A 57,671-nucleotide genomic window follows, 5' to 3' on the forward strand; every position below is an offset into this window, starting at 1 on the left:
GTGGATGGGAATTATAGGGAGTAATAGCTTAGATGTTTCTTAAAGTGTGGAAGTTTTGAAAAGAATTTTTTGAAACTGAAATTTTGTTGCTTTTGATAAACTCTTTTTATTTTAGTTTTGTTCTATCCAGCCGCCGCCTATGAGTTTATTATCATCGTAAAAAACAGCTGCTTGACCGGTTGCAACTCCAAAAACACTCTCTTTTAAAGCTACATAAGCTTTATCATCTTTTATTTCTACATGACATGGTACTGCTTTTGTTCTATATCTTAATTTAACAGTTGTATCAAAACTTTTTTCATTAGTATAAAGATTTAAATTCTCAAGTACTACTTTATTACAAGCAAGTTCCTCTTTTTTACCGACTATTATCTGATTTTTTTCTGCATTAATTTCAACTACATAGTGAGGTTCATGTGCGCCATTAATAGTAAAACCTCTTCTTTTGCCGATTGTATAATGCATATAGCCCTTGTGTTCGCCAACAATATTTCCATCTCTATCCATAACTTGACCGATTTTATCTACTTCTACATAATCTTTAAGCAAATCAGTATATGTAGTGTCAACAAAACATATTTCACTTGATTCACCTTGGTATGCGAAAGACTCTAGCTCACTTATTGATGATGCAAGTTTTTTAATATCACTCTTTTTTTTATTTCCCAATGGAAATAGAAGTCTTGGTAATATATTTTTATCTACATAAAAAAGAAAGTAGCTTTGATCTTTACTATCATCATATGCTTCATAAAAATATTCTCCGTCAGTTTTTATATAGTGTCCCGTAGCTACAAAATCTGCACCAATTTTATCTGCATATTTAACCATTTCGCCAAATTTCAGGCTTCTATTACATAATGCACATGGATTTGGAGTTTTTCCTTTGGCATAAGTATCTATAAACGGTTGAAAAACTTTCTCATTAAAAATTTCTTGCAAATCTACTACATGTAACTTCATCCCGACAAAATCTGCTGCTCTTTGCGCTCTTGCTTGATTTATTTCATGATATCCTAGTTTTGAGTGAAGCTTCATATATAAGCCTTCTACATCATATCCCTCTTCTTTTAAAAGCAGTGCGGAGATTGTAGAATCCACACCTCCGCTCATTCCTATTAGAACTTTTTTTTTCATCTTAAACTACTTTATATTTTGTTCGTCTTTAAAATCTGACAATGATTTATAATACTTAGTATTTTCCAATCCGACCTCTTCAAGTATCTTAATCTGTTTTACAAGGGAATCTTCAACTTCATTAACAACACACTCTAAATCATCAGTTAATCTGATTATTGTAATATCATCTTTATCAATCATTGCGTTATATTGCAGTTTATCTTTAATAAAATCTAAAAGTGGTTTGTAAAAATCAACACCTACAACAAAAATTTTCACTCCAGTTACTTTTCTTGTTTGAACCAAAGTTAATGCCTCAAAAAGCTCATCTAATGTTCCAAATCCGCCAGGGAATATAACATACGCTATTGAGTATTTTACAAGCATAACTTTTCGTGAAAAAAAGTAATCAAAATATAGTTCTTTAGTGGTATATTTATTTGACACCTGTTCAAAAGGGAGATCTACGTTTAATCCGACAGATTCAACATTTGGACACCCTTTTGCTCCTCTGTTTGCAGCTTCCATAATACCTGGACCGCCACCGGTTATGATATTAAAGCCTTTATTTGCTAGCATCAAAGAGAGTTTTTCGGCCTCTTTATAATAAAAGTCGTCCTCTTTAGTTCTTGCACTCCCAAAAATAGTTACCGATGGTCCTAAATCTCCAAGATCATCAAAACCTTTAACAAAATCGGCAATTATTCTAAAAACACTCCAAACATCTGCGGATTTTATATCCTTAACATATCTTTTTGCTAGCTCATTTCTTCTGTCTTGCATTTTATCCCTTGAGCTGATTGAGTCTCTCTCTTTTTGTACCGATTGTAGTAATTTGAACACCGAAGTTCCCATCAACAATTACAACTTCACCTTCTGCTATTACATGATCATCAACTAATATCTCCAACGGGTCGTTTGCTAATTGATTTAACTCAACAACAGAACCGATGTCCATATTTAAAACATCTTTTAATAACATTTTTTTCTTTCCTATTCTAACTTTGACAGGAAGCTTAACATCCATTATTAGAGCTATGTTACTCATCTCTTCACTATTTAAGGCAACATTAGATGTATTTGCTTGAATTTTATTAGACTGAGGCATTTTTTCCTGCGAAGAGTTTGAAGATTTTTTAAATACGGCATTTTCCAAATTTTCATCCATTATAAACATAAAGAGTGATTTTACATCCCCCACCTGAAAATTATAAATAAACATTTTACTGTAGTTTTCTAAAGATATCTCTTTATCTTCACTGACATATTTAACACTATCTATGCTAAAAGATAGAGCAGGCAACTCTTTTTGAGCACCTAAGCTATTGCTAATCGCTCCAAATATATTCGAGGTTATCTCTTTTGCGGCATCTAAATCATCATCACTTACATCATCTCTGCCACTATTTTCTTCTCCCATCATCATATCCGACAAAGAGGCTACTAAGCTTGGTGTTAAAGCCACCATAGCTGAAGCATTCAAATCACCGCTTATAGAGATATTAAGCAATACGATAGGAGGAATTATATTTGAGATAATACTAAGCTCTTGTTCTTCTTTCAGTTCAAGAGTCGGAGCTTGACCTATCAAAGCTTCTATCGTACCTACAGTTTCATTTTCGAATAGCTTCATAAAATCATTCATCTTTTACTCCTTATCTAGTTTCTAATCTTCATCAAACATCATCTCTTTTACGCCTGATATTTTTTCATGTCTTGTTGTCTCAAAACTCTCTAAAGCTCGTTTTACAGCATCTTTTTCGGTATCAATTATCTCAGTAATCTGAATAGATTTTCTAAATCTTCTCAAACCTATTTTACCAAGAAATCTATCTTTACCGTCAACACAAAGTGTAACGATATCATTTGCAGGGCTGGTAAGTCTTACTACATCTCCGCTTTGTAACTCTAAAACATCACGCAAAGTAAGCTCAACACCGCCTAGTATCGCCTCTACACCTACTTTAGCACCGCCTAAGAGTACATGTAACTCCGTATTTCTACTCTTTTTCGTGCTTGTTTCATTTAACATTAAATCTCTGCTTGCCAACTTTGGTAAAATAGGTTCAAGTGCGATAACCGGATAACATATATTCATCATACCTGAACTCTGCCCGATAATAATTTCCATAACTACCATTACGACAATCTCATTTTGGGCAACAATTTGAACTACGTTTGGGCTAGATTCTTTAGACTCTATATTAGGAAAAATATCCATAACAGGCCCCCACGCCTCTTTAAGCGTTGCCATCATAACCTTTAAAATCGTCTCAAAAAGACTAAGCTCTATATCTGAAAACTCACGACTTGCATCAAACGGTTCTCCTTTACCGCCCAATAGTCGGTCTAGCATTGGAAAAGCGATAGATGGATTTATCTCTATAACACCACTTCCTTCAAGCGGCTTCATTGAAAAAACGTTAAAGCTTGTAGGATTTGGCAGCGACATTAAAAATTCACCGTATGTCATCTGATCTACAGAGTGGAGTTGGATTTCAACAATTGAGCGCATTATAGAAGATATTTGAGAAGCAAGAGATCTTGCCATCTTGTCATGTATCCCACGAAAAGCACGAAGTTGTTCTTTTGATACCCTATTTGGTCTTTTAAAATCGTAAAGTGTTACTTGTCTTTGCGATATGGGAGAGTCATCGTCTCCGTCAAAGACATCATCACCTTCATCATCAACTACGTCTAAAAGCGCATCTATCTCTTCTTGTGAAAGTATATCTGCCATTTTATGCCCCTACACTCTCTTTAATTTTATGAATAACCGACTTATGTATTTGTGAAATTCTTGATTCGGTAATACTTAACACATCACTAATCTCTTTTAAACTGAGTTCTTCAAAGTAGTAAAGCTGAATTATCAGCTGTTCTCTTTCATTATATCCATCAAGAACAGTTTTAATAACATCAATCAGCTCTTCTTTTTCTATGTTTGCAAGCATAGCACCGTCGTCCCCGACTTGAAGCTGATCTTGAAGAGGCATAACAGTGTATATACTTGAAGCGATACGAGCTTCATGTATTTTTTCTACACTCTCTCCTAAAATTTCTGAAAGTTCTTCATCGCTGGGCTCTTCATCATGAATAGCCCTATAATCTTCAACAGCATAATCTATAGCTTTTACAAGTTTTCTGCTTGAGCGGCTAAGAACATCAAGGCTTCTTAAATAATCAAGCATTGCTCCGTAAACTCTCTTTTTTGCGTATCCCCAAAAAGAGTCGTTTAAAGCCTCGTCATATCTTCTGGCTAATTTTATTAACTCTTCCGTTCCTATAGCAGATAAATCCATATAATCAACAGAACTGGGAAGTCTCTCTTTTAGTCTAAATGCCATAGCTCTAACGGCAGGCAAATATTGGATTGCGAGTTCATCCTCTTTATGCTTAAGGTCTTGTTTATATGCACTTATCATAAAATTTTCTCAATATCCATAGCGTTTGTCTTGATTGCGGCATCTGTTATTTTAATAGCAGAATCAATAAGTTTTTCTCTCTTGTTTATCTCTATTAGAAATAAATCAAGTTCCTTCTCATGGGACTCTTTTGGAAAAAAATACATCTTTCCGACTGTTGTTCTATAATAAAAAGCAACTATTATATGAGAAAATAGGTAAAAAAATGCAGTTATAAAAAAAGTATATACAAATAATCCCTCTGCGTCGAATGATTTTAAAATACCAAAAACTATTCCTACGAAAAACCCCTGAACAGTAAAAAAGTACACAAAATTCTCACCCAACATCTGCAATAGCCTCAAATTTGATTTAAAAGTGTTTTACCAAACGCTTAAAAAGCCCAGATAATCCGCTTTCACTAGGCATTACAAGCACATCTCGTTCCAAATTCTTATTTATAACATTTGCTATATCTATTATATCTTTATGCACAACTGAACCGGGATGAGAAACACTAAAGAGAGTTCTTTGCTTTACAGAGGATGAGACTTTAATATCACTATTAATTTTTCCAATTAATTTTAAATCTAACTTACTTCCAATATTTGCAAGTGCTACTTTCTTTATTTTTTCATATACTGCAACTGCCTCTTTTTCACCTTTAACCTGATTCATGATTAAAAATATATCATTTCTTATGGCTGCAATAGTTTTTATTGTTGCGTATGCATCAGTGATTGCGGCTGGATCTGGAACCGTAACAACTATAACATCATCTGCAGCATCCAAAAACATCTGTATATGCTCACCTATTCCTGCACCTGTATCAATAATCATAACGTCAAGTTTATTTAAAACTTCTGCTTCACTCATAAATCTCTCAAAAAGAGCTTTATCAGAATATTTTAATATTTCGCTACCGCTCTCACCGGGAATAAGTATAAGATTTCTAGTAACGGGAATCAAAATCTCCGAAACACTCGCTTCACCTTTTAGTACATGTAGAATATTTTTTTTGATTTTTACATTAAACATTACGTCTAAATTTGCCAAACCGATATCTGCGTCAAATATCCCTACATTTAAGCCGTTTTGCGAAAGTACATATGCAAGATTTGAACTTATAGTACTTTTCCCAACTCCGCCTTTTCCACTTGTAATAGCTATAAAACGAGTTTTTTTAGATTTTTTTTGTGAGTTTGATGAAACCAACTCTTCTAATTTTTGAGCTTGATGACCTATCATGCTTTGCTCCTGTTAAAGCCGTGCAATAAGCATTCTACTAAAAAATCGCTACTTGCACAGACCAAATCTTCAGGCACTTCTTGTCCAACTGAAAAATAACTTATCGGCTTTTTTGTATCATACGCAAGAGAAAATATATTTCCAAAACCTCTGGTTTCATCTAGCTTTGTAAACATAAGAGTATCTACATTTAGGGAAGAAAAATTTTCATAAGTGGCTTTTAAATCTTCATATTTTATAGAACTTGGCATTACCAAAACAACATCAATATTGTATTTTTCATCATTTCCATCCAAACACTCATAAATTTTTTCAATTTTACTTTTATCGTAGGGGCTTGAACCCATGGTATCAATTAAGATATAGTCACAATATCTTAAAGAGTCAAGAGCGCTTGCAAAATCTATGGGGTCAACAACCGTTTCAATACCTAGTTTCATCATTCTTGCATACTGCATTAACTGCTCAACAGCACCGATACGGTAAGTGTCTAACACAACCAATCCGACTTTGTATTTTTTTTGCATCAAGTATGAATATCTAGCAGCCAACTTTGCCACTGACGTAGTCTTGCCTACTCCTGTTGGACCTACTAACATAATAACTTTTTTATTTCCTATTGATGGAGTACTCTCAAGTCTAATGGGCACCATTTTTCTAAGAAGCGTTTGAAAATATCTTTTAACGGTAGATGAATTTTCTCTCATTCTAAATGGCATATGCTCTAGCGTCATTCTCATAATAGCATCAAGATGTTCTCTGTTCATTCCGCTTTGTGAAGAAAGGCGATATATCTCGGCAAATTCCGATGGAATATAGCTGTCTAACTCAGGCGCTTTTTCGTCCCAAAACATATTTTGAATAATTTTGACTTTGTCCCCGAGTTTTGCTATCTCTGATTTTATCTCTTTTAACTCTTTTGGCTCAAAAGTACTCTGCGGTTTGTTTTCTTGATATTCATAAAGAGGGTCTTTAACGTCTGCAATTTTAGATATCTGTTTCGCCGCATAAGATATATCGTATAAAACATCTGCACTCTTTTGAGTCAGAGGCTTACCGTCTTTTGGTATGGTGTTTGTTTTTTTATACGTACTATGCATAGACTCTTCTTCTACACCCATTACTATCTCATAAATTGCTTCTTTTCCTAGTGATTTTTTTTGAATCTCTTTTGTATCTATATGAAGCATCTGAGCATAATTAACATCCATTTTAGCTTTTTTTAAAGCTTCTGAAGGCGTTCTTCCCGTAAAAGTTAATATTTTCATCTATATATGTCCATCAACGGTATCAATACACTTTCTCTCTCAAACCACTTAGGATGCGGAATATAGAGTTTTTGTGTTTTTATAACTCTGTCGTCAAAAAAAATAATATCCAAATCTAATGTCCTTGGAGCATTTGCAAAACTTCTTTTGCGCGCAAATTTTTTCTCTAATCTCATTAAATAATCCAAAAATAATTTTGGCTGCATACTTGTTTTAAGCACAATAATTGAATTAAAAAAATCATCCTGATTTATAAAACCAAAAGGAGGATTTTTCAAAATCAACGAAGTGTAAAGCAACTCTACTCTTTTATCTCTCTTTAGAACTGCAAAAAGATGCTCAAATCTTCTTTTTACATCTCCTACATTCCCTCCAACGCCTACTGTTGCCAAAAAGCGGTGAAAAGTTTTTACACCGCTTTTCTTGACATAACGTAAATTTTTAAAGGTAGTTAATCCATCATTTAATTTACGCTTTATATACATGTACTATTACTATTTTGCTTCGGAAACTTGTTTTTGCATCTCTTGAACAGCTCTTAACTCATTCATAATTTGTATCATTCCTACCATTGCCAAATGGTATCCAAATGGACCGAATCCAACAATAGAAGATGTACAAACAGGTGCAATCATATTTTGTTTTCTAAACTCTTCACGACGGTGAATATTACTGATATGCACTTCAATAGTAGGAAGATTTACTGCAGAAATTGCATCACGAATAGCAATCGATGTGTGAGTATATGCTGCCGCATTTATGATGATACCATCAGCATCCCCGTAGCACTCTTGAATCTTATCTACAATTTCACCCTCTAAATTGCTTTGAAAAAATTCTATCTCTATTTCGCTTTGAGTTGCAAACTCTTTCATCTGAGCATGTATTTGCTCTAATTTCATAGAACCGTAAACTTGCTGTTCTCTTATACCCAGCATATTTAAATTTGGTCCTTGAATTACTACTATTTTCATCTTCTGCCTTTTTATTTAATAATTAAAAATTTTAAGGAGCTATTTTATCTAAATTAAGCATAATCTATTTTAAATTTTCAAAAAAGATAAAATATGCAAATACTCACACCAAACTACATATTAACACCAAATACTCTACTTGTTGATATGTCGGTTGCTTTTGATAAAACTATACATAAAATTGCTCCGCTTCATGAGCTAAAAAAAGAGTTTCCTGAGGCAGAAGTTATTGAGCTAAAAGAGAACTCTCTTTTGATGCCCGGACTTATAAATGCACATGTACATGTAGAGTTTAGTGCCAATAAAACGACTCTCTCCTACGGAGATTTTATACCTTGGCTTTACAGCGTTATAGAAAATAGAGATGAACTAATTAACGGCTGCAACAGCGAGTGCATGGAGAGAGCGATAAACTCTATGTTAGAATCAGGAATTACAACTTTTGGTGCTGTAAGCTCACACGGTATGGATTTACAAGCATGCGCAAATGCCTCTCAAAATGTTGTTTTTTTCAATGAGCTAATAGGCTCACAAGCAACAATGGCTGATGCACTCTTTGGGGATTTTTTGGCAAGACTTGATGCGTCAAAAAGTATAAAAAGAGAGGGGTTTTATACAGCCGTCGCTATTCATTCGCCATATTCAGTTCATCCGATTTTAATTAAAAAAGCACTTCAAATTGTTAAAAATGAAAATTTGAAATTAACTGCACACTTTATGGAAAGCAACGCTGAGAGGGAATGGCTTGATGAGAGCAAAGGAGATTTTAAAGATTTTTTTCAAAATCTACTAAAACAAAACAGTGCAGTAAGTGATTCGGATGAATTTTTAGAAAACTTTAACAGACATAAAACTCTGCTTACACATGTAGTTAAAGCAAACGAAAATGAGCTTAAAACTATTTCCTCAAATTCTCATACCGTTATTCACTGCCCTATTTCAAACAGACTTTTAGGAAACGGTGCACTTGATTTAAAAAAACTGCAAAAGCATAATATAAGATGGATATGTGCAACAGACGGTCTTAGTTCAAACTATAAACTAGACCTTTTCGAGGAGATGAAATGTGCTCTTTTTATGCACTCTAATATGCCTCTTTTAGATTTGGCAAAAAAACTCATAAATAGCGTTACGGTAGATGCTGCAGATGCTCTTGGAATTAGCACCGGAGAGATAAGCGAAGGAAAAAATGCAGATATGCTTATTATTGACTTAGATAAAAAACCTTCCGAGGAGTTAGCAATTCATTTAATATTGCACAGATATAATATCTCAAAAATTTACATCAACGGAATATTAAAAAAAGGTAGTTAATGCAGTTTATAAAAAATCTATTTTCTCCAATTTTAGCAATAATGAGATTTATTCAAAACCACTTTAAGGCTATGGTATTTTTGCTTATACTTTTTCTGATTTTTGGACCAAAAAATGATGAAAATTTTACGCAAAACAATCTTACACAGATAAACTTTTTTGGTCCTATCATGGAAGTTTCTGAAGTTGTAGAGCAAATTGACAATGCGGCATCAAACAACTCTATAAAAGGGATTTTATTAAATGTTGATTCTCCCGGAGGTGCCGTTTCACCATCAATTGAAGTCGCTTACGCCATTAAAAGAGCGAAAGAGAAAAAACCGATTGTTGTATATGCTAGCGGAACAATAGCAAGCGGAAGCTACTATGCAAGCATCTGGGCTAACGAGATAATAGCAAACCCCGGTTCTATGGTGGGAAGCATAGGTGTCGTTATGCAAGGAGCCGATGTTAGTGAGCTGATGAGTAAAGTCGGTATCAAATCACAAAGTGTTCAGGCAGGAAAGTATAAAAAAGTGGGTACAAGCGATAGAGAGTGGACAGAGTATGAGATAAACGAACTAAACAAAGTAATACAAGGGACATACGATTTGTTTACTTCGGATGTTGCAAACGCTAGGGGTTTGGATATTAATAAAAGAGACACATTTGCAAATGCTCATATTTTTACGGCTTCACAGGCAAAAAGTGTAGGGCTAATAGACAGTATAGGCGTTAGTTATGATGCTAAAATAAGGTTAATAGAGCTTAGCGGAGTAACTAATCCCGTATGGAATGAAGAAGATAAATTTGACAAACTGATAAAAAAGCTATCGGTTCAAACTGCGGTAATGCTTCACGCCTATTTCCCGCCTTTGATATTAAAATAAGGTTATTTACTCTTTTTCTAGAGAGAGTAAAAACTCTTTTCTCCATAACCCTCCGCTATAACCGCCTATACTACCGTCGGAAGATATCACACGGTGGCATGGGATAAGGATAGAGATTGGATTTTTGCCGTTGGCATTTGCAACAGCTCTTGTTGCTTTTGGATTACCGAATATTTTTGCTTCCTCGGAATAAGATATTGTTGAGTCATACGGTATAGTGCGTAATATCTCCCAGACGGCTTTTTGAAAAGCAGTACCGTTTGGAGACAACGGTATAGTAAAATGTTTTCGTTTTTGCTTAAAATATTGATTCAGCTCAATCTCTAACTGAAGCAATAGGGGATAATTTGAGTTTTCTGCCATAACATTATCATCTGCAAAATCAAGACTTATAAGTGCATGATTATTCGCTACGGCAATCATTGAACCTATTGGAGTTTTTATAGTACGTTGATAAGAAGTATGCGTCATGTAAATTTTACTTTTTGTTTTTATCAGGTTTTTTTCTAAACATATGATATTTTTCTTTTTCTAGCAACTCTTCTATATAAGAAAGCTCCGCTTTTTTTACATTTTTCCAAACCCCTGATGGAAGTCTTACTTGAAGTTTTTTCTTCTCTCTTAATTTTATGATTTTTTTGACAGATAAAACTTTTGTAACAGGAGAAAAATCAACATCCGTCAAATCAACATCATTTTTATAAAAAAGTGTCTGTTTGTTGAAATTTCCCCACCCCGGAATCCCGTCTTCAGTGTATGGTACTTCATAACCGTTTTTAAAATCAACCATTATTTTATAGTGACTCTCATCAAATATTTTAGCTATTTTACCAGCACCGAATACCAAACCGTAAACTTTATCATTAACTTTAGCATTATCAAAATAAGCCATAAAATCTCCCTTTATATAAACAGAGAAATTATATAACCAATAAGTTACAATGTAGTTACACTACGACACTTTATCATACATGTAAAACTACATGTTGCAAATACTATAGCTCTACAACTCTAATTACTTGAGATTTGTTCTCAAAAATTCGCTTAACTCTATCTTGCCAAAGTTCTCCAAACTCTTCAATTTCTTGTTGATTTGCCAAACCGCCCATCATTTTTTGCATTAACTGCTGCATTTTAGGATTTCCGCCGATTGATGAAGGGTCATAAAACACATCTACACTTTTAGAGTTATCAACCCTAGTAAATCTAATCGAAGAGTTAATATTCGCATTAAAATCCATCAAAGAGTGACGAGCAAATTTTCCTGCAAGTCCTTTAAAACCGCTTCTGTCAGTCGCACCTGTTATTTGTGAAACTACATTACTTATAACTCCGGTAACACCCTCTTCAAGCGGCTCTTTAAATTTTACTTTTATTTCACCTCTTACAGGCAACGAATCAGGATAAAGAGCTTTTAATCCTTCTAAAGTTACTAGATATGCACCAGCAAGCGTAGGACAGCTGTGTCCTGCTGATTTTACTGCATCTAAATAGGTAAACTCATATTTTCCCATCTCAAATGCACCTAAAACTTTTGCTAATGGATCTACTACTTTAATACTCTCTACACTATCAAAAAACTGTGGATAATTCATATAAACCTCTATATATTACTTTTTTTAAGTACTTTTGCACTTATGCTTACTTTATCACTCATTAAATCAAAGATTTCATCAACTTCTAATGATGCGATATCTATCACTTTAGACTCTTTTGAAATCTGTGCAAAACCTTTTTTGCTTTTTAGTTTTGGATGGTTGGATTCTAACATTTTTTGCAAAGTTGTTACTTGATTTTGAGCAATATTTATCTTACTCTGTATCACTTGCGGAAATCTGATTTTTATTGATTCGCTCTCTTTATAAAAGCTATCTATTTTAAATATAATAGTCTGATTAGAAGAGACACGAAGCTGTTTTATTAGTTCAATATTTTGAGATATCTTCTTCTCAATAGAGTGTCTGGCATATAAATCTGTTTGATGAGTAAGTTCTTGTCTTTTGTTATAGATTTTTTGTTTAATTATTTGAATAAATTGCGACTCTAACGAATCTATATATTGATACAACTCATTAGAATCCGGCAATATCATCTGCATTGCGGCACTTGGTGTAGGTGCACGTAAATCTGCCACAAAATCGCTAATAACCCAATCTATCTCATGCCCTACCGCAGATACTATAGGCGTAGCAGCTTTAAAAATAGCATCTGCAACTATCTCCTCGTTAAATGCCCATAAATCCTCTATACTTCCGCCGCCGCGGCTTAAAACAATGATATCATACTCTTTTGTATCTGCTAAAGAGAGAGCTTTTACTATTGAACCTGCCGCACTATCGCCTTGAACTAAAACATCGTATATATCAATTTCCACTGCTTTGTATCTGCTATTTGCAACGCGAAGCATGTCTTGAAGTGCTGCACCTGTTGCCGAAGTTATAAGAGCAATTCTTTTTGGAAATTTTGGAAGTTGTTTTTTTACATTAATGTCAAAATAACCTTGTAAGGAGAGCTTCTTTTTTAGCTGCTCATAAGCCAATGCCAAAGCACCGTGGCCCGATGGAGAAATAGTAAAACAGTTTATTTGATATTCGCCACGCGGTTTATAGAGTGTCAAGGTCCCATCAAGAACTACTTTTAATCCCTCTTGAAGTTGGAACTTTAATTTTGCGGCATTTGCTTTAAAAATTACCGCTTTTATAGTTGAAGATTCGTCTTTTAGCGTAAAATAGATATGTCCGCTGTTATGAAAAGTTATACGGGATAGCTCTCCCTCGACAAGCACTCTCTCAAACGTACTTTCCAAAAGGGTCTTTATCTGCTCATTTAGAGAAGATACGCTAAGCGTGTACAACCTTTAGACCTATTTTTTTCTTGCTATTAATAGAGTAGATATATCCATAGAAAAGCTTTTTGAATATACAATCTCAAAACCTGCAGCTTCTAACTCTTTTTTCATATTATCAACCGTAGAAAAATCCTCTATAGAGTTTGGAAGATATTCATAAGCTTCAAGATTTTTAGAGATAAAACCGCCTACTTTTGGCAAAATTTTGTTCATGTAAAAATCTCTTATTTTGCCTAGAAACGACGGATTTTCATTTTTCATAAACTCTAAAATTACCACAAGACCGTCTAGTTTTAAAACCCTGTTAAACTCTTTTAAAGCCGCTTCTCTCTCAACTACGTTTCTAATACCGTATGTAATGCTTAATATATCTGCACTTGCATCTTGAAGCGGAATCTCTGTTGCTTTTGCTATATGATAGTTAAACTTAGGATATTTTTCTCTAGCAACGTTAACCATACCGTTAGATGGGTCAACGCCTACTATCTCGCCAACGGCTATACCGTTAACTTCAGATCTTTTTTTCCAAAAATCCATCATATCGCCTGTTCCACATGCAACATCAACAATTTTATCGATAGAGTCTTTTGAGTAGAATCCATAAGCCAAATCACAAGCTTTTCGTCTCCAGCTCTTATCTACGCCCATACTCATCACACGATTTGCCGTGTCGTAAGTCGGTGCAATATTATCAAACATCGATACGATTTTTTCCTGTTTTTCCATTCTACTTGTTTCCTCTGCTGTTCTCTTGTTTCATCCACATAATTATATCTTTATCATCTTTTTGTACATTTAAAATATCAAACTTATAATCTTTACCCGTAAAATTAATATCTCCGCCGACTTGTGCAGATAAAAAACACAAATGATAATCAACTATATCTTTAGTGAGATTAAACATGATTGAGCCGCCTTCAATCATAATATTTTTATAATTATCAAGAACAGAAAAATTATCACTTATTATAACTTTTCTATCTTTAACGTTAAAAAGAGGAATTGTTTTATCAAAATCTCCGCTTTTTGATATTATCAAAATATCAGGTGCCTTTCCATTTACCATTCTGGCATCAAGTGTCGGTCTATCAACTCTTACGCTATTGCCGCCAATGATTAGCAAATCACACACATCTCTCATGGCATGAACAAGAGTTCTTGATTTTTTTGAACTAATAGTTCCATAATCAATCGTACCGTTTAATCTTTGCGCCCATTTAAAAAAAATAAACCTTTTTTTACTCCACATGTTAAAAGGATTTAAGAGCTCATCACACTCTTTTTCAAGAAGTTGCATTTGTACATCTATATCAGTTTTTTTTACTATTTCAATTCCGCCTGAAGCTATCTTATTTAAATCTTGTGAACCTACAAAGAGTTTTTTTATTTCGAGCTTTGATATTAGAGATGCGCAAGAAGGCGTTTTTCCTATATGAGCGCATGGTTCAAGGGTTGTAAATATTGATATACCTCTAAAACAGCCATTGTGATTATTAATTAGATATACATGTATATCGGATGAGGATGTTATACTTAAAATTTTTTCATCATTTGTTAGCTTATGATATGCACTCTTAAGAGCCTCAACTTCGGCATGAGCTTCACCTGCCCTCTTATGCGCTTCAACTGCTAATATCTCGCCGTTTTTGCCCACAATGCAGCAACCAACAGCAGGATTTGGATATGTTAAACCTTGATATTTCCAAGCCTCATTTAAGGCTAGTCTCATATAAAAGTTATTATCTATTACCATTCAAAATATGTTTTTGCTTTTGAAATTTGAGAAAAATCAACACCGATTTCTTCACCCTCAACATCCAATAAAATTTTAGAATCTTCTACTTTTAGAAGCTTTCCTCTAATCTTATCTTTTGTTTTTAGATTAAGCGCTACTTTTTCTCCTATTGAGAGTTCAAACTGCTTTAACGAAGATATTTTTCGCTCAATTCCCGGACTTCCTACTTCAAGTCTGTAATCTCCTGAGACAGGAGGTGTTACATCAAGCAGAGGTGAAATTAGATGAGTAAGATTAACACACTCATCTAAACTCACACCTCTTCTTTTCTCATCTTCCATAACGCTAGAAAGTACGCTGACTCTGTAAATAGTATCTTCACCGTCTCTAACGACAGAGATATCATAAAGTTCCAAATCTACAGATTTAACAAATGATTCTATATCTTTTTCTAAACTCATAAATCACACCTACTCTTTAGCAATTTTTTTAAACAACTCTTCAATACTCTGTGCTTTTTTAAGTTGTTCATCAAACTCAAATGTAAACTTAGGAGAGCGAAACCAACCTTGGTCTTTAAGACAAAAACTTTCTATTATAGGTCTTGCTTTTTTAAGTAACTTTAAAAAATCACTTTTTTCTTCCTGACTAAAAGAAGCGGGATCAATATATACTTTGGCATCGCTTCTACCGCGTGAGCACTTAATGTCTATAATATCAAGCTGATGCAGTCTTTTATCATTTAAACTACCTAAAGCTTCAGGAATCAACTCAAGTAAAATTGATTCCGTTCTTTTTACTTTTATCTCAGATTCTGTCACAGAGAAACTTTTTGTTCAATTTTTTTGAATGTTTCAATTACATCGCCTACAATTACATCATCATAGCCCTTAATCATAACACCACACTCATATCCGTTGCCTATCTCTTCAACATCATCTTTGAAACGTTTTAAAGATGTCAACTCGCCTTCATGAACAACAACTCCGTTACGTATAACACGCACTAAACCGCCACGTACAAGCTTACCGTCAACAACGACACATCCTGCAACCATGCCTTTTGGCGCTTTAAATGTATTTCTAACCTCTGCTTGCCCCGTATTTTCTTCAGTGAATTTAGGAGACATCATACCTGTTAACATTCCAGTCATATCATCCAAAAGCTGATAAATAATAGAATAGGTTCTAATATCTACGTTTCTTTGTTTAGCAAGTGCTTTAACACTTCCTGTCGGACGAACATTAAATCCAAGTAGCACACAGTTTTCACTATTGCCTACTAGCTCAACATCATTTTCCGTAATTCCGCCTACACCGGAAGAGATAACATTAATTTTAACTTCATCATTTCTTAATTCGCTTAGCGAACTTCTAATCGCCTCTAATGAACCGTGAACATCTGTTTTAAGAACAACTTTAAGAGATTTTAATCTTCCCTCTGCAATCATGCTAGTCATATCTTCTAAAGTTGATTTTGTGCTATGAGAAAGTTCTTTATGTCTATCATATTCATGACGCTTCTGAGCATATTCTCTAGCTTCTTTATCGCTGTTCATAGCCATCATAATTTCACCCGAAGATGGAACTTCATTAAGTCCGACAACAACTGCAGTATGACTCGGTTTTATACTTTTAATTTGTTGTTTATTCTCATCAATCAGGGCTTTAACACGACCGTATGCACTACCACAAACTACGTAATCGCCGACTTTTAAAGTACCGTTTTGAACAATGACAGTTGCAACCGGTCCACGACCTTTTTCTAGTGAGCTCTCAACAACGGCAGCTTTCGCCATTGCATTCTCATTTGCTTTAAGTTCCATTACTTCTGCGGTTAGTAAAATATTTTCAAGTAAATCATCAATTCCCATTCCTGTCTTTGCAGATACAGGAACAAATTCTATATCTCCACCCCAATCAATAGGATTTAAGCCACGTTCAGCCATTTGACCTTTTACCATATCCGGATTAGCACTCTCTTTATCCATCTTATTTAATGCAACAATTACAGGAACTTTAGACTCTTTTGCCAACTTAATAACTTCGTCTGTTTGAGGTTTAACACCATCATCAGCTGCAACAACGATAACAATAATATCGGTAACATCCGTACCTCTTTGACGCATTGACGAAAATGCCGCGTGACCGGGAGTATCTATAAATGTAATAGCTTTACCATGTTGTTCAATCGTATAAGCCCCGATATGCTGTGTAATTCCACCGGCTTCACTTGCAGTTACTTTTGCTTTTCTAATAGCATCTAACAGTGATGTTTTACCGTGATCAACATGCCCCATTATAGTAATAACAGGAGGTCTCTCAGTCGCATTATCATCTATTTCATGTGCCATATCCTCTTCATAGTTAAATTCATTTTTAGGATCTACTATCGTTACTTCAACACCAAACTCTTCAGATAAAATTTCTATCTCATCGTTTCCTAAAAAGTCATTTTTAGTCATCATTAAACCAAGACTAAAAAGTACTTTTATTACATCTGAAATTGGACGGTTAAGTTTTTCTGCAAATTCATAAACACGGATATCTTCAGGAATTTCTACATGTGTTATTACGACATCTTCAGGTTTATCTTTGATATATTTTTTTCTCTTATCGCGAGAAACATTTCTCGCTTTTGGAGCTGATTTTTTATTTGAGTTTCTGCCAAGCGGCTTTGGAGCTTTTGGTTTTTTTGGCTCATCTGCGATAATTTCACGACGCTCTGTTGAGTTTAAATCAAGAAGTACTATCTGATCATCCATATCCATAGAAACTTCGCTAAGTGAAGCTCCAAAAATATCTATTTTTATGCCTTGATCTTGTTTTTTAGCACCTGCACTCTGTTTTGCTTTTTTCTTTTTTGCCAGTTCTTCTAAAACTTCAGCACTTATTTTTCCGTATGAAGATACGGCAGGTGCGTGTTTCGGAGATAAAATTTCAGTTTCTACAATTCTTTCTTCAAGCTTAGGCTGTTTCTTTTTAACAATTTTAAGACCTGATTTTTTTATCTGCATTTTTTTATTTTCAACAACATTTGCTGTTGCCTTCTCTTCTTCACTTATCTTCTCATCAATATTTTGTTTTGCTTTTTGAATATTATCTTCTATTTTAGACTCTTTAATTTCTGTACTTTGAATAATTTTAACTTTAACATTGGCTTCTGCTTGAGCTTGGGTATTTATTTTTTTTATCTCTTGTACAGCAGGTTTTATGTCATCTTTGGGAGTTTTTTCTTCTTTTGGAGTATCACTTGTTTTTTTAGCAGGTTCTTTAAACTCAGATTTTGGTGCTTCTGCAAATTCACCACTCATAATATAGTTCATTAAGCTTTCTGCTTCTTGCATTGAAACAGAACTATTTGCAGATTTAACATCAATCCCCATATCCGAAGCTTTTTTAACTACATCTTTAGAAGCTATTCCAAGCTCTTTTGCAATTTCGTGTACTCTAACTTTTTCTGTCATCAGTGATGATCTCCTTTAGTATGTTCGAAAATTTGTCTCTATCTCCACTTTTACATTGCCGCATAAGTGCTTTTAATACTTTTTTATCATCTTTAAGACAAATTTTGCATATATAAAAACTTCTACCGTTACCTCTAAAAAGACTAAGTTGTGAGTCTAAACACTGAAGTCTTGTAAGATTGTTTTGCGTATCTCTTTGTCTGCAAGATATACACATTCTAAGAGGTTGATTAAATTTTTTCGCCATTATATCCAAAAGTTCCTTGATTTACATAGAAGATATGAATTAACTTATTTGTCTATTATAAGACCTTCATTGTCAAAATCCAATACTTTTACAATAAATTCAGGAAATTTTTGACTAAGTTTATTTGCTATAGCTGCAGAATCTTCGTCATAAACCATTGAAAAAAATGTAGATCCACTTCCAGAGAGAGTACTCATAAGCGCACCACTCTCATATGCTATCTTTTGCACACTAAAGAGTTCAGGCAAAGTTTTCATTCTCGCTTTTTGATGAAATCTATCCTGAGAAGCCAATTTTAAAATTTCCCAATCTTCATTAAAAAAAGCTGCAACACTAAGTGCCGTATGCGATAGGTTATATACTGCATTCTCTTTAGAGTACGACTTTGGGAGAAGCGCTCTTGCTTTTGTGGTACTCATCTGCTTATTAGGGATAACTACTACTGCTTTAATATAATTTGGAAGATGCTTTTTTTGAGAAAATACCTTATTTTTTTCAACTGTAGCAGCATTAAAACCGCCCATTACCGCAGGAGTAATATTATCAGGATGTGGTTCATAAACTAAGGCATGATTAAGTATTCTTCTTTTTGATACTTTTATACCTGCCGCCTCATGTGCACTTGCAATAGCACTAACTATTACGGCAGATGAACTTCCTAGTCCTCTTGACATGGGAATTTGATTATAAAAAGTAAATTTAAAGCTTTGTCTTTTTTTAGTTAGTCTATTGTAATGCTCATTAAAAATACTGATAAAAAGGTTATTGCCTTTTAATTTCGGGTTATTTTCACCCTCGCCTTTTATACATACGCTAAAAAATTTTGATGGATGAAATTCAACCACATTTCGTAAATCAACTGCTAAACCTAAAGAGTCAAATCCAGGTCCAAGATTTGCACTAGTTGCCGGTACACTTATTGTCACTTTTTTCCTATCCAACTGCTCCGATACCGTAAAGAGGAGTAGCAGTCATACTAAAATTACTATACTCAAGCACATTGGGAAGTTTAAAACTTGCCTCCGGTGCTATTTCTAGTTTTTGAGTTTTAATTTCTGATGAAATTTTAACAAAAAATAGCTTTCCAATCGCTTTGATTGGTTGATTTTCATTAAAATAAAAAGCATCCGTTGCCAAAAGCGGTATATTTTTTAATATACTCATTGATTTTAAAAATATATACGCAATTTTTATAGCCATAAAGCTACCCGGACCATTAGCATATAGTAGTTTTTTTATGTCATACTTTTTTGAAAGTTCATCAAATATTTTCGGTAACACATCGGAGCTTTTTTCTTGACTTGTGATAATTTCTATCAACAAATTATCTTTATATACTCCGACTTGAATCGGTAAAGAGAGCGTAATAAAAACTAAGTCAACGCTCTTATGCATATGCTTTTTCTAACTCTTTTGTTTTCTCACCAACAAGTTCTATAACTTCATAGCTTTGAGCATCTTTTAAGAGTTCTATTGTTAATTTATGGTTAAGGTCATGACTTCCAGCCATTGCTTCATAATTACCGACAAAATTCATTCCGATTAATGCCATGTCACCGATTGCATCTAATATTTTATGTCTTACAAACTCATCAGGAAACCTAAGTCCTTCAGGATTTAGAACTTTTTTCTCGTCTAAAACTATAGCATTTTCCAATGAACCGCCAAGAGCTAGACCTTTTGAACGCAGATATTGAACTTCATGTAAAAAACCAAAAGTTCTAGCACGTGAAATCTCATCCTTGTAGCTTTGTTTAGAAAAGTTAAGAACATAATCTTGTTTTTGTATAACAGGATGTGGAAATTTAATAGTAAAGTTGTATTGTAAATCTGTAGATGGAGATAGTTTTACATACTTCTCTCCCTCTTGAACAATAATATCTTTTTTAATTCGCATAACTTTCTTCGGTGCATCCAATTCTCTTACTCCTGCTTCATCTAAAAGCATACAAAAACTAGCACTGCTTCCATCCATCACTGGAACCTCATCTGCATCGACTATTATTCTAAGATTATCTATTCCATAGGCATAAATAGCAGATAACATATGTTCTATCGTAGATATTACATAGCCGTCCTTACCTATAACCGTAGCCATTCTTGTATCAACAACATTTTGAGGAATAAGAGGAATAGCAACATCCACGTCACTTCTATAAAATATCAGACCGCTGTTAGACTCTAAAGGCTCCAATCGTAATTTGACTGCCGAGCCTTTATGAAGTCCTATCCCCACTAGTTCTACCGCTTTTTTTATTGTTGTTTGATACATTTTATCCCCTGTCTATAATCTCTTTGGCACTCTTTATTACATCTGCTATATTTAACTTCATCCACTCTGTATCCATCCACTCTGCAGGACGAACTTCAATACCTTGAACTAAAACTCCAAAGTGTAAGTGGTCACCCATGGCATAGCCGCTTTTACCTGTATTTGCAATGTTTGCACCGGCTTTTACATTTTCATCAACACTAACGTTAATTGTCGAGCAGTGACCATATAGAGTATATAATCCCAATCCATGATGGAGTATAGGCATATTTCCATACAACCCATTATATCCTGCAAAAACAACTTTTCCACCATTTTGCGGTTTTATTTCCGCCATCGCATTGCTAGCTAAATCCAAGCCTAAATGGTACGATTCACTAACGTCTTTTCCATCATACGAATAAATTCTGTGGTCTCCAAAATGAGCAACAACGGCAGCATTTTTTAGAGGATACATCTCATTTATACTAAAGTCAATAACTGATTCATCTGAAACTTTAGATGTAATTTCATGAATTAGTTTTTCATTTTTTTCTCTTATCTTTTCGTTTATAATCTTAAACTGCTCTATAGAATCGGTAACACCGTTTGTTTCAGCAAATTCATCAGACAATTCGGCAATCTTGCCTTTTAAAAATTTATCGTCTAATTTTATATTTGAAGTTTTATACTTTTTATCTGTCAAATAAAGAGGTATATAACCTTGCGCAATATTTTGTGCATAATCTTCAGCAACAATAACCGCTTTAAAATTTTCCTCTTTAATAGGCCAAGCTAACAAAGCGATGTAGTAACCTTTTTTATAAAAAGGCTGTGCTATAAATTTTTTGTCAAAACTTGTTTGAATATAGAAATTTTTTAAATTTTCATCTTCTAGTTTAAAAATTACAAGCGCAGAGCCTCCTCTGGTTATCTTATATGAGTTTGCAATAACATTTAAGTATGGTCTTTTTTTATCTATTATTAATTTAAACTCGCTTTTAGCAATATTTCCTTTAAAAAAATCCCATTTACTAACATCATGAGCTTCAACAACTATGGTAATCTCTTTTTCTTTCATAATATAAGCACTCTTCGGCGGTTCGACTTTCGCATGAACGGAGAGTTGCGGAGTTATAAACTGCTCATTATGCAAAACAACCTCTTGTGTTTCACTCTTTAGAGTAATTTTATACGATTTCAATCCGCTGTTATCGCTAATTGAAACATCAAGAGGGTCTTTTAAATTCCAATAACCGCTATTGTTAATCGATATCTCAGGAGCATTTCTCTCAAACATTTTAGAGTTATATACATAGATAACCGCACCTACAATTATTGCAAGCAAAAGCATCAGACCTAATTGGGACTCATTTTTTCTTCTTTTCAAACTAAATTTCCTTTTTTATTAAATTTAATACTCTTTTTTTAGCATCATGTAAAAGCACAAAGCTCTCTATGTTGAAACCGGCTCTATTTTTATGACCTCCGCCTCCAAGTTGCATGGCTATTTTACAAACATTTACATCACTGTTTGAACGAAGAGAACCTTTAATCGTAAAATCGCTATTTTGTTTTAATAACAAAGACACTTCTACATAAGGAAGATAAAGAGCCTCCTCAAGAGCCGCTTTACAATCATTTTCCAATGCACCAGATGACTTCATATCTTCATCACTTACACAAAAAATTGCGACTCTAGCATCGCATTCTAAAAATATATTTTTAAGCATAATTGCTTTTAATCTAAGTGCTGCGAGAGAGATGCTTTTTGCTATATTTTTATTACAAAGTTGAAAATCAGCACCGTTTTCTATTAACTCTTTAGCCAAAGCAAATGTCGTGCCATCGACATTTTGCGATAAAAACATATCTGAATCCTCTAATAATCCGGCATACAATGCAGTTGCCATTTTTTTATTTATTTTTACGCTATTAGCTTTAAAAAATTCATACACTACTTGCGTCGTGCTTATGAAGTTAGTCTGAATTAAATTTACATCTCCGTAATTGTCGTTACTCTCATGATGGTCTATATTTATCAGCTCACACTCTATCTCAATACCTAAGCGTTTTTTATCGGCACAATCTAGCGATATAGCCAAATCAGCAGAACTAGGAAATGAAGTTTTTATCTTTTCAAACCATGGTATAAACGATAACTTCTTCTCTATATATTGTGTCTTGCAAAACCATGAAACTTTTTTATGATTTTGTAGCAAAAAACTATACATTGCACTGGCACCACCGATAGAATCTGCATCGGGATTAATATGCGATATAACTACAATATGCTTGGCTTTGTCTATTTTATTTAATATTTCACTCAATCTATTTATCTTTTTTGTGATTATATACTACTTCTTATTCATTTTGTAAACATAAGCCAAAACTTCGGCAACAGCGGCAAAAAGCTCATTTGGTATCGGCTTATCCAAATCAACCTGAGCATATAAACTTCTAGCAAGCGGAGGATTTTGCACTACATGTACTCCGTTCTCACGAGCTATTTTTTTAATCTGCAATGCTATATTATCCATCCCTTTCGCTACTACTATAGGAGCATGGGACTTCTCTTCATCATATTTTATTGCAACTGCATAGTGAGTCGGGTTTGTTATAACAACGTCTGCACTAGGAATAGCCGCCATCATTCTTTTTCTTGAAGCTTGCATCTGAATCTGTCTTATTTTAGCTTTTACAAGAGGGTCTCCATCCATATTTTTCATCTCATCCTTAATCTCTTGCTTGCTCATTTTAAGACCGTCAAAATACTGTTTTCTTACAATTACAATATCTACAATCGCAAATATAAAAATAATAAAAAGCATCACAAACGCTATAATTAAAACTTTATCTTTTAACCACTCCATCTGATCGCCCAAACCAAACATGGCAACCGTCGGAAGTTCTTTTATAAATATAAAGAAAAAAACAAATCCGACACCTAGTGTAATAAAAGATTTAAAAGTAACTTTTACTCCTTCTATAATTTTTTTCATAGAAAAAAGATTTGCTATTCCCTTTATCGGGTCTATTTTTTTTAAATCGGGAGTAATTGATTTTGTCGTAAATAAAAAGCCAAACTGCGCTAAAGCCGCTATGATACCTGCTATTGCAACTGAAATTGATAAAGGCATAATAATAAGAAGAAGCTCTTTTATTGATACTATTGCTATCTCAACCATTAATTCCCTATCAATGGGAACACCGACAAGCGAAAAGTAGTATTTTGATAAAGATACGACGTGAGAACGCATATATGGAAAAAGAAGTAAAAAAGCCAAAATTGCGACAAATAGGGTTATAACACCTGAAGTGTCTTGAGATTTTGGAACATTGCCCTCTTTTCTGGCATCCTCTATCTTCTTGGAGGTAGGTTCTTCTGTTTTTTCTGCATCATCAGCCATTAGAACCTCCTATAAGAATATAAAATTATTAAAAATATCAATCTATTTTCATAGACAAATCTATCCAGTTTGCTTGATGAATTAGCGAACCGCTACTAATTGCATCTACTCCTGTTTTGGCATAAGACTCTATAGTCTCAAGCGATATATTTCCGCTTGCTTCTAAAAGCACATGTGAAAAGTTATCATCTCTGTATTTTACAACTTCAACTATCTCATCAGGCGTCATATTATCGCACATAACGATATCCGCGCCTGAAGCAAAAGCCTCTTTTGCTATATGAAATGTTTCTGCCTCGACTTCTATTTTAGTTGTAAATGGAATCTTTTTTCTAGCTTTTTTTATATACTCTTTTAAATTTTCTATCGTTTTTAAGTGTGTATCTTTAAGCATCAAAGAATCGTCTAAGCCCATTCTGTGATTTACCGCTCCACCGCACCTAGTTGCATATTTTTCAAAAACTCTAAGCTGCGGTCTTGTTTTTCTGGTGTCCAAAAGTTTGGTACCGTATGGTCTGATAATATCTACATATTTTCTAGTAAGCGTTGCTATTGAGCTTGCATGTAAAAGCATATTTAAAAGAGTTCGCTCAATTTTTAAAATTACATGTGAAGTTCCGCTGATATTTGCCAAAACATCACCCTTTAAAAATTCCTCTCCATCATGCAGATTCCAGCTAATTTCAAAATCCTCAAGTTTAGCCAGAACATTTATATACTCTACTCCTGCTATAACTCCGTCACTCTTTGTTATTATTCTAGCACTTGCACTTACACTTGGTTCAACCAAAGCATACAAGTCTCCTCGACCAACATCTTCTGCAAGAGCAGCTTTTATAAATTCTTCCATCATAGTGCCAACATTCGCTCTAACGCGATTTTTGCCCATTTTTGAGTTTTTTCATCTACATGTATCTCGTTTAGCGCTTTACCCTCGTCAATTGATTTTAATATATCATACAAATCCTGCAGAGTCGTCTCGTTCATTGTCGGACACTCCGGCTTTGTTGAAGAGAGAACATAGGTGTTTTTAGAACGAAGTCTATTTACGAGATTGAACTCCGTTCCGACTGCTACTTTTTGATCTTCGTCCAACTCTTTAATATATTTGATTATCTGTGAAGTAGAACCGACAAAATCAGCTGCATTACAGATAGCAGGATCACACTCCGGATGAACAACTATCAAAATCCCAGGGTATTTTTTACGGTAAAAGTTTATATCATCAACCGAAAAAAGTTGATGTACGGAACAAAAACCGTTAAAGCAGATAATATCTGCGTCCGCAGGGTTTGTCCCATCACCGATAACACAAGATTTAAGCCCCATCTGGTTTGCTATATTCTGCCCTAAACATCTATCGGGGACAAACAAAATCTTTTTTCCCTCTTTAAGTGCAGTCGTTATGATTTTTTTAGCATTAGAACTTGTACAAACCATACCGCCCATCTCGCCTACTTTTGCTTTAACATCGGCATTTGAATTTATATATGTTATCGGTAGTATATTTTCATTTGGTATTCCTGCATCATTTAATGCTTTGACTGAAGCATCAAACTGCATACCGTCTATCATCGTAGCCATCGCACAACATGCCGCTTTTGGCATAACGACTCTTTTGTTTGGTGATAAAACTTTCACGCTCTGCCCCATAAATCCGACACCGCAAAAAACTACAAACTCTGAATTATCATCTCTTGTTTTAATTGCAAGCTCAAGAGAATCACCCGTAATATCGCCCATCTCAAAAACTTCGTCTCTTTGGTAAAAATGTGCAACAACAGTTACACTTAATTTCTTTTTATATTCGTTAATTTTCTCTTTTAACTCTTTAGCTGTAAGTTGCAAAAAATATCCTTATTAATAGTTGCGCTATTATAGCAAAAATAATATTTGTCACATAAATTTTATATGCTTATAATCATATCTAAAGTAAAATTGCGCAAATACTTTACAAGGCAATTAATGGATTTCTTATTTAACACAAATGCTCAATTTTTTATTGCTGCATATTTAGTCGGCGGTATTCCGTTTGGTCTGTTATTAGCTAAAAAGTTTGCAGGTGTAGATGTAAAGGCAAGCGGTTCTGGCAGTATCGGTGCTACAAATGTTTTAAGAGTCGTTAAAGAGACAAATCCATCTTTGGCAAAAAAACTAGGAGCCGCAACTTTAGCGCTTGATGCTATAAAAGGCGTCTTAGTATTGGCAGTTGCATATTTTGCAGGAGTCAGCGAAGCCACACTTTGGGGGATATCTGTTTTAGCCGTAATAGGCCACTGTTTTAGTCCATACCTTAATTTTGAAGGCGGAAAAGGTGTTGCTACGGGAATGGGTGTCATGATGTTTATGCTTCCTTATGAAACTCTTATAGCACTTGTAGTCTGGGCTTTGGGCGCAAAATTTATAAGAATTTCATCACTATCTTCGCTTACGGCTCTTAGTGCACTTATTATTGCCAGTTTTATAATTCATCCGGATATGGCTCACTCTCCTGTTATGATTATCGGATTTATACTTTTTTATAAACATATTCCAAATATTATTCGTCTTTTTAACGGACAAGAAAAAAGAGTAGTATGACAATTCATATAGAGGAGTTAAAATTCAGATGTATTATAGGAATTTTAGATTTTGAAAGAGTAACTCCACAAGATGTAATTATTGACATGTATATAGAGTATGATTATAAAAAAAACTTCATAAATTATGCAGATATTGTTGAAATTACTAAGGAAATTATGATAAAAAGTGAGTTTTCACTCATAGAAGAGGCTATAAAAAGCATAAATTTAAAGTTAATTAAAGAATACAACTCTATAAAAAGCATCAATTTAAAGATAACAAAACCATCAATTTTACCCGACTGCAAGGTAAGTGTAAGCGATTATCAAAAAGTCGAATCTTAATTATAAGTTAAAATTTTATTAAAAAAAATTGAAATTTTCTTTAAAGTTTCCTAAAATTATGATATCATTCCGCCAAATATTCACTTATAGGACATAATTTATGCGTATTCTTATTATAGAAGATGAAGTTACACTAAACAAAATGCTTGCAGAGGGACTAAAGGAGTTTGGTTACCAAAGTGATGTAGTAGAGACTCTTAAAGACGGAGAGTATTACTTAGATATTCGCAACTATGACTTAGTGTTAATGGACTGGATGCTTCCGGATGGAAATAGTATTGATATCATAGGTGATATTAAAACACGTACTCCAAAAACTGTTGTAGTAGTTTTATCTGCAAGAGATGATAACGAGAGTGAAATTGAAGCTCTTAGAAGCGGCGCTGACGACTATATCAGAAAACCTTTTGATTTTGATGTTTTAGTTGCTCGTCTTGATGCTCGTCTTCGTTTTGGCGGTAGCAATATTATTGAAATCGAAGATTTAATAATTAATCCTGAAGAAGAAAAAATTACTTATAAAGAACAAGAGATAGAGCTAAAAGGCAAACCTTTTGAAGTTCTTACTCATCTAGCTCGCCACCGTGATCAAATCGTATCAAAAGAGCAACTGCTTGACGCAATCTGGGAAGAACCTGAGCTTGTTACGCCAAACGTAATCGAAGTTGCAATCAATCAGATTAGACAAAAAATGGATAAACCTCTAAATATTACTACTATCGAGACTGTTCGCCGCCGTGGCTACCGTTTCTGCTTTCCAAAAGAGATAAATTAATTTTTAATGCGAAAAGGAGTCTCTCCTTTTTGCATTGCTAAATACTGCAATCTCCTCAATTACTCTTTATCTAAATTAGCTATAATTGCAATCCATTAGTTTAACATGTAGGTAAAGAAATGTTCTCACAAAGAAGTATAAGACAAAGCTTTTTAATTCAATTAATTTTTGCCTCTGCTTCTCTTATATTTATATTTTCATCTCTCTTGTATTTTTATATAGAAAGATCTGTCTTTGATGAGAAACATCAAGAACTTCTAAATTATGCAAAAAATGTAGCCGGTAACGAATCAATATACGGCTCAGAGGTACCAACCCCTGATGTATATCTCGGATTAAGCGTAGAGATTATGCATCTTAACAAGGCACATTTGGATATTGATTTGTATCAAACAACAAAAAATAAAAAATCATATCTAATTCTTGTATATCCGTTTAATCTTAATGAGCTAAGTTACCTAAAAATAACAAAAGACATAACAGCTACAAAAATTCTTTTAGATAAAATTTTAAACTATCTTTTCATTATAAATATTGCAGGTTTTTTACTTGTTGTTATCTATGCAATAGGATTATCTAAAATGCTTGTAGCTCCTGTTAAAACATTAAGCAATAAACTCTCTAATATGAATGAAAATCTTATGCGTCCTATCGTCGTAGAAGAGTTGCCTGAAGAGTTTGAGCCACTAGGTATTACAATTAACCATCTTATTGCTAGAATACAAAACTTTGTGAAGTACCAAAAAGAACTATTTATAGGAACTGCTCATGAACTTAAAACACCGCTTGCCGTAATTAAATTAAAAAATCAAGTAACTCTTATAAAAAAACGCTCTGCCGAAGAGTATATAGATGCTCTAAAAGTTACAAACAAAACAATAGATGAGATGAACATAATAGTATCAAATATTTTAAATATCGGAAGGCAAGAGGGAGCACAACTAGAAAAACCTCAAGAGGTAGATATAATTAAAGTTCTTCACCAAAAAGCAGATGACTTTAAACTTTTAGCAGAAAGTGAAGGGAAAACTCTCTACATGAGTTTTGAGCCTAGCGGATATATGGCATTTTTACAAGTAAGTCTGCTCAGCCAAATTATCCAAAACTTTTTACAAAATGCTCTTAAATTTACTCCAAAAGATAAAAGCGTAACACTAAGAAGCTCACAAAACAGCTATGGACTTCTTATAGAAGTCATAGATGAGGGATGCGGAATCGATGAGAGTTCCGATTTATTTGCACCGTTTAAGAGAGAAGGTAATAAACCTGGAGTCGGATTGGGGCTATTTTTAGCAAAAAGTGCAGCAGACGCACTAGGAGCAAAAATAAGTATTAAAAATAGAACAGACGGAATTAGCGGGACGATAGCATCTTTAAACTTAAATTCAAAACTCTCTTGCATACTACCTATAAATAAAAAATAGTTGCGTTTAAAAAACAATAAAGCTTTATTTTGATATAAATCGGACACATAAAAATATATCTAAAACAATATATTTAAATTGGACTATAACTATAAGGTATTTTAATGGCTTTAATAATAAATGATGAGTGTATTGCATGTGATGCATGTCGTGAAGAGTGTCCTACCTTAGCTATTGAAGAGGGTGACCCTATTTACTTTATTGATCCAGACCGTTGTACTGAATGCATCAATGTTTACGATGAACCGGCTTGTATATCTGTTTGTCCGGTTGATTGTATTACTCCTGATAAAGATAACGTAGAATCTATTGCAGAGCTTCAATTTAAATATAAACAACTTCAAGACGAAGAGTAGAAAACATTTAGATGTCCAAAAGAGTAGCAGTCATAGACATAGGTTCTAACTCGATTAGAATGGTCGTCTATGAAAAAACCTCTAGATTTGCATTTCATATTTTACATGAAGCAAAAAGCAGAGTTAGAATATCAGAAAATGCGTATCAAAACGGTAAAAATCTTCAAGATATAGCAATGCAAAGAACCTTTGATGCATTGGAAAACTTTTTAACTATAATCTCCTCCTTTAAAGCTAGAAAAACTCTTTGTGTTGCAACTTCTGCGCTTAGAGATGCCCCTAATAAAAAACTCTTTATTGACAGAGTAAAAAATTCCCTAGGACTACAAATAAAAGTAATTAGCGGAGAGAGAGAAGCATATCTTGGAGCAGTTTCATGTGCAAATCTTTTACCACTGCAAGAGAATGCGATAAGCATAGATATCGGCGGCGGTTCTACAGAATTTTCATTAATTAACAAAAAAGATATAGCCTCAAGCGTCTCTCTTGATTTAGGTACCGTAAGATTAAAAGAGCTTTTTTTTGATTCAAACGACATAGATGGTGCAAAAAAATATATTGATTTAGAATTAGAACGCTTAAGTAATTTTAATGTATCAACTGCTATAGGTATCGGCGGAACATTTAGAGCGATATCCTCTGCTGTTTTAGCACAGAGTTCATATCCTTTGGAGAAAATTCATGCTTACGAGCCTTCTTATAATGATTTTTATAAGCTTTTAATTAAAATATTAGATTCAAATGAAGATGAACTAAAAAAACTTGGAATCAAAAACAGTAGATTGGACACAATAAAACCAGGTGTACTAATCCTTATAAGAGTTTTTAAAAAATTTAAAATAAACAGTCTCATTACTAGTGGAGTAGGAGTAAGAGAAGGAGTGTTTTTAACCGACTTGCTTAGAAACTCAAAAGACAAATTTCCTGCTAATTTTAATACATCCATAAAATATATACTAGATTCTCACATAGATAATCTCTCTCACTCAAATCAGATTTGCAGTGTTGCAAAAAAACTCTTTGACTTAATGCATGAAGAGTTAGAAATAGATGTCGCTTATCGTTATGAGCTAGGAATTGCAGCAAAACTTTGTATGAGCGGAAGCACTATTCACTACTACTCTCATAATAAGCACAGTTATAATTTAATTGAAGATGCTCTAGAGTTTGGCTTTACACATAAGCAGATTGTTTTGATTGCTACTCTAGCAAGATATGCAAAAAAAAGGCTTCCTCCAATCTTCCACACTGATAAATATAAAGAGCTTTTACCTGATATTAATCAACTAAACTCTCTCAGTTATATTCTCTCATTAAGCGTAGCTCTACTAAGTCATCATCCCTTAAATATTGACTTTACGCTAAGATTTGAAGATAGTGAGCTTAAAATAGAGTCTAAAAACAGTATGTATTTGGCTAAAGACAATATCAAAAAACTTGAGAACTTAGAAAACTTTACTGTCACTTTTCTTTAATTAATAATCGCTTTAAGCGGTCTTTGCCTACAAAAACAAAGATTTCTAAAATCTTTGTCCCATAGTAAATTCAAATGCTGCCGTCTTATCACCTGCTTCTTGCCCCAGAGGTTTTGAGAACATCAACTGAATAGGTCCAACAGGAGAGAACCACTCCAGACCTGCACCGTAACCGCCACGTGAAAGATTTTTAATCAAAAAATCCCCTTCCGCTTTTTCAGGCGTTGCTATATAACCCCAATCAAGATAGGTAACTAGACGCATTTTTGCTTTTGGCACAAGAGGAAAACTAAGCTCAAAGTTGTTTGATGCCGTATATTCGCCGCCGAATCTTCTCACACCGTCTTTAGCATTTACGTCTAATTTTGTTTTTGGTGATATCGAGTATGATTCATAACCTCTTACGCTTCCTATACCGCCCATATAAAATCTCTCGGCAACAGGTAAAAATCCTGTCTCTTTTACATAATAAAATCTTGCCTTGTATCTTGCAATAATATCAACTCCAAAATACTCTTCTAGTCCTTTATATGCACCAAAAGTTGTTTTAGTTTTAATAAAACTTGCATCAGCTCCAAGACCTGCATTTTCAACACTTTGACCTATAGTAATACCACTTCTAGGAAGATAAAAATCATCCGTATTATCAAATTTAAGACTTAAGACTACCGAACTCTTTGAGTAGTTCTCAAAAGTAGGATCATTGTAATATGTTGAATTTTCATCAAATTCATAAGCATTTTTTGAAAATTCATACCCTATATATCCGCTAATATATCTTGTAAATCTATGTCCTATTCCAAAATTAAGACCATCTGATAAAACTCTATAGTCGTTATACTCATAATCAGATGTGTAAATAGAAAAGTTACCGCTAAAATCACTATCGTTTAATCTAGGATTTGATATATTAAAGGAGTAGGTAGAAGTCAGCTCAGAGCGTTCTGCTTTTATACCCATATCGATGCCGGAGCCCCATATATTTCTATCGTTTACGGCAACGCTAATAAGCAAACCACCGTAACTTCCGTATCCTCCGCCTAATTGAATATTGCCCGTAGGTGCCTCTTTTACCTTGACAATTAAATCCATCGTTTTGTTATCGACTCTTTTTTCCTCAATAGTATTTCCATCAAAAAAACCAAGTCTCCCTAGTGCGCTTCTTGAATCAGTCAAATCAGTTAAAGAGTACATGTCACCAGGTCCCAGATAAAGTTCTCTTCTAATTATTCTATCTAACGTTCTGCTATTTCCTGAAATCAATACATCCCTAATTTTTACTCTCTCTCCAGGCATAATTTTAAAAACAACTTCAACAGTTTTATCTTTTTCATTTTTTTTCAAATCAGGCACAATTTGAACAAATGCATAACTTAAGTCGGCTATTAATGTTTTTATTCTATTTGAATCTTCACGAAATGTTTTAATGTTGAAAGGTTTGTCAACTTCTAGCTTAATTAGCTCTTTTATTTTATCATCTTCAATTACATGTTGTACTTGATTGATAGTTATAGCACTGACGCTATAAACCTCTCCCTCTTTTATCTGATAGCTTATATCCGCCGTATATTTGTCAAAATTTACTTTAACAAACGGCTCTTTTACATTAGCATCCAAATAACCGTACTGCATATACATGTCACGAATTCTAAGAGGGTCGTAAGCCAAATCCTCAACTCTCATTTTTCCGTCGTTTCTGCCCCAAAGCCACCCCATAAATTCATGTTCTTTATTTGCTATAACGTCATCAAATATATCGCCTTCAAGCCCTTGTAGTCCACTATACTCTAATTTTTTAATGATTATCTCTTCGCCTTCGTTTACATAAAAAGTAACTTTCATGCTTCCGTTTTCAAGACGCTCTTTAAAAATTTCAACGACACTGTCGATTTTTGCATCTTGATTTATAGCCTCAATAATTCTTTTTTTTGCCGCTTCTAGTTTTTTCTCATCATATAAAGAACCTACTTTAATCTGAATAATACTTTTTATCGTATCAGAATCGTTCTCCTTCCACCCTTTTAACTCTATCTTTGATATAAGAGGCTTCTCTTTAAAATGAAATGTTAAATTTCCCTCTTTATCCATATCAACCCAAATATCTTCAAAATAGTTCTGTTTATAATAAGTTTTTATGGATACATCAAGCGTCTCATCATCAACTTCATCACCTACTTCAAACTTAAGCATTCTAAGTGCAACAGATTCAGACATGTGAACCATGCCTTCGTATTTTATGGATTTAATCGTATATGCGAAAGAGTTTACTGCCAGTAGCGTCAGCAGTGTTGCTAAAAATATTCTCATTGAGTTTCCATGATAGTAAAATAAGTGAAGATTTTACCTTTTATGAGGTTAATATTAAGTAAATTTTGTATAATTTGAGAAATTTAAAAGAGAAGAGTTAAAATGAATATAGCAATAGTAGGGTTAGGTCTTATGGGAGGTTCCCTTGCTAAAAGTCTAAAAAAACTAGATTTTGTCAATACGATTGTAGGAAGCGACCACAATGAGACTCACAGACAAGAAGCTATAGAACTAGGTTTAGTCGATAAAATAGTTGATTTTGACGAAGTTAAAAACTATGATGTTATTTTTTTAGCAATCCCTGTTGATGGCGTAATTGCGGCGCTCAAGAACCTAACCGACGTAAAAGAAAACACCACTATAATTGATTTAGGAAGTACAAAAGCTAAAATCATCTCAGCTGTCCCGCCAAAAATACGAAAAAACTTTGTTGCGGCTCACCCTATGACCGGAACGGAAAATTTTGGTCCAAAAGCTGCTATTGATGATTTATACAAAGATAAAGTAGTCGTTTTATGTAATTTGGAAAAAAGCGGGGAAACTCAAGCCGATGTTGCCAAAAAGATATTTAAAGCACTTGAAATGAAAAAATATTTTATGTCGGCAAAAAGTCATGACCGCCATGCCGCATTTATATCTCATATGCCCCATGCCATATCATATTCCCTTGCAAACACGGTAATGCATCAAGAAAATAAACACAATATTTTAGCTCTGGCAGCAGGTGGATTTCGTTCAATGAGCCGTCTTGCTAAAAGTTCTGCAAATATGTGGGAAGATATCTTTAGACAAAACAAAGAAAATCTGCTTGAGGCCATAGAGCTTTTTGAAGATGAACTAAAGCTTCTTAAAGAGCATATCAGAAATGAAGAGTGGGATAAAGTACACAAAAACATAGAGTCCGGGAATCGCCTTCACGATATCCTTGACTAATCTATTTTATACTTTTTCAAAAGCTCTTTTAGAAGTTTTTTATCTATCTCTATCTTCTGCTTTGAGTAGATATTTTTCTCTAAAATATCCACTATATTTTTAACTTCTTTATCATCTTTAAAAGGAAGCAATTTTACCAAAAGCACTTTTGGCTCTTTTGTAGAGCTTTTTTTCTTGTTTTTAAATTGACTCCACGGTTTAGTTATCATTAAAATCGCTGCAGATATAAAACCTGCCAAAAATATTAAAACAAGAGTAAGTTTATCGTATGATTGTGTGCCGTTTATCGAAGATGCAACTTCTTGATTTTGCACGGCTTCTCTTTTGATATTTAACTCCTCTTTTACTTTTTCGTTTTTAACATTTATTGGAATCTCTTTTGTAGAGGCTACCTTTATTTCTTTTGTTTTAGTATCAAAAAATTTTAAATTAAATGATGGAACAATAAAATCTCTCTGAGGAACAAAAGCTATTTTTTGAGTCAGTCTTGCACCCTCAACTGTAATTTTTTCATCAAAAACAGCTACGTCATCCAAATTTGGTTTAAAACTCTTTATATCTTCTAAATTTCCTCTGCCTAAAACTTTTACATTAACGTTTATAGCTTCGCCTGCTTTTACCTCTGTTTTGTCAACAGTTGCTTCTATCGTAAAATCTCCAATGAGATTTACCCCCGTTGGAAGCGGTTTTACGCTCAAATCAAGCTCATTTGAGAAGTATGTTTTCCACTTAATCGTAGGAATCCATCCGGCCCAGACATCAGTTCTTCCGCCTCTTGAAGCAACCTGCATTTGAGCTTTTGTAATTTTAAGCTCTCCCTCTCTTTGCGGTGCTAATTTATAGACTACTTTTGTTATCGTATATTTGCCTTCTTGATATCTCTGCGTTTGAGACTCCTCTTTAACCCAAAACCCTTTTAATTCCGGCGGTGTAAATTTACTATCAACCGCTTCGGCATCGCTTCTTTGCTTAAAAGCAAGAACCATCTCAAATGTCTCACCTATAAAAAGCTCTTTTTTATCACTGCTTAGTGTTAAAACAAAATCAGACTCTTTCGTATCGCTAGGAGGAACTACGCTTAACTCTACGGCATTGCTTTTTTCTATTTTACCGTCAATCTCAACCTCGACAGGAGCAATTTTACAGCTTTTTTGCGGAATAAATTTATAATTTAAAGTAAAACTTTTACTGACATTTCCGTTTATAATCTGCATACTTGTTTGAGAAGATGTAGAGATTACCTCTGTATCGCACAATCTCTGAATATTTGGTCTGGTAATATCCTCTCCTGAGATAGTTAAAGAGTATGTCGCCATCTCGCCGAACTCTACGCTTGAATCTACTTTAGCGATTATTGAAGCATACGCTACACTTGAAGTTATAAGTAAAAATAGTAGTAGTTTTGTAATATTGTTCAATTTATTTCCTTTTTATCGGTTGCTACCATGGTTTTTCATTTGATTGAGTGTTTTTTGTTTTTTCATCGTTAAGTTTATACATGTAACTGCTGTTTGAGTTATTTAACTGCTCTATCCACTTTCTCTCTTCCGCATCGCTCATATTTGCATCCAAACTCTTTGAAACGTTGTTCTCATTACTCTTATCTAACTTTTCAAGTTCATCTTTGCTATTCTTATTTGTCTTATTATTATCAGCTTGATTTTTTTGCTCTTCCTCTTTTTTCTCTGAGCTATCTTCTTGTTTTTGCTTTTCCTCTTTTTTTTCTCCATCTTTAGAGTCCTCTTTTTTATCACTGTTTTTATCTTTGCTATCTTGCTCTTTGTCCTGCTCTTTTTTATCTTTAGAGTCTTGTTCTTGGCGTTCCAGAAGTTTTTTTACCTCTTCAAGATTTTGTCTTGTATCGCTATCCTCTTTAATCTCAAGCGATTTTTCATAAGACTCTACCGCCTTTTGAAGGCTCTCTTGTTTTGCTTCTTTTACATAAGCATTGCCCAAATTTGATAAATTTTTTGCTTTTGTATCACTATCTTCAAAAATTGCTTTGTTATACGCCTCTATTGCTTCTTTATACTTTTTTTCTTTGTAGTAGGCATTCCCTGCATTAAAATACCCCTCGCCTTTTTGGCTCTCATTCGCATATTTCTTATAAATATTTGCAGATTCATCAAACCTGCCCTCTTCATACGCCTCTTTTGCTTTTTTTAGCTCCAGAAAATCAAGTATTCCCGCTTCTACATGTTGATTTGAGAAAAGAAAAAGAAGTGTAAACACAGATAAAGTGTTTGCACTTTTTCTTCTGCTTATTGAACTCGTAGCAATCAAAAATATAAAAATCGCCACCAAAAGAGGATAATAAAATAGAGGGATATACTTTTGAACTTCCTCCCTCTTTAACTCTTTTTTATCACTTACATTGGTTATCTCTTTAAGCATTGCTTTAATATCATCCGAAGATATTGTGCTTTGTATGTAAACTCCGCCTGTTTTTGTCGCCAAATCAGCTATATTTTCATTTAACTTTGAGATGATAATATCGCCGTTATGCTTTATAAAAGTTCCGTCTTGAAGCTTTACAGGAGCGCCTTTTTGCGTTGCTATGCCTAAAACAAAGACTACTATATTGTGCTTTTTTGCAAACGCTATCTCTTTAGAAAAGTCGCTATTATCGCCGCCGTCACTCAAAATCAGAAGATATTTCTTATCTTTAATATTTTGTGCTTTGCTTAGAACATCAAGTATGGATAAAAAATCCGTTCCTTTTTCGGTAATCGAAGATGTGTCTAGTTGGCGAAGCAAAAATGCAACCGCACTCGTATCAAAACTAAGAGGCGAAACAAGATATGAGTTTTTAGCAAATGCCACCACCCCTACACGCTCGCTTTGTGCTTGATTAAGCAGTGTAAGCGCTTTTTGCTTTGCCGCTTCTAGACGATTTGGATAGACATCAGAAGCTAACATTGAATCCGATATATCCATAGCTATCATGATATCAGCGCTTTTAGCTTTTATCTCTACTTTTCCCTCTTCTATAACGGGCTGGGCAAGTGCTAAAATCATAAAAAATCCCATAAGCAAAAAGAGCGCATTTCTAGCTTTTAGTGTTAATGTATTTGCGCTTACTCTAAGTTTACTCATAACCTCTTGGCTAAAAAAGTGTGCATGTGACTCTTTTTGTGTAAGCAGAAGTCCAAAAAGTATAAAAAGCGGAGGCAACATGTAGTATAAAAATTCAGGGTGTAAAAAGCTCATGCGTACCCTCTTTTATTCCTCAAATATATATAGAGCATTAAAGAGATAAGAGCTATAAAAAGCGGAAATTGATAGTAGTATTTCGTATATGTAAAACTATCTCTTTTTATCTTTGATTTCTCCAATTCGTCAATCTTTTTATATACTTCCTTAAGTTGCGTTGCACTTGAAGCGCCAAAAGCGACACCGCCGCTCTCATTTGCTATTTTAAGCAAAACATCTCTATTGTACTCATTTGGCATTCCTATACCGATGGGATAGACTTTTACATGCTCTTTTTTCATCATCTCTAGTGCAACGTCAAGCGGGATATTATCTATCTCCGGCGTAGAGTAACCATCAGTTAGCAAAATAGCGACTTTTGTTTTTGACTTGCTCATTTTTAAAAGATTTACACCTTGAGCCAAAGAGGTATTTAGTGCGGTAAATTTCCCCGCCATTCCGATATAGAGCTGTGAGAGAATTTTATTTAAGATATTTTCATCATACGTAAGAGGAGAGGCAATGAAAGAGAAAGCTCCAAAAACTACCAAACCGATATTGTCCTCTTTTCTCTGATTTATAAAATCACTTACAATGCTCTTTACTACGTCAAATCTTGTAAGATGCTGATTGTTTTCATCAAATCCTTGAGCTTTCATAGACTCCGAAGCATCCAAAATCATGGCTATTTCATAACCGTTTTTTGGCTCTATCTCATAAGGTTCATCCATGACGGGCGACATTAAAGCCAAAATCATCATTATAATTCCGAGCCATTTTAAAAAAAAGAGTGCTTTTGATGCGGAAACTGCATTTTTTAAAAACTCGGCAGTATGTGGAAAATATATTGAAGTTAATTTCATTTTGCAAAGAACTGCACACCCTATAAATATCAAAATAAGAGATGCAACTAACGGAAACTCAAAGTAAAGCCCATCAAACATCAATCATGCCCTTATAAAGCTCTATATAACCGATAGTCTCATTATCAAACTTCTCAACACTTTTTTTATATTTATACGCTTCTAGCCTTGAGACAAGGTTCTCATACATCTCTTTATGTCTTGGGCTATCATCTTTAAAAGTTGAGCCGTAAAGAGTTATGGCGTAAGCACTATCTTTCGCATTGTTTAAATTTAGCAAATCCAAAAGCTTAAAATGCTCTTTTCTTATATTGAAAGTTTTGCGTTTTTTAAACCACATGTAGAGAAAATATATAACTACCGATACTAAAATAAGAGCAATAGAACTAATACCCAAAAAATAGTAAAATGAGTACTCTTCTATCTCTACGATAGGTTTTATATCGTGAAGCGGAATATCGTAACTTTGTACTTGTGCCATCTATCTGCCCTCAAAAAGTCTGCGAAGCTCTACGCCCGCCATCGAATCTGTATATATTTTCGTAAATCTTATACCGTCTTTTCTAAGCACTTCAAAAAGTCTATGGTCATGAAGAGCAACTTTTTTACTGTATGCTTTTACACTTGAAGCATTAAAGTCACCCTCTAAAACCGCTCCGCTCTCTGGATCGACAAGCGAAGCAAAGCCCATCTCAGGCGGATTTTCCTCAAAGCGGTCTCTTACAATTATGGAGATTACTTCATGTTTTTTAGCCAAAAGTCTAAAATCAGGTATTTCAAAATAGTCCCCCACTACTAAAATAAGCGACTTTCTCTTTAATCTTTTAAATAGAGTATCTGCAATAACTTTAAAATCAACTTTTTTATTTATAGCGTCAAAATTTAAAATCTCTTCAACACTTTTTTGAACCTGATGCAATTTTTTGCTCGGTTTTGAGCTAGAGAGCATCTCATTTGTAAAGATGTATGAACTTAATAAATCTCCGTTTTTTAGGGTTGCGTAACTAAGCAAAGCAACTATTTCGGCGATTGTATCTTGTTTGAATTTTTTTGAGCCAAAATGCACGCTTCCGTTTAAAACAGAAACTATCACAACGTTTAGTTCTCTCTCTTCACGAAATATCTTTATAAAAGGCTTCTGCATCTTAGCCGTAATGTTCCAGTCTATGCGGCGGATATCATCTCCTGGCATATACTCTCTAAGCTCTATAAAGTCATACCCTTCACCTTGAAAGATGGATGGATTGTTCCCGACCATTTCGCTAAAGACCTGACGTCTTGCACGAACCAATATTTTTTGTAATTTGCTCATAACTTTATGCTCAAATCTACGGTATTGCTACGGTTTCTAACACTTTTTGAATAATCTCATCACTTGTAATGCCCTCAGCTTCTGCCTCATAAGTAAGAACGATACGGTGTCTCATAAGCTCTTTTGCGATGTAAGCTACATCAACCGGAGTCACAAAATCTTTTCCTCGTAAAAATGCCATAGCTTTTACAGCTTTAAACATGTCGATACTCACACGCGGAGATGCACCGAACTGTATATAATCTTTAATATCATCAAGCGCATACTCGTTTGGATTTCTTGTCGCATTTACAAGCTCAATCATGTACTCTTCTACTTCTGCATCTACATGTATATTTTTCACAGCCTCTTTTAGAGCAATTAAATCATCGTGTGTGATAGCGCTTTTTACTGCTTCAAAATTGCCGCTTGAGACTCTTCTGGCAATCTCAAGCTCTTCTGTTTTTGTGTTGTAGTCAACGATAAGCTTTAACATAAATCTGTCAAGTTGAGCTTCTGGCAGTTGATATACACCCTCCTGCTCGACTGGATTTTGAGTAGCCATAACAAAAAACGGCGGTTCTAATTTAAAAGTAGTATCACCCAATGTTACCTGCTTCTCCTGCATAACTTCAAGCAAGGCTGATTGTACTTTTGCGGGAGCGCGGTTTATCTCATCAGCTAAGAGAAGATTTGTAAAAATAGGGCCTTTTTTGATTTTAAAACTGTTGTTTTGAGGGTCATAAATCTCTGCTCCTAGAATGTCTGAAGGAAGCAAGTCGGGCGTAAACTGAGCACGCTTAAAGTTTAGACCTAAACTTTTTGCCAACGCATTTACGGTTGTAGTTTTTGCAAGTCCCGGGACACCTTCGATGAGAATATGTCCATCACATAAAAGCGCTATTAGAAGAGAATCTATCATCTTCTCCTGTCCGACAACCACTTTAGAAACCTCTTTTTTAATCAACTCAATCTTAGAAATCATAAGCTTTTTACCTTATTTATAAATTGCAAAAGTATAACAAAACGGGGTTAACGATTAGTGAAAGTTAAATTTAAAAAATCACAAATCCAAACCCAAAACTTTTCCTATCCCCTCTTTTTTTATCATGTCGTTTAATTTTACCGCAACGCCCTCTTTTGCGGCTTCATAATTCTGAGTAGATTGTCCTGTGATATTTAATTTATTACTTCCTATTACAGAGCCGTTATTGTCCTCAACACTTATCTCTATAGCAGAGCGCGCAAGTGTAAATCCGTATGAAGCGGCTTTTTGTATATCTGATTTGACAAAAATTATTACATGTTTATCATCAACGCTGTCTTTAATTTGCAGTTTTTTTACACCAAGCCCATGGCTTATAGAGGAGATTAGATTTTTTGACTCCGAATCTGCTTTAATACTAAATGAAACGCTAGAGAGTAGATTGTCATAGCCGCTGTTTATCATGTTAAGTTTGTAAAGATAATTTTTGCTATCAAAACTGTTATCTAGCACATTCATAACAATTAGATTATTCGGCACATCCAAAACATCTTCTTTTGCATTTTTATAAATATTTAACTGCTTTATCACATTGTAGTTTTGCAACTCTTTTAACTGCTTATCTATAAGCTCAAACTTTTGATTCAACTCTGTTTTTAGACTCTCAAAAAGCTTTTTTTTATCCGACTTTATTAAAACTATATATTTTCTAAAACCAAGTTCCTGCGCATTTAAAAGTTCATATTGGCTTATACGAAGCTTTTTAACATTACTTTGAATCTCGTTTGAGACTCTTGAAGAATAACTGCTATTTGAGCCTTCGCTTACAACCTCTTTAGAGTTAAACTGCGATGCGATTGAAACGCTTAGAGTAGAAGCCATCATATTAAGAGCATCCGCGATTGCCTCATCTCTGTTTTTACCCTCTCCTGTTGAGTATAGAGTCGTTTTGTCTGTTTTTAAAGGAGTCGTGTACCAAAGGGGAAGAGTTTTGTTTTGGGATAATTCAAGCTGTTTTATAGAGCCGCATCCCCAAAAAAGCAAAATGAACGCCGTAAAAATTATAAACACTTTTAATCGCATCATATACCTTTATCTTGAGAGTTGCTCTTTGGCTTTAGTGTTTTTTTCAATTAAATTTTGAATTCTAACATAAGCCAAACTCACCTCTTCTATAGGCTCTACAATCATTTTATCGGCAATGTTATAATATTTTTGCGCCTCTTTGTAATCCCCCTGTGCCTCTTTTATTACCCCCAAATTATAAAAAGGAACATAGCTCTTTTGTTTGGTTGAGTCAATCAACTCAATTAAATAAAACTCTGCCTTATCATATCTGTTTTGTTTAATATACTCCAAAGAGAATTTCAAAAGCTTCTCCTCTTTGTCACTATACTTTATATCCGGTTTTTCTAGTAATACAACCTCAACATAACGATAATACGGAGTTAATTTATATGTAAAACCGGTCGCAATTTTTTCAGCCAATCTTTGTGCCGCCATCTCTGCCGAGGGAAGTGCCACAGAGTCATCACTGCAGTGGGAAAATTCAGATGTTTTACCGATAGTGTCAGCGTAGATTATATCCCCTTTGGCAACGTCAATCATACGTATTTCGGCAGATAAACCGACAACTCTTTTGGTACAACGGACTTTATAAGTCGTATATGTTTTGCATTTGTTATCGGCACAACTGATTCGCTCCGAGAGATAGTGAGTGTCGTTTGACGTAACATTTGAAACATTCCCGGATATTATCGCCTCTGCTCCTATTAGATTGCCTACCTCAACCGCATCCGAAATATTTATCAATCCGCTGTTTTGAATTTTCTGCTCATCTATGATTTTTTTAAAATCTTTTCTGCTAATCATAGTAAAGTAGCTTTTATTATCTATTTTTTTGTTTGCAAGCTGCGCTTCTATCTTGTTTGAAAGCCCTATGGTATCATTATTAAACTCTGAAACACTAAGCTTTTTTGTTAATGCGGCTCTCTCTATCTCGGAAGGCTCAAGAACACGAATCGCCACTTTTTGTGAGCAGCCGCCTAACATTATAACAATACTTAAAAACACAACGGCTCTTTGTACTACATGTAACTTAGATCCACTCATAGGTAGCCTTTTGTTTAATATCATATTAACATACTTATCTTTTTTGCATCCCTAAGCGAGACAGCTCTCTTTTGTTCTATATCTAAAATCAGACTATCATATTTTTTTGAATCTTTAAGCGCCAAAATAAGCATCAGCTCTTTAAGCGATTTTGCATTTTGTATCTTTTGCTTAAACTCTTCATCTTCGCTCTGTTTTACTATTTTTTTGTTTATCTTTACTTTTGCCGCTAAAAAACCGGCTATAAAAATCAACATGTAGTATAAGTAAGAGTAGTTAAATTTAAAACTCTCATCTTTCACGTTATCAAGGAGTTCCTCTTTGCTAAAGCCTTTTTCTACATGTACATGTATCGGTTCTAAAACCAAAATATCGCTTTTTTTCTCCAAGAGATTAAAGTACTCTATCTCCACCTTTGGGATTGTAAAATTTTGATCACTTACAAAAGCAAACTTTTGACTCCACTCTCCTCTTTCTCCATTTTCACTTAACACTGCTTCCGTAACGGCTTTTTCAGCAAAAACTTTTACTCCCTCTATCTCAAATTTCAGAGGTTGTATTGCTTCAAAATTGCCCTCTCCTTTTATCACTACATGTAGATGATAAGGTTCATAAGCTTTAACTTCGCTCTTTTCTTGTTTTAGCTCTAAACTAAAATTTCCAATTAATGAACTATTTGTCTCTTTTATATTTAGAGTAAGAGTTTGTTGTTTAACAATAGTTTTTACAAACTCCTCTTTTTGCATATTATCTCTTCCGATTACGGTATTTTCTATAGAATCTTTTGTCGTTTTTTTCATTAGAGCTTCAAAATCAAAGCTTATCTCCCCTGCTCTTTTTGCAAATGCTATAAACTCATAACTGTTGACTCTTTTTCCATCAACTATATTTTCGCTCTGTCTTAAATTTTTAAGCAGATATTTTTCATAGTCGCCTGCCGGTTTAAACTCTATAGTGTATAGCTCTGAAGTATCGCTAAAAGTGCAGACATATTTAAGATAAATTGCCTCATTTACATAAGCGGATGTTTTGTTTGCAGAAGCACTCCATTCATAGACAGATGCAAATATATCTACATGTAAAAATAAAAACAGTATTAAAAAAATTTTACCAAGGCTTTTTCTCATTGACTCCCCTTTTGTTTATTAACTCATACTGTTTTGAGCTTAGTTTTGCTTTGGAACTATTTAAACTTGTTTGTTCTTTTGATTCGCTTTTTTTGCCGTCATCCGAAGCACTGCTAGCAGCTGCATCTACTTTCATATTTGAGCCACCCCCCTCTTTTTGTTTTTTTTGATTCTGCTCTTTTTTTGCAAGTGCAGATTTCTCTTTGGCTTGTTGTTGCCCCGTACTCATCTCTTTTTTTTCGCCGACATCTTTTATAAATTCCATGTTCTCATACGCCTCTTTCGAGTAAAAAAGCGTCAATGATTTTAGGTACGCCACTCTTGCTTTTTCAAACTCTTGAAGCCTAACCAGTGAGTTAGCGATATTGTAATAAATTATAGATTTTGTCTGCAAGTCGTTTGATTTTACCTTTTCATAACTTTGCAGTGCTTTTTCATACTCACCGCATTTATAAAACTGTGTCGCAGCCTTAAAATAGTCCATATTTTGACTTGCATTTACATGTATGCCAAAAAGAAGCAAAAATGCTACTACATATCTCTTTAACGTGGTTACACTTATCAAAAATGTAGCAATTGCCAGAAATACGAAATAGTAAAAAAGTTCCATATTCCTTACTATTAATGTTTTACTCTCTTTATCTTTTGATTTTTGAGAATTTAATGCATCCAAAAGTGTATCAAAATCTTTCGTATAGACTCCTCCCGTAGCATCTGCTATCTCTTTTACGGCACTGTTTTCTCGGCTTATAGCTATATCGCCTAGTTCATCTTTTAATAGTTCGCCGTTTTCAAGCCTCATCGTTCCGCCCATTGTTGAAGCAGTCATAAAGATATTTACTCTAAGGTTGCTTTTTTTGGCAAACATAGCCTCTGCTTCATAACCAAGCTCATCCGCTCCGTCGCTAAATAGCACAACGGTCGGATTTTTTGATTTTGACATCTTCCTTGCAAGCTCTAGTGCCGACATAATACTGCTGCCTTTTGTAATAATGAGTTTATCATCCAGCGCGTTAAAAAGATGAAGCAAAAGCTCTTTATCTTCGGTCAAAGGCGATAAAACAATAGCATTTGTCGTAAAACCTAAAACGGCAAATCTGCTTTTTTGCTCCGATTCAACAAGCTTTTTTAGCATCTCTTTCGCATAAGACAATCTTGTCGGCTCTATATCACTTGTCTGCATAGAGTAAGACAAATCTACTCCTATGATTACATCGCTAAGTATCTGTTTTGACTCTATAGGTTCTTGTTCTATTACGGGTCTGCTAAGTGCTATGATTATAAAAACTGCACTTAACATGTAGCCGTAAAATACAACTCGAAACTCTCTGAAGTCTTTTTTTACGAAAAAAGGTAAAAATAGAACCAAAAGCCATAAAAATTGCGGATATAACAGGCTCATTTTTTTGCCTCTCTATAAAGAAGATAGAGTAAAACCGCCAATGCCAAAAGCAAAAATATAAAGTAGTAATAATCCTTCAAAAGATACTCTCTGCTTTTTATTTTTGAAGATTCCGTCTCATCTATTTTTTCATACACTTCTTGAAGCTCTTTTGCAGAGGCTGCACTAAAAAATTCTCCGTCGCTCTCATTTGCAATCTTTTTCAAAAGCGCTTCATCGGCTTCGCCCTTGTTTCCTATGCCTATCGTGTATATCTTTATATTTTTATCTTTTGCAAGTGCGATTGCATCTTTCGGGGAGGTTGCACCGCTGTTATGCTCGCCGTCCGTTAAAAGAATAATTATTTTTGATTTGGCTTTTGAGTGCTTAAAAGCTCTAACTCCCATGGCTATCGCTTCGCCTATAGCAGTATTTTGTCCTGCCATACCGTGAGTGAGATATCCCAACATTTCAACGACTATATTTTTTTCATAAGTTATAGGCGATGCGATAAAAGCAAAATCTCCGTATAAAACTATACCGACATTATCTTCTTGCCTTTTTTCTATAAACTCTGTTGCAATTTTTTTTGTTATCTCAAATCTTGAGAGTCTCTCACCGCCACTTACTTCATTTTGTGCATCAAATCCGGATGAATTCATAGAACCGCTTGCATCTATTGCCAAGAGTATATCTTTGCCGTGTCTGTTTAACGGGTTTATTTTATCGACTATTATAGGAGAGGAAAGGGCAATACACAACAACAAAAATATGATTATCTTTAATAACCACTCTAATTTTGGAAAACTTTTTTTGGCTGATAAAAAATGCAAATGTACAAAATATCTAGGCTTTAGATATTCTTTACATTTATACATGCAATAAAGCAGCGGGAAAATAAAGAGCAGAAGGTATGGATATTCAAAATCAAAGCTATTCATTGATGTATTATATAATCCCGCTTATAAGCCCAAAAGAGATAACAATTAGCAATCCTGAAACAACTAGGCGTATAAACTCTATAGAGATTTTCTTTAAGAGTTTATTACCGATAAACGTTCCTAAAAAAGCCGCCGCGGTAGCGACAAATACCATCCACCAATCTATGTCGCCCTCTTGCAAGAAACTCTCGCCGTATATAATCATCCTAGCACTGTCAACCATTACAGCAAGAACTACGCCCGTAGCTATAAAACTCTCTTTACTAAGCCCGGCTTTTAGTAAAAACATACTTCTAAAAGCTCCTTGATTTCCAGACAATCCGCCGAAAAAACCGCTTAAAACACCGCCTATAGGAAGATACTTTTTATCTAACGCGATATCGGCAAAAAAAGGGAGCGACTCAAGGAGTACGAAAAAGAGTATCAAAACGCCTATAACAAATTTGATTGGAGTAACAACAAAACTTTTATCAAATAGTTTATACTCATAAAGTATCTCTATCCCTGATAAGAATCCCAATAAATAAGCACCCATAAAAGCAAAAATTACGGCAGGCAGACCAAAATATAATAAAACTTTAGTATCTGCATTTTTTGCTACTAAAAAAAACTTTAATATATTGTTGGCAAAATGAACAACCGCGGTAATAGCTATGGCAACGGCAGGCGGGAAAAAGATAGCAACTACAGGCATAAGAAGGGTGCCAAGCCCAAAACCGCTAAAAAAAGTAAGAAGTGCAGCAATAAATGATGCAAAAGCAATAATAAACAGTTCCACTTAAAACCCTTTTATAATAAATTTATCACATTTTAACCTATTAAAGATAAAATTGTCAAAAAAACGGCAGATAAAACAAATGTAAATTACTTAACCGTTATAAACCCTACTTTTTGATTTATATGGCAAGCATTGCAAGAGTCTTTAACATAGCTAAATCTCTCTTCTATTTTCGTATCGTTTTGTGACACAAGCATCTTTTTAAACTCTTCGTACGTGTTATCTAAAAAGTAGATTCGACTGGCTTCTTCTCTCGCAGGTCTTCTTACGTAACCGTTTTGCATGGCTGTTTTTATCTTTTGCCAATGATAAAGTGCCAGCTCATAGTTTTTTTCATCAACGGCTTTTTTGACACTCTCGTATCTATATCCGACTTCCATCATCGCCGTATCAAATCCTCTAAATTGCTTCTGCACCGCCTCGAACCTGCCATTAGCTGAATCAATATCCATAAGCCAGTTAGATTTTGTCGAATAACCATTATCCGACGCAAAAAGAACGGCGGCAGTCATGATTAACATGTTAAAAAACTTCATATATTTTCTCCCCAGAATTAAACTTTTTATGATACCTTTTTAGTATAAAATATATCTAAATTTTATCAGCTAAAATCTCTCATATATTTTGTGAGATTTCATATTTTTAAAATGAATTATTTATGAAAAATTACGCTAAATATACTCCCCACACTCTCAATACTTTTAGCGGATATCTTTTTGCTTTTTATACTTTTGCACACTTCATACCCGTTGCTACCCTCTATCATTATATCCAAGATGATGACATCATACCCGTTAAATTCTACAAGATAGAGCGCTTCGTCGCCGTTATCGGTTATGTCAACTGTAAAATATTCCTCTTCTAAGCCTTTTTTTAAAAAAGAGGCTATTTTTTTATCGTCTTCTACTATCAAAATTTTCATCTAAGAATTAAACCTTTTATTTTTAGCTGTTCAATGATACATTCAACATATGAATAGAATGTGAATAAATTTCAAAATTTAGCAGTTTTTTTCTTGACATATATATTCTATTTGTCTATAATTCGCGTCCACAAACAGTAGGTTTGAGGTCTAAACATGTCTTGTTAGCTCAGCTGGTAGAGCATCTCACTTTTAATGAGGTGGCCGATGGTTCGAATCCATCACAGGACACCATTTATATAAAAACGCTATAGAGTGGCCCCGTCGTCTAGCGGTCAGGATCCATGGTTTTCATCCATGTTACAGGAGTTCGATTCTCCTCGGGGTCACCACTTACTCTCTCTTTAATATTTACCGAGCCAAGACGTCAAAACAATCTAAAAACACTATATATCAACCACCGTATTTCTACCTTTATTTTTTGCCATATAAAGTGCATCATCAACTCGTTTTATAAAACTCTCTGCGCTCTCTTTATCTTTATAAAAAGTGACTCCAAAACTACATGTAACGCTGCCTACTTTGTCAAACATCGTTGCTTCAATAGCCTCTCTTAGTTTTTCAGCCAAAGTAGCAGCACTTAAAGAGTCTGTTTCAGGAGATAAAATAAGAAACTCCTCTCCGCCCCATCTTACAAATATATCGGAGTGTCTAATATTCTCTTTTACAATATTTACTATCTCTTTTAAAACATAATCTCCGGTATCGTGTCCATAAGTGTCATTAACTTTTTTAAAGTAGTCAATATCAAACATTATAAGGGTAAGAGGGCTTTCATATCTTAGTACACGGTTAAGCTCAAGGTTAAATATCTCTTCAAATTTATGTCTGTTATAAATACCTGTCAATTTATCGGTAGTTGCCAGTTTTTCAAGATTTTTCTCCATCTCGATTCTTTGCGTAATATCTTTTCCGGTTGATATAAATGCAGTTATCTCGTCATCATCATTTTTAATAGAGGAGATAGTAGTCTCCTCATAGTAGAGTTCTGCATTTTTCTTTCTGTTTATAAAAAGTCCTCGAAATGAATTTCCCGACACAAGAGTGTCCCATACTTCTTTATAAAAATCTTTATCGTGTCTGCCAGATTTTAAAATAGAAGCATTTTGACCTATACTCTCTTCGCGGCTATAGCCCGTGTGTCTCACAAAAGCATCATTCACAAAGGTAATCTCTCCTCTTACATCCGTAATTATGATTATGTCGTCTATCTCCTCTATGGCTTTTGAGAGTTTTTTAATCTCATCTATCGCTTTTTTAGACTCCGTGATATCCGTACATATTCCTGAAATTATATCTCCCTCAAGATGTGCGCTCACTTGCACGTTTTTCTCTTGCGACTCTCTTGTTAATAAAACAAGTTCTATTTTTTCAACTTTTTTGTGTTTGACCAACTCATTTACGAAATAGTCTCTTTGAGAAGATTCTTTATATGCATGTATAATATTTTTATCTTTAATCTCTTCTTGTGACACATAACCCATTATCTTTAAAATTGCATCATTTACATAGACTATATCGCCTGAAATTTTTGTGTTAAATATTCCGATTTGCGAATTTTCAACCAAATTTCTATACTGCTTTTCGGATATTTCAATATTTTTATACATAGCTTTTATTTTGCTGATATCACGGGCTATGCTTATAATATAACTTTTATTATCCTCTTTAAACGTTCTACAGTTTACCTCTAAAGGAATAACACGCCCATCTTTTGTTTTATGTGAAACTTCAAAAATAACTTTGCCTTTTTCCGTTAACTCTTTTTGAATTTTCTTTATATTCTCTTTATATACCTCATTACCTGTTTTTTCATCATGATAATCAAGGTCTTGAACCTTCATACTTAAAAGTTCCTCTTTTGTATATCCTCTATCGATGCAAGCCGCTTCATTAACATACACAAAGCTTCCGTCTAAGTTATGGACAAAGATAGAGTCTGTTACCGCATTGAGAAGTTTTGACTGAAGTTCGAGTTCTCTGTTTCTTTTATACCTCTCGGTAATATCCTGCACAGTTGCAAGTATTTTTGTAGGATTATTCTCCTCATCAAACTCAACTCTTGCCTTTTCATAAACAACTTTTTGTTCACCGTTTGGTAAAATCACTCTGTAATATATTGAGTGATGTTCTTTTGTTGTTAATGTTTTTTTAACAGAATCATTTACCAAAGAGCGGTCATCTTCATAAATGCAATTTAAAAAAGAGTCATAAGTGGACAACAACTCTTTTTTATCTTGTCCAAAAATTTCATACATCTCATCCGAGCAAATAAGTTTGTTTTTGAGTGTATCAAATTCCCAATTTCCGATACGAGTCAATTTTTGAGCCTCTTTAAAAAGCTCATTTGTTTTTGACAGCTCTTTAGTCCTTTGTGCTACCTTCTCTTCTAACGTTTTGTTTAAAAGTGCTATCTCATTATATTTTTTTTCAAACAGCTGGTATATAAAGAAATGCTCTTCTATGAGGAAATCCACCGGAGAAAAATCTTGAGTTCTAATCTGTTTATTTAACTTGATAATAGGATAGACATTTAAAAAATATAAAAAGAGGAGAAAAACAACTATTATAAGAACAAAATATAGTACAAAAGTAGCGACTAAGTTTTGAACCTCTTTTTCAGAAGACTTAAGATACTCATCATTTAAATCAATTATTAAATTATATTTTATCTCCATATCTTTATTGAAGTAACTAAAATCACGGTAAAAAATAATATCCTCATGTAAAGAGTCATTATCTATCCTATCAATATGCAGTCCATTTTTATAGATTGTATTTATCATTTTTGCATCGGTTGAAACTACTATTTTATCTTCTAACGCTATAGATAACGTCTGATATTCCTTATGTGTATGAAGACTTTTATTGAGCAAATTTAGTGAGCTCTGCATTCCTTCTCGTTCAATAAACTTAGATACTAGATATCCAAGCTCTAAAATATCCCCTTTAATCTGTGATATATGCTCTTTTTTAAAAGAAGTTTTAGCAACACTATATGTGTATAAAAATGTACCTGAAATTATGACAATGAGGAAAAGAGTAAGTGCAAAATTCACTTTTTTTAAAGAAAAAGTACTGTTTAATTTAATTGACATTTTTTCTTCCTTATATGTTAAATTTAATTAATGTTATTTATTGAGTATAACACGAAGAAATTAAAAGACATTTGACTAACATCAATTTCATTATGTTTTTGCTAATTTAAATCATACTCTATTGCAGTGCTTAAAGTAACCTCTTCTTTTGGCTTTGGAAATTTTCCGCTAAGCCCCTCTATAGTTTTTATTGCCGCACGGCTTAAAATATCACTGCTTGACTCTTCTATGTTTATATTAATAGCTTGTGCATTTGTTTTTAGAGTAAACTTTATCTTTACAAAACCGGTAATATTTCTTTTTCTAGCACTCATAGGGTAATAGAGATTCTCTTTAAGCAACTGTGATATTTTTTGCATATTTACTTTTATATATTCATCCGATTGGGTCTTTTTATCAACTGCTAAATCTTTCGTTTGCGACTCAGATAGAGTGTTTTGAGGAGTTTTCTCATTTGTTGATATCTCTTTTAGCAAAGGAGATGATACTAGCGTTTCTTTGATAATTTCTTGATACTCTTCAGGTTCTGATTTCTTAGTTTGCTCTATTTTTTTCTCTTGGATAGGTTTGAAAGCAGGCTTTACTATCTCTCTTTTTTTAGGTTTTTGGATTGGTTTTTGTTCTGGTGATTGAGGCTTTTTTGGTTCAGGTTCAATAATTTCTTTTGGCTCTTGAACTGTTTTTTCATTTGCTTCTACACTGCAAAGCTTTAAGCAAATCTTATCCTCTTGTACTTTTTTAACTTCAGAACTGTTTTGCCACATAAACAAAACAAATAAAAGCAAAGAGGAGTGGATAATAAGCGAAATAATAAACGAACTGCCATGTCTAATCATAAGACAATGTTAGCAAAATAATCGTTATATCGTCGTTAAAATATTCCTAAATTCTAGATTGCTCTTTTAAATTCAGGATATGCTTCTACTCCACACTCATTTATATCCATACCCTCAACCTGACTGTCATCGCTTGCTCTAAATCTTGAAATTTTATTAATTATATATAAAACTACAAATGAGACGCTAAAGGCAAAAATTCCCACAAGTACAACTCCTTTTAATTGAGCCATAAAAGATATACTATCTACAAATATACCGACTGCCAAAGTCCCCCATATTCCGTTAACTAAATGAACAGACAATGCTCCTACAGGGTCATCTAATTTAAATTTATCAAAAATAGGAACGGCAAAAACTACTAAAGCGCCACCGACTAATCCAATCAAAATTGGTGTGTACATGTCATATAAATCAGGTCCGGCCGTAACTGCGACAAGCCCACCCAAAGCACCGTTTAATATCATAGTAATATCAAGAAGTTTGTATCTGAAGTACATGATAAAACCGGCGATTATTGCACCGGCAAGTCCGGCAGTATTTGTATTCATAATCGTTTTTGCTACTATATCTGCTTTTTCTATACTTGAGATTGAGCCTACACTCCCACCATTAAACCCAAACCATCCTATCCATAGCAAAAGGGCACCAAGAACTACGAGAGGAATATTTGAAGCAGGAATTACTTTTATCTTACCGTCTTGATAACGTCCTTTTCTAGGTCCTATAATCATTATTGCCGCTAAAAGTGCCCATCCGCCGGTTGAGTGAATAACAGTCGAACCTGCCAAATCGTACATGTTAATATCAAACATGGTTCCTGCTATCATATCGGCACCCCAGCTTACATTTACTACAAGAGGATATATAACAGCGCCCATAATAACCGTAAAAATAGCTAATGGAATAATACGAACTCTCTCGCTGACGCCGCCACTCATAATATTTACCGTCTTGCCTACAAATGCCATCTGAAACATAAAAATAGCCCAAATGCTGCTTGAAGTACTATCCCAGCTTCCAAAAGCAAGTTTGTAACCAATAAGTAAAAAAGCAAGTGAAGCTACTGCATAAATCATAACATTTATCGTAAGAACGGCGGAGACATTTTTTGTCCGAACCAATCCGGCTTCTAACATTGCAAAACCGGGTACCATAAAGATGATTAACACCATTGTAAAAAGTGTAAAAAAAGTATCGAGGATGTATTTGAAATCTGCTTCTAACATGTAGATATCCTTTAAAATTTGAAGGAAGCATTATATCGTATGAAGAGTCTTATTGTTTTTAAAATTGATTAATTTTTAATCAATATGAAGATTTTAAAAAATATCTATGCCAAAGAGATAAACTCCTTTGGCATTATAATAATTATATAGCTTCGCTATCAGTTTCACCTGTACGAATACGAACTATTCTCTCAACATCACTCACAAATATTTTACCGTCACCTATTTTACCGGTTCTTGCAGCTTCAACTATTGTGCTGACAACTTGTTCAACATTTCCATCGTCAACTACCATCTCCATCTTGATTTTAGGTAAGAAGTCAACAACGTATTCCGCACCGCGATAGAGTTCACTATGCCCTTTTTGACGACCGTAACCTTTAACTTCGCTAACAGTCATACCCGTAATTCCGATTTCAGCCAAAGCATCTTTTACATCTTCTAATTTAAATGGTTTAATAACCGCTTCTACTCTTTTCATAATAATATCTCCAAATTAAGTTTAAAATTGTAACCATTTTTGTGGTTTTAAGCAAATCATAGATTTAATGCTTTTTCTCCGTGAATTGTCTCATCAAGACCTCTGTTTTCAGACTCATCATCAACTCTGCCTCCGCCTGTTATTGCAGACGCTATAAAATAAACTATTGCAGTTACAACACCGCTATACACTATTGTTAACCCAATTGCCTGAAATTGACTTACAAGCTGAGAAGCCATGTTATAATCCTCTTTTAGTGCATAGGGAGCAATAAACAAAGCCGTCGCTATTGAACCCCAGATACCAACTAATCCGTGTATCCAAAAAGCATCTAGTGAATCATCAACTTTAAACATATTTTTAAGTTTTGCAACACCCCAAAAACCTAAAATACCGCCGACTAAACCTATTATAATAGCACCTTCAACGCCTGTTGAACCTGAAGCAGGAGTAATTGCCACAAGACCTGCAACCGCACCTGAAGCTCCACCTACGATAGTAGCTTTTTTATAAACAAGCCACTCAACTATTATCCAACCTATTACTCCAAGTGAAGCCGCCACATTTGTAACTAAAAATGCAGATGCTGCAACACCGTCAGCTGCCAACTCAGACCCGGCATTAAAACCAAACCATCCAAACCATAACAGTGCAGCACCGAGTGAGACTAAAACAGGTGAAAAAGGTTTAATCGCCGTTTTACCGTAATCTCTTCTGCGTCCTAAAATCATAGCTACAACAAAACCTGCCACACCCGCATTTAAGTGAACAACTGTTCCTCCGGCAAAATCCATCTCTCCAAAGTTAAGTGTAGAACCTCCACCCCAAGCCCAGTGAGTTACAGGTGCATAAACAGCTACTATCCATAAAGCTGCAAAAACCATATATGTGGAGAACTTAACACGCTCTATCATAGAGCCACTCGCAATTGCCACTGCAATAGCTGCAAAAGTACCTTGAAATGCTACAAAAAGAAGCTCAGGAATACTACCGCTTAAAGTACTTGAAGTAATTCCATTCAGAAGCACTTTCCCGCTTCCTATAATATCTCCGCTTCCAAAAGCAATTGAATAACCTACTAAAACCCATACCAATGTTCCTACCGCATATGCACCTAAACTCATACCTATTGTATTTAATACATTCTTGCTACGTGTTAACCCTCCATAAAAGAGTGCAAGACCTGCCGGTGTCATTAACATAACAAATGCAGTAGCAACAAGCATCCAAGCAGTATTTCCACTGCTAAGCGAATCCTCGGCAAAGACCAAAGACGGAATTAATAGTAAAGCCAAATGATATTTTCTCATTTTTTATCCTTTTAGTTTATCTGCTCAAATTATACTAGCAAAATATTTTACGATAGGCAAAAAACTGATTAATTATTAATCAATAACTTCACTTTATAAAACAACGTCTCGGCAATTCACAAATAAAATATTTTCCCTCTATTTTAATATATTTTCCATAAAGCTTAAGGGACATTCAGATATCATAAAAAGATTTTAATTTTTAAACTAGGTGTTTTATATGGGCGACTTGCTAAACAATGATAATATACAAACTATAAATATTGAAGAGACTCTTCAAAACAGCTATCTTGACTATTCTATGAGTGTAATAGTAGGACGTGCATTACCCGACGTTCGCGACGGACTCAAACCTGTTCATAGAAGAATCCTTTATGCGATGGACAAACTAAGTCTCTCTCACGGATCAAAATTTAAAAAATCTGCGCGTATTGTCGGTGACGTTATTGGTCAATACCACCCGCACGGGGATACTGCCGTTTATGATGCACTAGTTCGTATGGCTCAACATTTTTCAATGAGAATGGAACTGGTTGACGGACAAGGAAACTTCGGTTCTGTTGATGGTGATTCTGCTGCTGCAATGCGTTATACTGAAGCTAGAATGACAAAATATGCGGGAGAACTTCTAAAAGATTTAGAAAAAAATACCGTTAACATGATAGACAACTATGATGCTACTACAAAAGAGCCTGATGTTATGCCTACACGTGTGCCGAATCTTCTAATAAACGGCTCTTCCGGTATTGCCGTAGGTATGGCAACAAATATTCCTCCGCATAATCCTACGGAAATAATGAACGGGTTAAAAGCACTTCTTGCAAATCCGGATATTGAGCTTATAGAACTGATGGAGCATATTAAAGCACCTGATTTTCCAACAGGCGGAACAATATTTGGCAAAAAAGGGATAATGGATGCATATGAGACAGGACGCGGCCGTATAAAAGTTCGTGCAAAAACTCACATAGAGAAAAAAGGCAACAGAGACGTTATAGTTATAGACGAACTCCCATATCAAGTAAACAAAGCTCGTCTTATAGAAAATATTGCAAATCTTGTAAAAGACAAAATGATAGAGGGTGTTTCGGAAATTCGCGATGAGTCTGACCGTGAGGGTATCCGCGTCGTAATAGAGCTTAAAAAAGATGCTATGAGCGAGATAGTTCTTAACAATCTTTTCAAGCAGACAAGCATGCAGACTACTTTTGGTATCATCATGCTCTCTATTTTAAACCAAGAGCCTAGAATTTTTGGAATCATAGATATCTTAAAACACTTTATAAATCACCGTAAAACTATTATTATTCGCCGTACGATTTTTGACCTTGAAAAGGCAAAAGCAAGAGCGCATATACTAGAAGGTCTTAAAAAAGCTCTTGATATTATAGATGAAATCATAAGAGTTATCAAATCAAGCAAAAATATTGAAGAAGCAAGAGATAACTTAGTATCTGAATTTGACTTTACTACTATTCAAGCTCAAAGCATTGTTGATATGCGTTTAGGAAGACTTACCGGTCTTGAGCGCGAAAAAATTGAAAATGAACTTCGTGAACTTCTTGAGCTTATCACATATTTGGAGTCAATTCTAAAAAGCGAAGAGATTTTACATGGAATAATTGACCAAGAGTTTGATGAAATTCTATCTATATATACCGACGTTAGACGTACCGACATTGAAGATGACTACGATGATATAGACGTAGAAGATTTAATCCCTAACGAGCCAATGGTAGTAACTATAACTCACAGAGGATATATAAAAAGAGTTCCGCTTGCTCAATATGAAAAACAAAAAAGAGGCGGCAAAGGCAAAATAGCCGTTACTACTTATGAAGATGACTTTATTGAGAGATTCTTTACATGTAACACTCACGATACTCTTTTATTTGTTACAGACCGCGGTCAGCTTCATTGGCTAAAGGTTTACCGCATTCCAGAGGGAAGCAGAACAGCAAAAGGCAAAGCAGTAGTAAATCTACTTAACCTTGTTGCAGAAGAGCAAATTCAGTCCATAAATCCGACTACGGACTTTAGCGAAGAGAAATCTTTAGTATTCTTTACTAAAAAAGGTATTGTGAAAAGAACAAACTTAAGCGAATTCTCAAATATCAGAAGCAATGGAGTAAAAGCCATTTTACTTGATGATGACGACTCAATTATTACTGCTAAAATTGCGGACAAAAGCATCAAATATCTATTTATAATGACAAAAATGTCTCAATGTATTAAATTCGATATGGAAAAAACACGTGATCAGGGTAGAAATACAAGAGGCGTCAGAGGTATTAAATTTAAACATGCAGATGATGTTGTGGTTGACGCAAATATTATTTCAAGCGATGAGCAGGAAATATTGGTTGTAAGCGAAAAAGGTATCGGAAAACGTACTGATGCAGGAGAATATCGCTTGACAAATCGCGGTGGCTCAGGAGTAATTGCGATGAAGATGACTCCAAAAACAGGCAAACATGTAGTAGGCTGTCTAATGGTTGATGAGAGTATGGACATGATGGCCCTGACAAAAGCAGGTAAAATGATAAGAGTAGATATGCAGACTATATCTAAATCAAGCAGAAACACTAGCGGTGTTTATATAGTAAAAGGCGATGATGTTGCAAATGTTTCTCGCTGTCCTAAACAACCTATTGAAGATGAAGATGATGATTTTTCTCTAGAATCAGATGAGTTGGAATAGTAATTGCTTTACAAACATACATAAAACCATGGTAAGGAACTTACAATGAAATATTCAATATTATTTGCGCTACTTTTAAGCATTTCATCACTTTT

59 protein-coding genes and 2 tRNA genes (1 of these 61 running past the window's edge) are annotated in these 57,671 nt (G+C 34.3%); 13 read left to right on the forward strand and 48 right to left on the reverse strand.

Features of this window, described 5'->3' with window-relative positions:
* Window positions 1-111: 111 nt before the first annotated feature.
* From mnmA to aroQ, 10 genes are read right to left on the reverse strand one after another with little or no spacing between them, the layout of a single operon-like run.
* Window positions 112-1,137: a tRNA 2-thiouridine(34) synthase MnmA gene (mnmA, locus tag A2530_RS09115; RefSeq protein WP_294883487.1), complete on the reverse strand. Its 1,026-nt coding sequence runs from the start codon at window positions 1,135-1,137 to the stop codon at window positions 112-114.
* A gap of 6 nt (window positions 1,138-1,143) precedes the next feature.
* Entirely contained in the window at window positions 1,144-1,962 is an 819-nt protein-coding gene (locus A2530_RS09120) for a TIGR00730 family Rossman fold protein (protein WP_294883488.1), read from the reverse strand.
* The gene (fliY, locus tag A2530_RS09125) at window positions 1,904-2,764 is read right to left on the reverse strand and encodes a flagellar motor switch protein FliY (protein WP_294883489.1); all 861 of its coding nucleotides are present in this window, start codon (window positions 2,762-2,764) and stop codon (window positions 1,904-1,906) included. Before fliY ends, A2530_RS09120 begins: the two co-directional genes overlap by 59 nt.
* A gap of 21 nt (window positions 2,765-2,785) precedes the next feature.
* Window positions 2,786-3,859: a flagellar motor switch protein FliM gene (gene fliM / locus A2530_RS09130; RefSeq protein WP_294883491.1), complete on the reverse strand. Its 1,074-nt coding sequence runs from the start codon at window positions 3,857-3,859 to the stop codon at window positions 2,786-2,788.
* A 1-nt stretch (window position 3,860) separates the two neighbouring features.
* Window positions 3,861-4,544, reverse strand: coding sequence for an RNA polymerase sigma factor FliA (locus A2530_RS09135; RefSeq protein WP_294883493.1), 684 nt, complete (start codon window positions 4,542-4,544; stop codon window positions 3,861-3,863).
* A complete protein-coding gene (locus A2530_RS09140) occupies window positions 4,541-4,873 on the reverse strand; it encodes a hypothetical protein (RefSeq protein WP_294883495.1) in 333 nt (110 codons plus the stop codon). The genes A2530_RS09135 and A2530_RS09140 overlap by 4 nt, the downstream gene beginning before the upstream one ends.
* A 22-nt stretch (window positions 4,874-4,895) precedes the next feature.
* Entirely contained in the window at window positions 4,896-5,771 is an 876-nt protein-coding gene (locus tag A2530_RS09145) for a P-loop NTPase (RefSeq protein WP_294883496.1), read from the reverse strand.
* On the reverse strand, window positions 5,768-7,039 hold the full coding sequence (gene flhF, locus A2530_RS09150) for a flagellar biosynthesis protein FlhF (protein WP_294883497.1): 1,272 nt from the start codon (window positions 7,037-7,039) through the stop codon (window positions 5,768-5,770). Before flhF ends, A2530_RS09145 begins: the two co-directional genes overlap by 4 nt.
* Window positions 7,036-7,524: a 2-amino-4-hydroxy-6-hydroxymethyldihydropteridine diphosphokinase gene (folK, locus tag A2530_RS09155; RefSeq protein ID WP_294883499.1), complete on the reverse strand. Its 489-nt coding sequence runs from the start codon at window positions 7,522-7,524 to the stop codon at window positions 7,036-7,038. Before folK ends, flhF begins: the two co-directional genes overlap by 4 nt.
* 9 nt (window positions 7,525-7,533) lie before the next feature.
* Entirely contained in the window at window positions 7,534-8,013 is a 480-nt protein-coding gene (gene aroQ, locus A2530_RS09160; RefSeq protein ID WP_294883501.1) for a type II 3-dehydroquinate dehydratase, read from the reverse strand.
* Window positions 8,014-8,106: 93 nt separating this feature from the next.
* On the opposite strand from aroQ, the gene A2530_RS09165 reads away from it, so the two are divergent.
* Window positions 8,107-9,327, forward strand: coding sequence for a metal-dependent hydrolase (locus A2530_RS09165; RefSeq protein ID WP_294883503.1), 1,221 nt, complete (start codon window positions 8,107-8,109; stop codon window positions 9,325-9,327).
* A complete protein-coding gene (gene sppA, locus A2530_RS09170; RefSeq protein ID WP_294883505.1) occupies window positions 9,327-10,196 on the forward strand; it encodes a signal peptide peptidase SppA in 870 nt (289 codons plus the stop codon). Before A2530_RS09165 ends, sppA begins: the two co-directional genes overlap by 1 nt.
* 6 nt (window positions 10,197-10,202) lie before the next feature.
* Here sppA and A2530_RS09175 read toward each other — a convergent pair whose 3' ends face one another.
* From A2530_RS09175 to nadA, 18 genes are all read right to left on the reverse strand, one after another.
* Window positions 10,203-10,667: a methylated-DNA--[protein]-cysteine S-methyltransferase gene (locus A2530_RS09175; RefSeq protein ID WP_294883507.1), complete on the reverse strand. Its 465-nt coding sequence runs from the start codon at window positions 10,665-10,667 to the stop codon at window positions 10,203-10,205.
* A 7-nt stretch (window positions 10,668-10,674) separates the two neighbouring features.
* The gene (locus tag A2530_RS09180) at window positions 10,675-11,088 is read right to left on the reverse strand and encodes a hypothetical protein (protein WP_294883508.1); all 414 of its coding nucleotides are present in this window, start codon (window positions 11,086-11,088) and stop codon (window positions 10,675-10,677) included.
* A 103-nt stretch (window positions 11,089-11,191) separates the two neighbouring features.
* A complete protein-coding gene (locus A2530_RS09185) occupies window positions 11,192-11,791 on the reverse strand; it encodes a hypothetical protein (protein WP_294883510.1) in 600 nt (199 codons plus the stop codon).
* Window positions 11,792-11,799: 8 nt separating this feature from the next.
* On the reverse strand, window positions 11,800-13,050 hold the full coding sequence (xseA, locus tag A2530_RS09190) for an exodeoxyribonuclease VII large subunit (RefSeq protein ID WP_294883511.1): 1,251 nt from the start codon (window positions 13,048-13,050) through the stop codon (window positions 11,800-11,802).
* A gap of 9 nt (window positions 13,051-13,059) precedes the next feature.
* Entirely contained in the window at window positions 13,060-13,770 is a 711-nt protein-coding gene (ubiE, locus tag A2530_RS09195) for a bifunctional demethylmenaquinone methyltransferase/2-methoxy-6-polyprenyl-1,4-benzoquinol methylase UbiE (protein WP_294883513.1), read from the reverse strand.
* Window position 13,771: 1 nt separating this feature from the next.
* Window positions 13,772-14,797 carry a bifunctional diaminohydroxyphosphoribosylaminopyrimidine deaminase/5-amino-6-(5-phosphoribosylamino)uracil reductase RibD gene (gene ribD / locus A2530_RS09200; RefSeq protein ID WP_294891508.1) on the reverse strand — a complete coding sequence of 342 codons (1,026 nt, stop codon included), beginning with the start codon at window positions 14,795-14,797 and terminating at the stop codon, window positions 13,772-13,774.
* Window positions 14,791-15,240 carry a ribosome maturation factor gene (locus A2530_RS09205; RefSeq protein ID WP_294883517.1) on the reverse strand — a complete coding sequence of 150 codons (450 nt, stop codon included), beginning with the start codon at window positions 15,238-15,240 and terminating at the stop codon, window positions 14,791-14,793. Before A2530_RS09205 ends, ribD begins: the two co-directional genes overlap by 7 nt.
* Before the next feature lie 9 nt (window positions 15,241-15,249).
* Window positions 15,250-15,600 carry a 30S ribosome-binding factor RbfA gene (gene rbfA, locus A2530_RS09210; protein WP_294883518.1) on the reverse strand — a complete coding sequence of 117 codons (351 nt, stop codon included), beginning with the start codon at window positions 15,598-15,600 and terminating at the stop codon, window positions 15,250-15,252.
* Entirely contained in the window at window positions 15,597-18,245 is a 2,649-nt protein-coding gene (gene infB / locus A2530_RS09215; protein WP_294883519.1) for a translation initiation factor IF-2, read from the reverse strand. Before infB ends, rbfA begins: the two co-directional genes overlap by 4 nt.
* Window positions 18,229-18,492 carry a hypothetical protein gene (locus A2530_RS09220; protein ID WP_294883520.1) on the reverse strand — a complete coding sequence of 88 codons (264 nt, stop codon included), beginning with the start codon at window positions 18,490-18,492 and terminating at the stop codon, window positions 18,229-18,231. The genes infB and A2530_RS09220 overlap by 17 nt, the downstream gene beginning before the upstream one ends.
* 44 nt (window positions 18,493-18,536) lie before the next feature.
* On the reverse strand, window positions 18,537-19,418 hold the full coding sequence (gene thrB, locus A2530_RS09225) for a homoserine kinase (protein ID WP_294883522.1): 882 nt from the start codon (window positions 19,416-19,418) through the stop codon (window positions 18,537-18,539).
* Window positions 19,419-19,425: 7 nt separating this feature from the next.
* Complete coding sequence (locus A2530_RS09230; RefSeq protein ID WP_294883524.1) at window positions 19,426-19,887, reverse strand: hypothetical protein; 462 nt, start codon at window positions 19,885-19,887, stop codon at window positions 19,426-19,428.
* Window positions 19,880-20,764, reverse strand: coding sequence for a UDP-3-O-acyl-N-acetylglucosamine deacetylase (gene lpxC, locus A2530_RS09235; protein WP_294883526.1), 885 nt, complete (start codon window positions 20,762-20,764; stop codon window positions 19,880-19,882). The genes A2530_RS09230 and lpxC overlap by 8 nt, the downstream gene beginning before the upstream one ends.
* Before the next feature lies 1 nt (window position 20,765).
* Window positions 20,766-22,133: a M23 family metallopeptidase gene (locus A2530_RS09240; RefSeq protein ID WP_294883527.1), complete on the reverse strand. Its 1,368-nt coding sequence runs from the start codon at window positions 22,131-22,133 to the stop codon at window positions 20,766-20,768.
* 1 nt (window position 22,134) lies between these two features.
* Window positions 22,135-23,073 carry a bifunctional oligoribonuclease/PAP phosphatase NrnA gene (locus A2530_RS09245; protein WP_294883528.1) on the reverse strand — a complete coding sequence of 313 codons (939 nt, stop codon included), beginning with the start codon at window positions 23,071-23,073 and terminating at the stop codon, window positions 22,135-22,137.
* A gap of 27 nt (window positions 23,074-23,100) precedes the next feature.
* Window positions 23,101-24,153, reverse strand: a complete 1,053-nt coding sequence (flhB, locus tag A2530_RS09250; protein ID WP_294883529.1) for a flagellar biosynthesis protein FlhB — start codon at window positions 24,151-24,153, stop codon at window positions 23,101-23,103.
* A gap of 37 nt (window positions 24,154-24,190) precedes the next feature.
* A complete protein-coding gene (gene nadC / locus A2530_RS09255; RefSeq protein WP_294883530.1) occupies window positions 24,191-25,006 on the reverse strand; it encodes a carboxylating nicotinate-nucleotide diphosphorylase in 816 nt (271 codons plus the stop codon).
* Window positions 25,003-26,001, reverse strand: coding sequence for a quinolinate synthase NadA (gene nadA, locus A2530_RS09260; RefSeq protein WP_294883531.1), 999 nt, complete (start codon window positions 25,999-26,001; stop codon window positions 25,003-25,005). The genes nadC and nadA overlap by 4 nt, the downstream gene beginning before the upstream one ends.
* A gap of 117 nt (window positions 26,002-26,118) precedes the next feature.
* Here nadA and plsY point away from each other — a divergent pair, with 117 nt between their 5' ends.
* The 6 genes from plsY to A2530_RS09290 all read left to right on the forward strand — a co-directional run bounded on the left by plsY (window position 26,119) and on the right by A2530_RS09290 (window position 31,089).
* Window positions 26,119-26,733, forward strand: a complete 615-nt coding sequence (plsY, locus tag A2530_RS09265; RefSeq protein ID WP_294883533.1) for a glycerol-3-phosphate 1-O-acyltransferase PlsY — start codon at window positions 26,119-26,121, stop codon at window positions 26,731-26,733.
* A complete protein-coding gene (locus A2530_RS09270; protein ID WP_294883535.1) occupies window positions 26,730-27,059 on the forward strand; it encodes a dihydroneopterin aldolase in 330 nt (109 codons plus the stop codon). Before plsY ends, A2530_RS09270 begins: the two co-directional genes overlap by 4 nt.
* 100 nt (window positions 27,060-27,159) lie before the next feature.
* Window positions 27,160-27,834: a homeostatic response regulator transcription factor HsrA gene (gene hsrA / locus A2530_RS09275; RefSeq protein WP_294883537.1), complete on the forward strand. Its 675-nt coding sequence runs from the start codon at window positions 27,160-27,162 to the stop codon at window positions 27,832-27,834.
* Between the two features lie 119 nt (window positions 27,835-27,953).
* Entirely contained in the window at window positions 27,954-29,258 is a 1,305-nt protein-coding gene (locus A2530_RS09280) for a HAMP domain-containing sensor histidine kinase (RefSeq protein WP_294883538.1), read from the forward strand.
* A gap of 104 nt (window positions 29,259-29,362) precedes the next feature.
* Window positions 29,363-29,614: a YfhL family 4Fe-4S dicluster ferredoxin gene (locus tag A2530_RS09285; RefSeq protein ID WP_294883540.1), complete on the forward strand. Its 252-nt coding sequence runs from the start codon at window positions 29,363-29,365 to the stop codon at window positions 29,612-29,614.
* Between the two features lie 11 nt (window positions 29,615-29,625).
* Complete coding sequence (locus A2530_RS09290; protein ID WP_294883542.1) at window positions 29,626-31,089, forward strand: Ppx/GppA phosphatase family protein; 1,464 nt, start codon at window positions 29,626-29,628, stop codon at window positions 31,087-31,089.
* 45 nt (window positions 31,090-31,134) lie between these two features.
* Here the strand turns inward: A2530_RS09290 and bamA are convergent, their stop codons facing one another.
* Window positions 31,135-33,396, reverse strand: coding sequence for an outer membrane protein assembly factor BamA (gene bamA, locus A2530_RS09295; protein WP_294883544.1), 2,262 nt, complete (start codon window positions 33,394-33,396; stop codon window positions 31,135-31,137).
* Between the two features lie 102 nt (window positions 33,397-33,498).
* Between bamA and A2530_RS09300 the strand changes: the two genes are divergently transcribed.
* Complete coding sequence (locus tag A2530_RS09300) at window positions 33,499-34,329, forward strand: prephenate dehydrogenase (RefSeq protein ID WP_294883545.1); 831 nt, start codon at window positions 33,499-33,501, stop codon at window positions 34,327-34,329.
* Here the strand turns inward: A2530_RS09300 and A2530_RS09305 are convergent.
* From A2530_RS09305 to A2530_RS09370, 14 genes are all read right to left on the reverse strand, one after another.
* Complete coding sequence (locus A2530_RS09305) at window positions 34,326-35,747, reverse strand: BatD family protein (protein ID WP_294883547.1); 1,422 nt, start codon at window positions 35,745-35,747, stop codon at window positions 34,326-34,328. The genes A2530_RS09300 and A2530_RS09305 overlap by 4 nt on opposite strands.
* Window positions 35,748-35,769: 22 nt before the next feature.
* Window positions 35,770-37,539, reverse strand: a complete 1,770-nt coding sequence (locus tag A2530_RS09310) for a VWA domain-containing protein (protein ID WP_294883549.1) — start codon at window positions 37,537-37,539, stop codon at window positions 35,770-35,772.
* Window positions 37,536-38,465 (reverse strand): VWA domain-containing protein, encoded by a 930-nt coding sequence (locus A2530_RS09315; RefSeq protein WP_294883551.1) that lies wholly within the window; start codon window positions 38,463-38,465, stop codon window positions 37,536-37,538. Before A2530_RS09315 ends, A2530_RS09310 begins: the two co-directional genes overlap by 4 nt.
* Window positions 38,458-38,865: a hypothetical protein gene (locus A2530_RS09320; protein ID WP_294883552.1), complete on the reverse strand. Its 408-nt coding sequence runs from the start codon at window positions 38,863-38,865 to the stop codon at window positions 38,458-38,460. The genes A2530_RS09315 and A2530_RS09320 overlap by 8 nt, the downstream gene beginning before the upstream one ends.
* Window positions 38,866-39,696, reverse strand: coding sequence for a DUF58 domain-containing protein (locus A2530_RS09325; protein ID WP_294883554.1), 831 nt, complete (start codon window positions 39,694-39,696; stop codon window positions 38,866-38,868).
* Window positions 39,697-39,712: 16 nt separating this feature from the next.
* The gene (locus A2530_RS09330; RefSeq protein ID WP_294883555.1) at window positions 39,713-40,660 is read right to left on the reverse strand and encodes a MoxR family ATPase; all 948 of its coding nucleotides are present in this window, start codon (window positions 40,658-40,660) and stop codon (window positions 39,713-39,715) included.
* 78 nt (window positions 40,661-40,738) lie between these two features.
* Complete coding sequence (locus tag A2530_RS09335; protein WP_294883556.1) at window positions 40,739-41,743, reverse strand: LPP20 family lipoprotein; 1,005 nt, start codon at window positions 41,741-41,743, stop codon at window positions 40,739-40,741.
* Between the two features lie 9 nt (window positions 41,744-41,752).
* Window positions 41,753-42,772, reverse strand: coding sequence for a CsgG/HfaB family protein (locus A2530_RS09340; RefSeq protein WP_294883557.1), 1,020 nt, complete (start codon window positions 42,770-42,772; stop codon window positions 41,753-41,755).
* A gap of 20 nt (window positions 42,773-42,792) precedes the next feature.
* Window positions 42,793-43,899, reverse strand: coding sequence for a hypothetical protein (locus A2530_RS09345; protein ID WP_294883559.1), 1,107 nt, complete (start codon window positions 43,897-43,899; stop codon window positions 42,793-42,795).
* Window positions 43,880-45,301 (reverse strand): VWA domain-containing protein, encoded by a 1,422-nt coding sequence (locus A2530_RS09350; RefSeq protein WP_294883560.1) that lies wholly within the window; start codon window positions 45,299-45,301, stop codon window positions 43,880-43,882. Before A2530_RS09350 ends, A2530_RS09345 begins: the two co-directional genes overlap by 20 nt.
* Complete coding sequence (locus A2530_RS09355) at window positions 45,298-46,047, reverse strand: VWA domain-containing protein (protein WP_294883561.1); 750 nt, start codon at window positions 46,045-46,047, stop codon at window positions 45,298-45,300. Before A2530_RS09355 ends, A2530_RS09350 begins: the two co-directional genes overlap by 4 nt.
* 181 nt (window positions 46,048-46,228) lie before the next feature.
* Entirely contained in the window at window positions 46,229-46,999 is a 771-nt protein-coding gene (locus A2530_RS09360) for a sulfite exporter TauE/SafE family protein (RefSeq protein WP_294883562.1), read from the reverse strand.
* 86 nt (window positions 47,000-47,085) lie between these two features.
* A complete protein-coding gene (locus A2530_RS09365) occupies window positions 47,086-47,535 on the reverse strand; it encodes a hypothetical protein (RefSeq protein WP_294883563.1) in 450 nt (149 codons plus the stop codon).
* A gap of 116 nt (window positions 47,536-47,651) precedes the next feature.
* Window positions 47,652-47,921 (reverse strand): response regulator, encoded by a 270-nt coding sequence (locus A2530_RS09370; protein WP_294883565.1) that lies wholly within the window; start codon window positions 47,919-47,921, stop codon window positions 47,652-47,654.
* 158 nt (window positions 47,922-48,079) lie between these two features.
* On the opposite strand from A2530_RS09370, the gene A2530_RS09375 reads away from it, so the two are divergent.
* Window positions 48,080-48,155 (forward strand) — tRNA-Lys (locus A2530_RS09375).
* Window positions 48,156-48,178: 23 nt separating this feature from the next.
* A tRNA-Glu gene (locus A2530_RS09380) sits at window positions 48,179-48,253 on the forward strand.
* A gap of 54 nt (window positions 48,254-48,307) precedes the next feature.
* Here A2530_RS09380 and A2530_RS09385 read toward each other — a convergent pair.
* From A2530_RS09385 to A2530_RS09405, 5 genes are all read right to left on the reverse strand, one after another.
* Window positions 48,308-51,019, reverse strand: a complete 2,712-nt coding sequence (locus tag A2530_RS09385; protein WP_294883566.1) for a PAS domain S-box protein — start codon at window positions 51,017-51,019, stop codon at window positions 48,308-48,310.
* Window positions 51,020-51,120: 101 nt separating this feature from the next.
* Window positions 51,121-51,855 (reverse strand): TonB family protein, encoded by a 735-nt coding sequence (locus tag A2530_RS09390; protein ID WP_294883567.1) that lies wholly within the window; start codon window positions 51,853-51,855, stop codon window positions 51,121-51,123.
* Window positions 51,856-51,908: 53 nt separating this feature from the next.
* Complete coding sequence (locus A2530_RS09395; RefSeq protein ID WP_294883569.1) at window positions 51,909-53,084, reverse strand: ammonium transporter; 1,176 nt, start codon at window positions 53,082-53,084, stop codon at window positions 51,909-51,911.
* Window positions 53,085-53,226: 142 nt separating this feature from the next.
* Window positions 53,227-53,565, reverse strand: a complete 339-nt coding sequence (locus A2530_RS09400; protein WP_294883571.1) for a P-II family nitrogen regulator — start codon at window positions 53,563-53,565, stop codon at window positions 53,227-53,229.
* Window positions 53,566-53,621: 56 nt separating this feature from the next.
* On the reverse strand, window positions 53,622-54,875 hold the full coding sequence (locus tag A2530_RS09405) for an ammonium transporter (protein WP_294883572.1): 1,254 nt from the start codon (window positions 54,873-54,875) through the stop codon (window positions 53,622-53,624).
* Between the two features lie 220 nt (window positions 54,876-55,095).
* Between A2530_RS09405 and gyrA the strand changes: the two genes are divergently transcribed.
* Together gyrA and A2530_RS09415 are read left to right on the forward strand one after the other, a co-directional pair.
* Window positions 55,096-57,576, forward strand: coding sequence for a DNA gyrase subunit A (gene gyrA, locus A2530_RS09410; protein WP_294883574.1), 2,481 nt, complete (start codon window positions 55,096-55,098; stop codon window positions 57,574-57,576).
* Window positions 57,577-57,621: 45 nt separating this feature from the next.
* A protein-coding gene (locus A2530_RS09415) for an LPP20 family lipoprotein (protein WP_294883576.1) crosses the window boundary here: on the forward strand, window positions 57,622-57,671 show its 5' end (the start). 484 nt of this gene lie beyond the right edge of the window; only the first 50 of its 534 coding nucleotides appear in the window; its start codon is at window positions 57,622-57,624; the stop codon falls past the right edge of the window.

The sequence above is a fragment of the Sulfurimonas sp. RIFOXYD2_FULL_34_21 genome (assembly GCF_001830805.1).
Taxonomy (GTDB): Bacteria; Campylobacterota; Campylobacteria; order Campylobacterales; family Sulfurimonadaceae; genus Sulfurimonas.

Bases quoted from the DNA above. Each gene is read 5' to 3' on its own strand.
- mnmA (WP_294883487.1), bottom strand. From the start codon at position 1,137: ATGAAAAAAAAAGTTCTAATAGGAATGAGCGGAGGTGTGGATTCTACA.
- fliY (WP_294883489.1), bottom strand. From the start codon at position 2,764: ATGAATGATTTTATGAAGCTATTCGAAAATGAAACTGTAGGTACGATA.
- fliM (WP_294883491.1), bottom strand. From the start codon at position 3,859: ATGGCAGATATACTTTCACAAGAAGAGATAGATGCGCTTTTAGACGTA.
- A2530_RS09135 (WP_294883493.1), bottom strand. From the start codon at position 4,544: ATGATAAGTGCATATAAACAAGACCTTAAGCATAAAGAGGATGAACTC.
- A2530_RS09140 (WP_294883495.1), bottom strand. From the start codon at position 4,873: ATGTTGGGTGAGAATTTTGTGTACTTTTTTACTGTTCAGGGGTTTTTC.
- A2530_RS09145 (WP_294883496.1), bottom strand. From the start codon at position 5,771: ATGATAGGTCATCAAGCTCAAAAATTAGAAGAGTTGGTTTCATCAAAC.
- flhF (WP_294883497.1), bottom strand. From the start codon at position 7,039: ATGAAAATATTAACTTTTACGGGAAGAACGCCTTCAGAAGCTTTAAAA.
- folK (WP_294883499.1), bottom strand. From the start codon at position 7,524: ATGTATATAAAGCGTAAATTAAATGATGGATTAACTACCTTTAAAAAT.
- aroQ (WP_294883501.1), bottom strand. From the start codon at position 8,013: ATGAAAATAGTAGTAATTCAAGGACCAAATTTAAATATGCTGGGTATA.
- A2530_RS09165 (WP_294883503.1), top strand. From the start codon at position 8,107: ATGCAAATACTCACACCAAACTACATATTAACACCAAATACTCTACTT.
- sppA (WP_294883505.1), top strand. From the start codon at position 9,327: ATGCAGTTTATAAAAAATCTATTTTCTCCAATTTTAGCAATAATGAGA.
- A2530_RS09175 (WP_294883507.1), bottom strand. From the start codon at position 10,667: ATGACGCATACTTCTTATCAACGTACTATAAAAACTCCAATAGGTTCA.
- A2530_RS09180 (WP_294883508.1), bottom strand. From the start codon at position 11,088: ATGGCTTATTTTGATAATGCTAAAGTTAATGATAAAGTTTACGGTTTG.
- A2530_RS09185 (WP_294883510.1), bottom strand. From the start codon at position 11,791: ATGAATTATCCACAGTTTTTTGATAGTGTAGAGAGTATTAAAGTAGTA.
- ubiE (WP_294883513.1), bottom strand. From the start codon at position 13,770: ATGGAAAAACAGGAAAAAATCGTATCGATGTTTGATAATATTGCACCG.
- ribD (WP_294891508.1), bottom strand. From the start codon at position 14,797: ATGGTAATAGATAATAACTTTTATATGAGACTAGCCTTAAATGAGGCT.
- A2530_RS09205 (WP_294883517.1), bottom strand. From the start codon at position 15,240: ATGAGTTTAGAAAAAGATATAGAATCATTTGTTAAATCTGTAGATTTG.
- infB (WP_294883519.1), bottom strand. From the start codon at position 18,245: ATGACAGAAAAAGTTAGAGTACACGAAATTGCAAAAGAGCTTGGAATA.
- A2530_RS09220 (WP_294883520.1), bottom strand. From the start codon at position 18,492: ATGGCGAAAAAATTTAATCAACCTCTTAGAATGTGTATATCTTGCAGA.
- A2530_RS09230 (WP_294883524.1), bottom strand. From the start codon at position 19,887: ATGCATAAGAGCGTTGACTTAGTTTTTATTACGCTCTCTTTACCGATT.
- lpxC (WP_294883526.1), bottom strand. From the start codon at position 20,764: ATGTATCAAACAACAATAAAAAAAGCGGTAGAACTAGTGGGGATAGGA.
- flhB (WP_294883529.1), bottom strand. From the start codon at position 24,153: ATGGCTGATGATGCAGAAAAAACAGAAGAACCTACCTCCAAGAAGATA.
- nadC (WP_294883530.1), bottom strand. From the start codon at position 25,006: ATGATGGAAGAATTTATAAAAGCTGCTCTTGCAGAAGATGTTGGTCGA.
- plsY (WP_294883533.1), top strand. From the start codon at position 26,119: ATGGATTTCTTATTTAACACAAATGCTCAATTTTTTATTGCTGCATAT.
- A2530_RS09270 (WP_294883535.1), top strand. From the start codon at position 26,730: ATGACAATTCATATAGAGGAGTTAAAATTCAGATGTATTATAGGAATT.
- hsrA (WP_294883537.1), top strand. From the start codon at position 27,160: ATGCGTATTCTTATTATAGAAGATGAAGTTACACTAAACAAAATGCTT.
- A2530_RS09280 (WP_294883538.1), top strand. From the start codon at position 27,954: ATGTTCTCACAAAGAAGTATAAGACAAAGCTTTTTAATTCAATTAATT.
- A2530_RS09285 (WP_294883540.1), top strand. From the start codon at position 29,363: ATGGCTTTAATAATAAATGATGAGTGTATTGCATGTGATGCATGTCGT.
- A2530_RS09290 (WP_294883542.1), top strand. From the start codon at position 29,626: ATGTCCAAAAGAGTAGCAGTCATAGACATAGGTTCTAACTCGATTAGA.
- bamA (WP_294883544.1), bottom strand. From the start codon at position 33,396: ATGAGAATATTTTTAGCAACACTGCTGACGCTACTGGCAGTAAACTCT.
- A2530_RS09300 (WP_294883545.1), top strand. From the start codon at position 33,499: ATGAATATAGCAATAGTAGGGTTAGGTCTTATGGGAGGTTCCCTTGCT.
- A2530_RS09310 (WP_294883549.1), bottom strand. From the start codon at position 37,539: ATGAGCTTTTTACACCCTGAATTTTTATACTACATGTTGCCTCCGCTT.
- A2530_RS09315 (WP_294883551.1), bottom strand. From the start codon at position 38,465: ATGTTTGATGGGCTTTACTTTGAGTTTCCGTTAGTTGCATCTCTTATT.
- A2530_RS09320 (WP_294883552.1), bottom strand. From the start codon at position 38,865: ATGGCACAAGTACAAAGTTACGATATTCCGCTTCACGATATAAAACCT.
- A2530_RS09325 (WP_294883554.1), bottom strand. From the start codon at position 39,696: ATGAGCAAATTACAAAAAATATTGGTTCGTGCAAGACGTCAGGTCTTT.
- A2530_RS09330 (WP_294883555.1), bottom strand. From the start codon at position 40,660: ATGATTTCTAAGATTGAGTTGATTAAAAAAGAGGTTTCTAAAGTGGTT.
- A2530_RS09335 (WP_294883556.1), bottom strand. From the start codon at position 41,743: ATGCGATTAAAAGTGTTTATAATTTTTACGGCGTTCATTTTGCTTTTT.
- A2530_RS09340 (WP_294883557.1), bottom strand. From the start codon at position 42,772: ATGAGTGGATCTAAGTTACATGTAGTACAAAGAGCCGTTGTGTTTTTA.
- A2530_RS09345 (WP_294883559.1), bottom strand. From the start codon at position 43,899: ATGAGAAAAAGCCTTGGTAAAATTTTTTTAATACTGTTTTTATTTTTA.
- A2530_RS09350 (WP_294883560.1), bottom strand. From the start codon at position 45,301: ATGAGCCTGTTATATCCGCAATTTTTATGGCTTTTGGTTCTATTTTTA.
- A2530_RS09365 (WP_294883563.1), bottom strand. From the start codon at position 47,535: ATGAAGTTTTTTAACATGTTAATCATGACTGCCGCCGTTCTTTTTGCG.
- A2530_RS09370 (WP_294883565.1), bottom strand. From the start codon at position 47,921: ATGAAAATTTTGATAGTAGAAGACGATAAAAAAATAGCCTCTTTTTTA.
- A2530_RS09385 (WP_294883566.1), bottom strand. From the start codon at position 51,019: ATGTCAATTAAATTAAACAGTACTTTTTCTTTAAAAAAAGTGAATTTT.
- A2530_RS09390 (WP_294883567.1), bottom strand. From the start codon at position 51,855: ATGATTAGACATGGCAGTTCGTTTATTATTTCGCTTATTATCCACTCC.
- A2530_RS09395 (WP_294883569.1), bottom strand. From the start codon at position 53,084: ATGTTAGAAGCAGATTTCAAATACATCCTCGATACTTTTTTTACACTT.
- A2530_RS09400 (WP_294883571.1), bottom strand. From the start codon at position 53,565: ATGAAAAGAGTAGAAGCGGTTATTAAACCATTTAAATTAGAAGATGTA.
- A2530_RS09405 (WP_294883572.1), bottom strand. From the start codon at position 54,875: ATGAGAAAATATCATTTGGCTTTACTATTAATTCCGTCTTTGGTCTTT.
- gyrA (WP_294883574.1), top strand. From the start codon at position 55,096: ATGGGCGACTTGCTAAACAATGATAATATACAAACTATAAATATTGAA.